Below are 57,671 nucleotides of genomic sequence, written 5' to 3' on the forward strand. Positions count from 1 at the left end.
TTGTCAGCAATTTGGCCCCTAGCCCTCAAACAACTCGAACTGCGCCTCAATGATCAACAGTTCCACACTTGGATTTTACCCTTAAGACCTGTGGAAGATGAGCAGTCGATTCAATTGATGGCACCTTCTCCGTTCATTTTGGACTGGGTCAAAAAACTCTTACCGCAAATCAAAGAAGCCGTTGCATTTGTTGCGCCCTACGCCACCCCAGATATTAAACTCATGATTGGCGATTACGACCTTGATGAAGCTCCAGAAACTGAAGCCATGGTGATTCCGCAGCCGCTTAAGCCTGCCACCCCTAGCGCATCTAAAAATGCCGCTCCTGCTTCAAAAAATGGTATCAAACATAATTTAAACGCTAATTTTACCTTTGATACCTTTGTACAGGGTAAAGCCAACCAACTCGCAGCAGCTGCTGCACGCCAAGTGGCCGAAAACCCAGGCGGCAGTTACAACCCTTTCTTTATTTATGGTGGCGTAGGTTTGGGTAAAACCCACTTAATGCACGCCATTGGTAATGAATTGATGCGCGCCAATCCGGATGCTCGAGTGGTTTATTTGCACTCTGAACGCTTTGTGGCGGATATGGTGAATGCCTTGCGCCATAATAAAATTGATGAATTCAAGCGCTTTTATCGCTCGCTAGATGCCTTGCTCATTGATGATATTCAGTTTTTTGCCAATAAAGACCAATCTCAAGAAGAATTCTTTCACACCTTCAATCATTTACTAGAAGGCAACAAACAAGTCATCCTTACCAGTGACCGCTTTCCCAAAGAAGTGGATGGGTTAGAAGACCGTTTAAAATCAAGGTTTGGCTGGGGCTTAACCATTGCCGTTGAACCGCCAGAGTTTGAAATGCGCGTTGCCATTTTGATGAAAAAGGCTTCTGAGTTTGGCTTGTTATTACCTGATGAAGTGGCGTTTTTCATTGCCAAACGCCTGCGTGGTAATGTGCGTGATTTAGAAGGCGCTCTAAAACGCGTGGGGGCTTTTGCGCAGTTTACCCAACAAGCCGTCACAGTTGAACTTGCCAAAGAAGCCTTGAAGGACTTGCTGGCACTGCAACAAAAAATGGTCACCTTAGAAAACATTCAAAAAACCGTAGCCGATTATTATAAAATTCGAGTGGCGGATTTATTATCCAAAAAACGCACCCGCAACATCACGCGCCCAAGACAAATGGCGATGGGGGTTTCTAAAGAACTCACCAATCACAGCCTGCCTGAAATTGGCGATGCCTTTGGTGGACGCGACCATACCACGGTATTACACGCGGTGCGAAAAATCAAAGAACTGCGTGAAACCGATCACCGCTTTGACGAAGACTTTAACGCTTTAATTAGAATTATCACCAACTGATATCTTTGCACGAACAAAGGTCTCAACCCATTTATTGACTAGGATGACAGGGAATCTACTATGAAAATTAGCCTTTCTCGCGAAAGTTTATTGCGTGCGCTACAAACCGTGGCAGGCGTGGTCGAAAAACGCCAAACCATGGTAATCTTAGGCAATGTGCTGTTACAAATTCAACAAAATACCCTAACGGTTACGGCTTCTGACCTAGAAATCGAAACCCGTGCGCAAACTGAACTCGAAAGCTCACAAGGCGATTTCGCAATCACCCTACCTGCCATTAAGTTAATGACCATCGTGCGCTCTTTGCCTGAAGGCTTAACCATTGTTTTGAATTTTGAAGACGGCCGTTGTGACCTGTCAGCTGGGCGTTCGCGCTTTAAATTATCCAGCTTACCGGCTGATGATTTTCCAACCATAGACTTAACGCAAACCGAAATCTCTTTTGCACTGCAACAGCACCAATTGAAACAACTTATTCAGAACACCGCCTTTGCCATGGCTAGCCAAGATGTGCGTTTTTATCTGAATGGTATGTTGTTTGACATCAATCAAAGCGCGCTACGCGTGGTGGCAACCGATGGCCATCGTTTATCAACCTGCGCAACCACGCTATCAACCGAAGGCCTAGTACCTACCCAAGCCATTCTGCCGCGTAAAGGGGTTTTAGAGTTACAAAAGTTGATGAGTGATAATGATTCTTTGATTGAGTTTTCGTTAGCCAAAAATTACCTCACCGTGCGTCTAGAAGATACCGTGTTTACTTGCAAATTAGTCGATGGTCGCTTCCCTGATTACCGCCGTGTTATCCCGCAAAACAATGATCAAATCATTCAAACTGATCGTGAATTGTTCCGCAATCTATTACAGCGCGCCGCCATTTTATCCAACGATAAATTCAAAGGAATTCGCTTTGCCTTAGCAGCCAATCTGTTATCGGTGCATGCGCAAAACTCTGAACAAGATGAATCACACGAAGACATGGCGATTGATTATCAAGGCCCAGAAATGGAAATCGGATTTAATGTTAACTATCTGCTGGATGTTCTAAATTCGTTAAATGATGACCTAGTCACCCTGCGTATGAAAGATGCCAATAGCAGCTGTTTGTTTGAAACTCAAACCGATGTTTGTGAATGTCAGCATGTTATTATGCCGATGCGCCTCTAGCATTTTCCTCTAGCAATTCTGTGACTGTTTAAATCACTTTAAACAGTCATAACCTCAAGACACTTTCTTAACCTTGGCTAAAATCACCCAATTTTCTCTGCAAAACTTCCGTAATTTTGACCAGGCCTGGTTAAAACTGGCCCCAGGATTGAATCTGATTGTGGGGGATAATGCCGCTGGCAAAACCTCTTTAATTGAAGGTATTTGGGTTTTAGCCACTGGGCGGTCTTTTAGAACGGTTAAACCCTCGCAACTCATTCAACAAACCCACGCCGACTTAACCCTGTTTGCCGAAGTGGAGCAAGACGGTCAAACCCATAAACTGGGCCTAAACCGCACCGAACACTCTAGCACCTTGCGGCTGAATGGCGAAACCATTCACAGCCAGGCACTCTTGGCCAATAAATTGCCGGTACAACTCTTAACCCCCGAAAGCCATCGTTTGCTTGAAGAAGGCCCCAAAGCCCGCCGCCAATTTTTAGACTGGGGCTGTTTTCATCAATACCCCACTTTTAGCCAAGCTTGGCGTCATTATCAGCGCATTCTAAAACAACGCAATCATGCTTTGCGTCAAAAGCTCCCCAAAGCGCAAACCACTTTATGGGATGCACAACTGCTAGAAACCGCCGAACAGGTTCATCAAATTCGGCAAGCCTACACCGAACAACTTAAACCTTACTTGGATGAGTTTTGCCAAGCGATGATGCCAGAATTACAACTAGACATACAGCTGGGCTATAAATCTGGCTGGCCCAAAAACGCCGCAAGTTTGGCCCAATTGCTGCAAGACCACTATGCCAAAGATGCCCAACAAGGATTTACTCAGTATGGCTGTCATCGCGCCGACTTAAGTTTTAAACTGGATGGCCAAGATGCGTTGGTTAAATTATCGCGCGGCCAACAAAAATTATTTGTATGCGCTTTATTATTAGCCCAAGCCAGTGTCTATGAAAAACACAGTAACGCCCCTGTGATTATGTTAATTGACGACCTGCCAGCCGAGCTGGATGCCCAGCATAGGCTCACGCTATTAAAGCTGCTGGACTGCCTGAATATCCAACACATTATCAGCACCACCGCAGAAGAATTGGTCAGCGTGTTGAACCCAAAAACCACTCAAATATTTCAGGTCAAACACGGCCAAATTATTTCGGACTAAAATCTGCAGCTAAAAGCGCCAAAATAGCGCATTAAAACGCCTTAAACCCTTTCTAATTCACCTATTTAACTCAGGTTGTGATACAATCACTCGGTTAATTTTTTAATTAAAAAGCAGCGAAATCTATGACTGAAACAAGCAAACCTTCTCAAGCGTACGACTCCTCCTCCATTAAAGTCCTCAAGGGACTCGATGCCGTTCGAAAAAGACCCGGCATGTACATCGGCGACACCGATGATGGCTCTGGTCTTCACCACATGGTATTTGAGGTAGTCGATAACGGTATCGATGAAGCGCTTGCAGGTCATTGTGACAAGGTTGTGGTCACCATCCACACCGATGGTTCTGTGTCGGTTTCTGATAACGGTCGTGGGATTCCGGTCGGCATTCACCCAGAAGAAGGCGTTTCAGCTGCCGAAGTCATCATGACCATTCTGCATGCCGGTGGTAAGTTTGACGATAACTCCTACAAGGTATCCGGTGGTCTGCACGGAGTGGGTGTCTCGGTGGTTAACGCCCTGTCTGAAGAATTACACCTCACCATCAAGCGTGAAGGCCATATCTGGAAACAAACCTATCGCCATGGTGTGCCTGATGCGCCTTTAGCCATCGTTGGCGACACCGATTTAACCGGAACCGAAATTCGTTTTTTACCCAGTAAAGCCACCTTTACCAATGTCACCGATTTCAGCTTTGAATACCTGCTAAAGCGCTTGCGTGAACTGTCTTTCTTAAACTCTGGTGTGCACATCGAGCTTAAAGATAAGCGCGATGATCGCCATGAAGTCTTTAAGTTTGAAGGTGGTATTAAGGCGTTTGTGGACTACATCAACACCAATAAAACCCCCATTAACGAAAAAGCCTTTTACTTCAGTACCGTTAAAGACGACATCACCGTTGAAGTGGCCATGCAATGGTCAGAAGCCTATCAAGAATCGATTTTCTGCTTTACCAACAACATTCCACAACGCGATGGTGGGACGCATTTATCGGGTTTCCGTGCTGCTTTAACACGCACCATGAATGCCTATGCTGAAAGTGAAGGTCTAAACAAAAAATACAAAATCAATGTCAGCGGTGATGATGCCCGTGAAGGTTTAGCGGCGGTTATTTCGGTTAAAGTGCCTGACCCAAAATTCTCATCACAAACCAAAGACAAGTTGGTTTCATCCGAAGTGAAAACAGCCGTTGAAACGGCAATGAACGAAAAGTTCGCCGAATATTTACTGGAAAATCCCAAAGAAGCCCAAGCGGTTTTTGCCAAGATAGTCGATGCCGCGCGTGCGCGTGAAGCCGCTCGTAAAGCCCGTGAAATGACGCGCCGTAAAGGCGCTTTAGACATCGCAGGTCTACCGGGCAAACTGGCAGATTGCCAAGAAAAAGACCCTGCTTTATCTGAACTCTATCTGGTGGAGGGTGACTCCGCGGGTGGTTCAGCCAAACAAGGTCGTGATCGCCGTACCCAAGCGATTTTGCCATTAAAAGGTAAAATCCTGAATGTGGAAAAAGCCCGTTTTGATAAGATGATTGCCTCTGCCGAAGTCGGCACGCTGATTACTGCCTTAGGCTGCGGCATCGGGCCAGACGAATACAATATCACCAAATTGCGTTACCACCGCATCATCATCATGACGGATGCGGATGTGGATGGTTCGCACATTCGTACCCTACTACTGACTTTCTTCTACCGTCAGTTACCTGAGTTGGTACAAAACGGTTATATCTATATTGCACAACCGCCTTTATACAAAATCAAACGCGGTAAGCAAGAAAACTACCTAAAAGACGACACCGAACTCGAAAGCTATTTACTGCAATCGGCACTCGACCAAGCGCAATTATCTGTGTCAAAAGACGGTCCGGCCGTTCAAGGATTGGCGTTAGAAAACCTGGCCAAAGATTACTTACAAGTTGAGCGCATCAATGGCCGTTTATCGCGTCGTTATAATAAAACTTTCTTAAATCAATTAATTCTAGCCGATAAAGTGACCCTAGAAATGTTGAATGACCAAGCCGCCCTGCAAGCATGGGTGGATTTAGAATTGCAAAAACTGCAAGCCATCGGCGAAATTCAAAAGGTGACTTACCAGTTGTCTGTTGAACCCGCGCTAGAAGGCGAGGCTAAGTTCCAATTGCGCTTACAACAGCGTGAACACGGGACTTTGCATTCTCAAGTGTATAGCGAAGAGTTTTTTGCGTGTGCCGAATATCAAGCCATTGCAAAAGTCAGCGCTGCCCTTAAAGATTTGTTAGACGCCACGGCCTTTGTGCAACGCGGTGAAAAACAAGAACCGGTTAGCAACTTTAAAGACGCTTTAGATTGGTTATTAAACGAAGCCAAGCGTGGTCAAAATATTCAACGCTATAAAGGTTTGGGGGAAATGAACCCTGAACAGCTTTGGGAAACCACTATGAATCCCGAATCGCGTCGTTTATTACAAGTGACCATTAAAGATGCCATTGCCGCTGACCAAGTCTTCACCACCCTGATGGGAGATGAGGTAGAACCGCGTCGTAACTTTATTGAAAGTAATGCGTTACAGGTTGAAAACCTAGACGTTTAGTACGCATTAAAGCGCGTGATAAAAAATTTTGTTTTGAAATCTAATAGATTATGGTTTTAAATAGCACAAATTTTTAAAACTTTTAGTCGAAATTTAACCCAAAAATAACCAGGCCTGGTTATTTTTAGAAAACTTTAGGAGACTGTCTATGTCTGTGGAACACCCAATAGTATCCGTAACTGGTTCATCTGGTGCCGGTACCTCTTTTGTTAAGAGAGCCGTTGAAGCAATTTTTAAACGCGAAGGTTTAAATGCCGCCATTATCGAAGGCGATAGCTTTCATAAATATAGCCGCATGGAAATGCGTGCTAAGGTTGCTGAGTCTAAGGCAAACGGTGGTCCAGTGTTGACTCACTTCTCTGAGTATGCGAACGAATTCCAAAAACTAGAAGCTTTGTTTGCTGAATACAAAAAATCAGCCACCGGTAAGCGTCGTTATTACATTCACTCTGACGAAGAAGCCGCCGAGCATAACGCGCGTTTAGGCACTAACTTATCAACTGGTGAATTCACGCCTTGGGAAGATTTACCCGCAGATACCGACATCCTGTTCTACGAAGGTTTGCACGGAATGGTTAAGCGTATGGATCACGGTCCAGAAGAAGGTAAATACAATGTAGCTCAGCATGTTGACTTAGGGATTGGCGTTGCGCCAGTGGTCAACATCGAGTGGATGCAAAAAATCTACCGTGATACTTCAGAGCGTCCTTATACCGTTCAACAAGTGCGTGATACCATTATGGAGCGTATGGATGATTATATTGAATACATTCTGCCTCAGTTCCACCGTACCCACATCAACTTCCAACGTATTCCGTTAGTTGATACTTCAGATCCGTTCTCAACACAAACTGAAATCGCACCGATGGGACCATCACCAGAGAACTCTTTGGTTATTACCCATGTGCGTCACAAAGACATCGAAGATTTAAGCTTAATCGTTGATAAAATTGAAGGTGCTTGGTTACAGAACGAAACTACGATGATTTGTTCTGGTACTAAAATGGTTGAAGCCATGGATTTAATCATGACGCCAATCATCCAAAACCTAATCACTAAAAAGCGTGCAGCCATGGCGAGATTAGCAGCTAAGTAATTTATTTAGAACGCTCGCTAATACGAAAAAGCCCGGTTTACGAAAGTAACCGGGCTTTTTTTTTGGTGTAATCTTCATCAATCGCAATTAACGCACCATGACAGATGTGGCCTCTAAACGAATCGGCTCCCCTACCTCGCTTTCAATTTTGGCCTTTACCTGCTCGATGCGCGCGGCTTCAATCGGGGATTGCGATAACAATTTCACAGAAACCGTCATCGGCGAACCGTGAATAACTTGTACATCTTTAATCTCCAAATCTTCAATCTGAGATCCCTCTAAAGCTCTGACCACGCGTTGTTCAGAAACCATGGCATCAAATGCCAACACCAAAGGAATACTCACTATCCCCACAAACACCAAAGAAATCACAATGCCTTTTTTGGCTAAATGAAACGGACTAAAGCCCATCAGTAAAAAGGTAGCCGCTGCGGCCAACACAATACCGACAAGGTTGGTCATAAACAGTAAAAAAGCACCCCAAAACACATGCCAATCCAACCAACCTATGCCAATACCAGAAACCGCTAAAGGTGGTACTAAAGCCACTGCAATGGCAACCCCCGCCAAACTTTTGGCCACATCAGAACGCGCATTAGCATAAGCCCCGGCAATCCCAGAAATAATTGCCACCGCCAAATCTAATAGCGTTGGACTGAGTCGTGCGCCAATTTCATGATTAATGGCTTGCAAGGGGGTAATTAGGGTTAATAAAGTACCAAAAGTTAAGGCCATGACAATGCCGGTAAAAAGCGTTTTACCACTGACTGTCATTAAATCGGTATTTTGGCGCAACACCCCCATGGCCAGGGAAATAATCGGCGCCATCAAGGGTGCTAAAATCATCGCCCCGATAATCACTGGGGCAGAATTCGCAAACAATCCCACCGTAGCCAGCAAGGTGGCTAATACCATCAAGACCAAATAAGATTCCGAAGTCCGCGCATTTTCTTTTAAGGTTACAAAAGTTTCTTTAACCTCTTCTGGGTCTGAGTGATAAATCCAAGGTAAAGGTCTGCTGATTAATTCATTGATAGACTGCCCTTTAGGTAAGCCACTGATTCTCATGGATTCTTTCAGCTCTGCGGGATTTTCTTTTTTAGGTAAGCGTGTACTGAGCACTTTAAGCGCATCTTTTTGAACCGCTAAAGTGACTGATTCAGCCATCATTTGTTGTCCATCAATGCTATAAGCCAACTCTTTTGTACCTTTAATCACCAAGCTTTCTGTTTTGATGTGTCCCAAATAATCGGGCAAAACACCTTGCTCAGCTTTCTTACTAAACAGCTTAGTCACCAAAAAATTCACTATTTGCGACAAACTGCGGGGCGCTAATATCAAGGCATTTAACGTGGATTCGTCTACCAGTGTTTCGCCGACCGTACGACGGGTAAAATCGCTGCCACTGGCACGATACACCACGGTAATTCCCAAGGCAGCGGTGCTGACCGTGGTATTTTTTGCCGTGGTTAATTTGTAAGGAAACAAACAATCGTGACGAAGGTTGCGCACAAATGTCACCAAATGGAGCAGCTTGCTCATTAATCCTTCGTCCATTTGTGAAGCAGGACGCATGGTGCTTGGATTGCCCAACATAACCGATCCAAACACCAAATCATCATTACAAGTCATTAAATCTGCTAAAACTGCTTCTTCAACACTGTCAATATCCTGAAGGGCTTCCTTGGCTTTTTTGGGAACATCAAAGGTGCGGTAAAGCCTAATCATCTCAGGATGAGGCAAAAAACCCACCTGCCAAAGATGTTTGACTGCCAGCGGTAAGGCTAAATATAAATCAGCATCACTCAACCACAGCAATACCCGGCTATCTTCCGGTAAAGCCGGCAACGCATTCATATCAAAAGCAAAGCTGACAAACTCTTTATCTTCAAATAACGGCAAGATGGTTTCATTAAAAATATCTGTTTTTGCGCCATCATATAAAATGGTATAGGTCATTAAAGCGGCTCCTTAAGTATGCCCTTGACAGAAAATATCATATAAATCCTTCGCATAAGTGATGGGTGAGAAAAAATTCGATAAAATTAACTTACTAAACCGAAAAACGCCGAACTTGGCCAAGCACGCATTAAAGGGTTAGAAAATTTTAGCCATTTTTTAGCGTGCATTGATTCGTGCAAAGGTTACAATCGTTGTTAAACTTTACGGGTAAGAGCTAAAAGCGCTCAAAAAAGTCACTCTTAACTTGCGAGGAATTATGCTCAGTAAATCTTCTTTAAGCCTTTGGCTAAGTTGTTTATACCTTTATCAACCCTTGCTATTTGCCCAACAAACCCTGCCTAAATGGGAGTTTGGTTTGGGTCCATCGCTGGTATCTTATCCTGATTACCCGGGCTCTAAGGAAAAAAACGATTTATTGCTGCCATTTCCGTATTTTACCTACCGCAGTAAAGACTTAACCATTGACCAAAGAGAGGTCAAAAAGCCGTTATATGAATTAGGACCCTTAGAACTGGACTTGAGTTTGTCGATTTCTGTGCCGGTTTCTAGCAAAGACAACCAAGCTCGCAACGGCATGGAAGACCTAGATGGTTCGGTAGGGTTAGGGCCTGTTTTTAAATATACGCTTTATCGCAAACACATCAGTGAATTAAAGTTAGAGTTGCCCATCAGAGCGATTTTAGCCACCGATTTTAGGTCCATTCACCAAGAGGGTTGGGTCACATCACCGGGCATTTATTACTATTATCGCCGCAATCTAGGCAATCACCAGCGCATCAAAGCCACCTTTGGCACCAGTGCCGATTTTGCCACCGCACAATACAATGATTATTTTTATGGGGTCAATCCAACAGAAGCAACCGCGACCAGACCGGCTTATCAAGCAACAGGCGGTTTTGCGAATATGAGTTACAGTGCCTCAATTAATTGGCATATTGGACAATTTTGGATAGGTGGATTTTATCGACAACGCGACTTAAAACAGGCGGTGACCGCAGCGAGTCCGTTGGTGGAAACCACAAGAGGTGAAACCTATGGATTGGTCTTTACTTGGAACTTCTTAACATCCGACGAAACAGTAGACACATTAGAATAATGCAAAAAAAGGTTTTGAAACAATTACTTAAAACCGCTTTTTAATCTGACAATTTAAATTCAGCCACTCTACCTTTAAAATGTTCAAACCCAAAACTTTCTAGGCAGGGTTTGCCATCTATCTCGATTAAACGATTGTGAAAATCGATATATTTATGATTTTTTTTGGCCGTCAGCACATCATTTTGAAAATGCACATATTGTTCCGCTTCTCCTGAAAAGGTTCTGACGAAAGCATCCATCACCTTTTTGAAATCTGAGGTATCAATAAACAAACTCAGCCAATTTTCACCTCGGACCGTTTCACCCTGGGTGCCATAACCCAAAAAATTTTGCGGGTCTTCATAATCGATAATAATGGCATCATCATTTAAGATAATTCTAAAATCATATTCCATGTAACACTCCCTTCAGCCAGATTTTTAAAACCCAAAATCAATGGCTTCAATTTTACGGCGGTCGCGCTTAGTCGGACGACCTGCGCCTTTTTCTCGGTAGCCCACTAAAGCCATATCTAAAGTAGGTTTGCGTTGGTTTAAAAGTTCTTCATTTAAACGATATAAATGCTCAGCCATCTCTGCCGAGCCACGCTTATCGCTGATGGCTAAAACCGTGACTTTGACTTTGCGGTGTTCTTGCGTAATGGATAACTCATCGCCTAAAGCAATCACTTTACTGGGTTTAGGCTTTTGGCCATTTAGCTCAATTTTGCCGCCTTTTAAGGCTTCTAAAGCCAAACCACGCGTTTTAAAAAAGCGCGCCGCCCACAACCATTTATCTACCCGAACCTTATCGTCTAAATCTTCCATTATTCTAGATCTGCCAACCAATCTTTAGGGGTTAAATAGTCATAAAGTTCCGCTTCTGGACTGCCGGGTTCTGGATGATAATCATATTTCCAACTGGTTAAAGGCGGCATCGACATCAAAATAGATTCTGTGCGACCACCGGTTTGCAAGCCAAATATCGTGCCTCTATCATATACTAAATTAAACTCAGCGTAGCGGCCTCTGCGATAAAGCTGAAAATCTCTTTCGCGCTCACCATATTCAAACTGTTTGCGGCGATTCATAATGGGGCGATAAGCGGTAATAAAATGATTGCCAACCGACTGCATAAACGCAAAACAAGTTTCAAAATCCCAACCTAAAGATTCCGTATTCATATCATCATAAAACAACCCGCCAACACCTCGGGTTTCGTTGCGGTGTTTTAGATAAAAATAGTCATCACACCATTTTTTGTACTTGGGATAAATCTCAGCACCAAAAGGTTCGCAGGCTTCTTTGGACTGCAAATGCCAATGTTGCACATCCTGCTCAAACGGATAATAAGGGGTTAAATCAAAACCGCCACCAAACCACCAAACCGCTTCTTCGCCTTCTTTCTCAGCCACAAATAAACGCACATTGGCATGAGACGTGGGCACATAAGGATTGCGCGGATGAATCACCAAAGACACACCCAAAGCCTGAAACGAACGCCCCGCCAACTCTGGACGATGCGCCGTTGCCGATGCGGGTAAGGTTTTGCCGCGTACATGAGAAAAATTAACGCCGCCTTTCTCAATAACTTCTCCATCTTCCATCACACGAGTACGCCCACCACCCGTCAAGCCCATCGAGCCTTCCGCTTTTTCTCGCTCCCATGCATCTATAATAAAGTCTTTCGACCCATCTTCGGCTGACAATTGCTGACAAATGTCATCTTGTAAACTTAATAAATAGGTTTTTACGGCTTCAATATGGGTAGCGGTGACAGACATAGGGTTTCCTTCTCAGTTTAATTACTTCATTTTATTAGAAAACTCCGTACAATTTTATAAAATAACCAACTAAAAAAGATTTGGAGACCTCTTTATGAAACTTAAACAGCCTTTGCTGGCCTTAGCAATTCTTTCCACCCTAACTTTAGGAGCTTGCGTCAGTCAAACCACTCAAAAAGGGGCTGTTGGTGTTGACCGCCAACAATTACTGATTGTTTCAGAAAAAGATATGCAAGAAGGGGCTGTTAAAGCCTATGGCGAGGTGATTGACGAGGCCAAGAAAAACAAAACGCTCAATCCAGATGCCAAACAACTCGCGCGCGTTCGTGATATCGCCAATCGGCTAATACCCAAAACCAGTGCCTTTAGAACCGATGCACCTGACTGGGCATGGGAAGTCAATGTGATTCAATCTGACCAACTGAATGCTTGGTGCATGCCCGGCGGCAAAATTGCCTTTTACACCGCCATTATTGAAAAACTCAGTTTAACCGATGATGAAATCGCTGCCATTATGGGGCATGAAATCGCCCACGCTTTGCGTGAACATGGTCGTGAACGCGCTTCACAAGCGCAATTACAAAGTTACGGACTAGCGGCTTTAAGTTTAGCCACTGGCATTCAAGGCCCAACCCTTGATTTAGCCTCTATGGCCATGAATGTCACCTTAACCCTGCCCAATAGTCGTGAACACGAAACCGAGGCAGATCGAATGGGGGTAGAACTTGCGGCTCGCGCTGGCTTTAACCCAGAAGCCGCTGTGCATGTATGGGAAAAAATGTCACAGCTGTCAAAAGATGCTCCACCAGAAATTCTCAGCACTCATCCCTCTAACGCAAGCCGTATTAAAGACTTAAAGGTTTATAGCCAAAAAGTCATGGGGCTTTATCAAGCCAGTCAAAAAAGCTAAAGCTGACTCGGTTTAGCGCAAGCGCACCTGCTTTTGCGCATCCCAAATTTGCGAAGGCTCTGCCAAACCACTTAATTGACCTTGCATAACAGGGATTTGAGGAAAACACGCAATACAGTCTGCGGTCGTTTTAATCGGGGGTTGCCCCGATAAATTGGCACTGGTCGATACAATCGCGCCACCAAACGCTTCACACAGTGCTTTGACCTCTGGATGATGCGTCACTCTTATCGCCACCGTCTTGCGTCCACCGGTAATCCAAGTTGGCACTTTTGGGGTTGCAGGCAACACCCAAGTCGTTGGAGAATAGGCACTTTCCCAAGATTTCAGCACCAAATCTGACCAGGCCTGGTCAAAAATAAGCGCCAAATCCCGAATTTGAGCCACATTCGCCGCAATCAAAATAACCCCCTTTTCTAAAGGACGCTGCTTCAAATCCAACAAACGATTAAACGCCGATTCATCAAACGGATCACATCCCAAACCATAAACCGCTTCGGTAGGATAAGCAATCACCTCGCCGGCTTGGATAAGCCTGGTAGCCTCAGATAAATTGATTTGATTCAAAGTTTTAACCTACCTTAATAAAAGTGCCCAAGTTTAATCTCTTACCAGTCATAAAACAATCTAACCCTAAACCTTTACTGGCAATACCTAGCGCATTACGATTTGTAACACACAACAGCTTAAAAGGATTTCCTATGCCAAGAATGACCTTACAAATCTCAGACACCCTAGACCATCAATTGCGCGATTTAGCAAACGCACAATCTCTATCTCGTTATGAAATTGCCTGAATTACACTAGAAATCTTTGTTAAAACCCCACACATAAAAAAATAGAAAGCAAAAATTAACAAAAAGATTTAACTCAAAACTAAATTTTTAATTCGGAATCTTTATGAAAATTATTAAAACCTATTTGGACAAATTAAAAATAACAAATTAAACTTTAAAAGTTTGATAACATAATATTGGAATTTAAAATAATTCTGTTAATTTTAAGGAAACATATTAAATGAAAAAAATTATATCTCTGGCCGCCTTATTTGCGGTATTTGCTTCAGTTACAGCCTGTGCTCCAGCTAACGTATCATCGAACCTAAGAGCATCATCCAGCCAAGAATCTTCAATGGCTACACGCTGTGTTGATTTTACTACTGGAGATGAGGAAGAAGTAAACGAACTTCTAAAAAAATATGACGGGTGGAAAGTTGCTTATGCATCTGAATATACCACTTCAAATAAGTCAACAACCTCTATGGTTATGTGCTTTGAAAAACCATATAAATAATTTTTAGTCTACTTACCTTATGGCTTAAGCTTCCATTTTAAAAAGCTTAAGTCATCAAATAATTAATCACGTCTTAGAAGTTTAATTAAGAATTCAGCAAAAATCTCATCAAACTAATCATCCAAACAATCCAAAATGGTTTTTGGCACATCAGCTGTAGCGGCCTCAATCAAGAAATTGTCACCCTCATCTTTCAAATTTGGGCGCCAAGAATAATAAAGCGTTACTCAATCACAACTGGCAACATAAGTCACCCAAGAAATAATACTTCTACCCTAAGCTATTTTTTACTGTCGCATCAGTATCTGCGCTTTCAACTGCTTGGCTGCCATGGCATAGCCGCCCTCGGCGCTGTCTACAAAGTGGATGTGTTCTTGGCCAGTTTTTTCGACTAGGCAGGTGATGATGGCGCTGTGGGTTTGGTGACAGCCGTAATAGAGTTTGCCGGCTTGGTGAAGTTGTTCTAACCAGGCTAATAATTCGTTAATGGACGCTTGCGAAGCAGACATCACACACCGATAAGTATCGTCCAATTTCACATAATCAGAGTGTTGGATAAGGTCTTGTTTATAACCGCCCCAATGCACTTCTAGCGCTTCAATTTGATGCTCCATCCAATAATTACCAATGATATTTTGCAGCCGAATTTTTTGGCGCATCGCCCATTTTGCCCAGCGACTTTTATTTTGCGTTTTGGTTTCTGCTTCCACTTTTAATTTTTGTGTATTCATCGACAAATTTAATCCTGCGGTATTGAGCGGATGATGTTGCGAAGCGTCACCCAAAACCCTTTGGGTTTCGGCAATCAGCATTTGATAAAGAGCCAGGGATTCTGCTTGGGTTTTACAGCGCGCTTTGACCAACAAACTAAAGGTCACTTCTTGTTGACTGGGGATTTCATTCCAACGACATTCAAAACCGCTAAAGTCTGCCTTAGGCTCGGTATTTGGGTCTAGGTGATAGTGTTGGTTGGCTTTAATTTTGGCGTCTGCTTCTTCCATGCCGCCACCCATAAAAAAATATTGCGTTAAGTTGGGTGCGGCTTGGTAGCGACAAATATTGATAGGGCTTTCTAGGTCTTTATAAGGAATTAACCCCACGCGCAACTCTAATTGCACCCCATCCTGCGCCAGTTCTTGGCAGCCTCTTAAGGCGCGTTTTATTTTGGGTAAAAGCTCTGGCGGCACACAAAATGAGGCGCCATCGCCACCAAACACATAGGGCACTTTAGAAGGCTTAACCGCATTAAGCAAAGCCGCAATGGTGCTGCCACCCACGGCATTAATGTCGCGATATCGCCCTTCGGCGATGGCTTTTGTTGAGCCGCGCACATCGGTAATCACAATCCACCAATCTTGCGGCAGGCTGTGATAAGCATCGGTGGCTAAGGTGTCCGATAAGTTGTTGAAAACGGGTAGAGTTTCTTCAAAACTAAACGCCATTTTGACCTCAATTTTTTGATTGCTAAAAGACTGACTTGAGCGCATAATCCGCAAACTTTTTCATCTGCGTTTCAGGGCCATTATGTCATTAAATCTAACAGAAAATATCTTAGATTCTTTATTAGATGCGCTTGTTGAGCAAGGCTGGTTTGAATGGCCAAACGCCGTTGACGAAGACTTATGTCTAGAATTGCTGGCAGAAGTCGAATCTTTAGACGAAGAAGGCGAGTTGCGCCGAGCCGGCATTGGGCGTGGCGATGCCTTGCAACTCAATAAAGATATTCGCCGTGACCAAATCAAATGGCTCGATAATAGCACCCCCCCACAACAGCGTTATTTAAAGCACATGGCCAATCTGCAATGCCAACTCAATCGGGCGTTATTTTTGGGTTTATTTGAATATGAGAGCCATTTTGCGCTTTATAAAAAAGGCGATTTTTACAAAAAGCATCTGGATAGTTTTCGTGGCAAAGCCAACCGTATGGTCACCACTGTGCTGTATCTCAATCCCGACTGGCAGGCCGAATGGGGCGGTCAACTGGTGATTTATAACGAAGACTCCAGCCAAAAATTGGCCACCATTAACCCCAGAATCGGCAAAATGGTGGTTTTTATGAGTGAACAAATTCCCCACGAAGTGCTCCCTACCCTTCATCCTAGAGTCAGCATTGCCGGCTGGTTTAGACTCAATAACAGCATTGCCGGTGCCATAGACCCTGCTTTTTAAAGAACAGTTTGCAAAGTAAGACTCAGTCACAAAAAATGCCAGTTCTTAGCATACTTAATCGATAAACAGGTTAAACTTTTATGAAGATTGCATTGAAGACTTTAATTTCAAACGCAAACATACCTATTTCGTCCATTTAAAAAGGATTTTTTTATGTCGATTAAGCAAAGTAATGCCGTCATGACGCTGCTGGTGATCTTATTAGGCGTCGGTATGTTAGCGGCACTGAGTTATTCCATCAATCAAGTCAGTCATCTGAAAGACAATCAAATCCTGTTAAAGGAAATGAATGTTGATATCCTCATGTTACGCCGCCATGAAAAAGACTTTTTACTGCGTAACCAATTAACCTACCAAGAAAAATTCAACCAGCAAATAGCGGCCACCCAAGCTGATTTGCAAACCCTAGAAAACAACTTAGCCCAAGCGGGGTTCGCCAGCCAAGAAACCGCAACCCTCATGGGCATTCTCAAAAGTTATCACACCAAATTCACCGAACTGGTCGAAACAGCCAAAGCCGTTGGCTTAGATGAGAAGTCTGGTTTGCAAGGCGACTTAAGAAGTGCCGTGCACAATATCGAATCTGACTTAAAACAATATAAAAACGATGCGCTCTTAAAAGACATGCTGATGCTCAGACGCCGTGAAAAAGACTTTTTACTGCGCATGGACATCAAATACTTAACCAAATTTAACCAAGATGTGGCGGTATTCCAACAAAACCTGCAAAAATCAACGCTCACCAACGAGCAAAAAGACAAAGTCGCCCAGCTGCTAACCACTTATCAAACGCAATTTAAAGCCATGGTAGAAGGTTATGAGCGCAAAGGCTTTGACAGCAAGCAAGGCATACTCGGTGATATGCGCAATACCATTCATCAAACCGACACAGCACTGGAGTCGGTCAATGAAAAGGTCTCCAGCTTTTTAGCCGATAAAATTTCACAACTTGAAAATTTCATTTATGGTCTAGCCATCTTATTTATCTTGGGTGTCGTTTTAACCTCGCTACGCCAAATGAAACGCGTTTCCACAGCCGTCAAATCGCTGTCGGATATGATTAATGATGTGGCGCAAAACTATCATTTTTCGCAACGCTTTAAACACGATAACCAAGACGAAATTCAAGATATTGGCAATGCCTTAAACGGTTTGCTCAGTCACATGGAAAATGCGGTTGCAGAAGCCAATGGCGTGATGTCGGCCATTGCGCAAGGCAACTTTAACATACAAATCACTGCTGATTTTAAAGGTGATTTACTCACCCTAAAACAAGGCGTTAATAGCAGCGCGCAAAGTGTTGCATTTACCATGTCTGAATTAGAAAAAATCATGCAAGCCATTTATCAAGGGGAATTTGCAGCCCGCATGGACCCCAAAATCGCCCCCGCATTCAGAGAAAAAGTCGACCGTGCCATGCACCAAATGCAAACGGTCATCGGTGGCATTAACCAAGTCATGCACGGGCTTAACGAAGGCCACTTTGAAGAACAGGTGACCTGTGAAGCCAATGGTGAACTCAAAGACATGAAAGATACGGTTAACGATTCTATGCTCAGTCTAGCCAAAGCCATGGCTGAAATTACCCAGATGGCGCAACAGCAAGCGCAAGGTAATATTTCTGTGATTTGCACCAGCCAGTTCGCCGGACAACTGGAAGACTTAAAAAATCAACTCAACACCTCAGGTCAACGCCTCAACCAAGTCATTCAAAAGGCACAAGAAGCTGCCAATATTGTCTCGGGAGCCGCTGCCGAGGTAACCCAAAGTTCTATGTCTTTAAGCGAAAGAGTGCAAGAACAGGCGGCGGCTTTAGAGGAAACTTCTGCCACCATGGAGCAGCTCAGTGAAACCATTCATGCCAATGCAGAGAAATCTCATACGGCCAGCCAATTGACCAATCAGGCCAGTCACGATGCCGAACAAAGCAGCAGCATTATGCAAAACACCCTTCAGGCTATGGATCAAATCCAAGAATCCAGCCACAAAATTTCAGATATTGTTACCCTGATTGACAGCATTGCTTTCCAAACCAATCTATTGGTGCTCAATGCGGCGGTTGAAGCGGCGCGTGCCGGCGAACATGGACGAGGGTTTGCCGTGGTTGCAGGTGAAGTGCGCTCCTTAGCGCAAAAATCAGCAGATGCGGCAAAAGACATCACTCACCTGATTGATGAAACCGCCTCTCGGGTCAGCCAAGGCGTTGCTTTGGCACAAAAATCGGGGCAAGCCTTAGACAAAATTCACCATGCCATCGTGGATGCCAATACTTTGATTAATGAGATTTCCAAAGCGTCATCAGAACAATCACAAGGCGTGCAGCAGGTGAATCAAAGCATTCATCAAATTGACCAGGTAACGCAACAAAATGCCGCACTGGTGGAAGAAACCTCCGTGGCTGCTGAAAATCTAAATCATCAAGCAGAAACGCTTAAAACAGAAATGGCATTCTTTAAAACTCAGTCAGCCTCGGCTAAAAAGGCTTTGTTACCTCAAAAACTATAACCCTAAAACCCCATTAATAAAAAAGCCACAGACAATAGGCTGTGGCTTTTTAGGTGGCTCTTAAAAGTGTTAAATCAATTCAAGGGCAAAATCACCACTTCGTTGGCTTTAAACATGGGAATCAACACACGATTGCGCTGGGTATCTAACCCTAAATCCGCAGGCGCTTCTAGGCCATCCATCAGGGTTTTCACCGCTTTATTAGGGCTAATGTGAAACACCGCTTCGGCCTCCCAACTGGATGTAATGATTGAGCCATCGTCTAAACTCAATAAACCATCCAAACGCCCGCCGGGTAAAGTCATTTGCGCTTTGGTTTGCCCTTTCGCATCCATAAACACAAGTTTGCCACTGCCAAAGGTACCCATAATAATGCCGCCATCATGCGCCGCAACACCATTGGGTTTACCTAACTGAACCCCTTTTACAATCGGGATAACCTTGCCATTAACGCTCACTTTATAAATGGCATCCGCACCCGAGCCTGTAAAACCGGGCGCTAACCCACTGTCGGTTACATACACACTGTTGTCATCAGCTTTAGACACGCCATTTAAAAAGGTGCTGCCTTTGATGTTAATGTCTTTCAACTGTTTTCCTGAAGGCAATTCAAATACACGAACGGTATCAATATCGGCAATGTATAAACGATTGCCTAAAATTTGCATCCCTTTTGGCGCATTCAAATTGACCTGAGCATTGGCGCCATCAATCCACTTTAAATCCAACACCGTGCCGTCTGGGCTGACCTTAGAAATAAAACCGTTGTCGTCTTTATCAAACGGATTGCCATTAATATTGGCCACCAAATACACATCGTCTGCCGCGTTGTATTCCACCGACTCAGGCGTGGCAAAGCCCACATCGCTCACATAAATCGGCTCTGCTTGTGCAAACGCATTTTGACCTACCGCCCAAAAAGCCAATCCAAAAATACCGGCTAATGATTTCAATTTTAAAGACATTTTATAAACTCCCGTGAATAGAAAAAGTGCTTAGATGAAGACGCCAAATGCGAAAAATTCTTAATGAGTTTAGCAGAAATTTTTGAACATTTTGGACATTCTAACAAGTGTTGCTAGACTTTATAAATAGGTTTTGTAAAAGTTATGTATAATTTTGTTTCAACTGTTTGGATTCACCCATGGCAAAACCGCAAATACAATTAGTTTGGTTTAAACGCGACCTGCGCACCCACGACCATGCGCCGCTGTTACTCGCCGCCGAGCGCGGGGTGGTTTTGCCTTTGTATATCTTTGAACCCGAACTTTGGCAACAGCCCGATGCCAGTTTGCGCCAATGGCGCTTTGTGGCCGACTGCCTGTACGAACTTAATCTTGACCTGACGCGCTTGGGGCAGCCTTTAGTTTGTAAAATGGGCGACGCCCTGAGCGTATTGCAGGCCCTGCAACACACTTACGACATTCAAGCCGTGTGGTCGCACCAAGAAAGCGGCAACCTCTGGAGTTTTGGGCGTGATCTGAGCGTTAAAGCCTGGCTTAAACAAAACCACATCGCTTGGCATGAAATTCCGCAACATCCCATTCAACGTGGCGCTAACGCTTATCGTAATGCCTGGCAAAGCCAAGCGGAGGCTTTTTTTAACCAGGCCTGCCTGCCAGAACCCAGTTTTTTACCCTTTTGTCAGCCGTTTGAAGCTTTGCCAGCCAATCTACCCTTGCCACCCCCTTTGGTGGCGCATGAACAAATTCAGCCCGGAGGGCGGTCGCGTGGCTTGCAACAGTTGCAGCGTTTTTTAACTCAACGGGTTGGGCAATATTTGTATGACATCGCTCATCCGATTAAAGCGCGCCAAAACTCTTCCCGCCTGAGCCCGCATTTAGCTTGGGGCAGTTTGTCGATGCGCGAAGTGATTCAAGCAGCGCGCCAGCGCCAAAGTGTGGCACCCGATGTGCATCAACGCAGCCTTACTGCGTTTATTTCGCGCTGTTTTTGGCAAAGTCATTTTATGCAAAAGCTTGAAACCGAACCCGAAATGGAAAGCCAATGTTTGCACCCAGCCACCGAAACCCTGCGCTTTGATAATGTGCATGCGTTGGACTATTTAAACGCTTGGCTCAGCGGTCAAACTGGGGTGCCGATTGTCGATGCCTGTATTCGCTGTTTAAATGTGACTGGCTGGATTCCGTTTCGGATGCGCGCCATGCTGGTGTCTTTTGCCACCTATCAACTGTGGATTGACTGGCGTTTGCTCGCACCGCACCTCGCGCAACGCTTTACCGACTATGAACCTGGCATTCATTACAGCCAAATTCAAATGCAATCGGGCACCACCGGCATCAATGCTATGCGAGTTTACAGCCCGGTTAAACAATCGCAAGACCACGACCCAGAGGGCAAATTTATTCAATTTTGGTGCCCAGAATTACAAGCGCTCCCCAAAGATTGGATTCACGCCCCCTGGGAAATGCCGGAAATGATTCAAACGCAGTTTGGCGTTATGATTGGCCAAACCTACCCCAAACCGCTGGTTGATTTAGCCGACAGCGCCAAACAGGCCAAAGCCAAATTATCGGCAGCGCGCAAAGACCCGCAAGCCAAAGAACAGGCCAAACAGGTATTTGAAAAACACGGTAGCCGCTTAAAACGCAACCGCCGCACCTCGGTAAAATCGCCTGCCAAAAAAACGCGCAATAGCGTTCCCGACAACCAACTCAGTTTATTTGGAGATGCTTAATGCGAGGCATTCAAAAACAACACCTGCCCTCTAAAGACTGCCCCGTGTGCCACAAACCTTTTGTGTGGCGCAAAAAGTGGGCAAAAGACTGGGAAACCGTGATCTATTGCAGCGAACGCTGCCAACGCCAAGCCAAACAACAACGCCGTCAATTGAACGCCGAGGAAAACCCATGAAAGCCATTCGCACCCTTAGCCTGATTTTAGGTGACCAACTCAACCGCGACTCTGCCATTTTTGACGACTTTGACCCCAACCAAGATGCGCTGTGGATGGCCGAAGTGCTTGAAGAAAGTACTCATGTGGCATCCCATCCGCAACGCAGTGTCTTATTCCTAAGTGCCATGCGCCACTTTGCCGACCAACTGCAAGGAGAGGATTTTCCGCTGTTTTATAACGCCCTCAGCACCGATGCCAGTGCAAATTTCGCCAGTTTTCAAACTGCACTCAGCCATTTTTTAACCCAACACAGTGTGCAAAACATTCAAGTCGTCTTGCCCGGTGATTATCGTGTGTTGCAGCAACTTAAAACCACTTGCCAAAGTGCTGGGCTTAAACTCAAAGTGTTACCCGACCGCCATTTTATCAGCTTGCCCGGTGAGTTCAGCGCCTGGATGGCAAAGCGCAAAAGCCCCATAATGGAATACTGGGTGCGCCATTTGCGCCAACGCACCGGCATCTTAATGGCAGACGGCAAACCCATCGGCGGCGCGTGGAATTTTGATGCCAAAAACCGCGGTAATTTTGGTAAAAAGGGACCAGGCCTGGTCATTTCTGGGCCGGTTTTTGCCCCAAATGACCTCACCAAAAGCGTTATGGAATTGGTCAAAACCCTGTTCCCTCAACACGCGGGAAACCTTAGCCACTTTAACTGGCCAGTGACTGCCGAGCAGGCGCAACTGGCGTTAGACGATTTTATTGAGCATCGCTTGCCCAGCTTTGGTCTTTATCAAGACGCCATGTGGTTTGACCAGCCGTTTTTATATCATTCTCTGATTTCTTCCAGCCTTAATCTTAAACTCATCTCACCTTTGCGCGTGATTCAAGCCGCCGAACAGGCTTATCACCAAGGACGTGCGCCGATTGAAGCGGTGGAAGGGTTTATTCGCCAAGTGCTGGGATGGCGTGAATATGTGCGCTGCTTGTATTGGCACGCCATGCCGCAATGGCAAGACTGGAATCATTTTGGCGCAACGAACCCTATGCCCGACTTTTACTGGACGGGCAAAACCAATATGGTGTGTTTACAACAATCGATTGGCCAAGTGCTTAAACACGGTTATGGTCATCACATACAGCGCCTGATGGTCACCGGCTTGTTTGCGCTCTTGTGGGAAACCGATCCCAAAGCCATTCACGAATGGTATTTGGCCATGTATGTCGATGCGGTGGAGTGGGTGGAATTGCCCAATGTGCTGGGCATGAGCCAATATGCCGATGGTGGATTGATGGCCAGCAAACCCTATTTAGCCAGCGGCAACTACATTCAAAAAATGAGCCCCTATTGTACCAAGTGCCGCTACAACCCTGCAGAATCCACGAGCGACAAGGCTTGCCCCTTTACCACTTTGTATTGGGCGTTCCTCGTGAAACATGAAGATTTATTACGCCAAAATCACCGCATGGCACTGCCACTCAAACACCTGCAAAACTGGGACGAACCCAAACGCCAAGCGCTGGCCAAGCGCGTGGCGCAGATAAGGGTGGAGTTAAAATCAATTTAACCTCTATTGCATTCAAACCATTACTTGCCTACAATTGTAGGCAAGTATTTTTTACGGAGTTTTTTTCATGAGTACCACCGTGCGCATTAATGATCGTTTTTATCAAGAGGCCAAATCACAGGCAAAAGCTGAATTACGCTCTATCCCCAATCAAATTGAATATTGGGCGCGCATTGGCAAAACTGCGCTCGAAAACCCAGATATGTCGATAGAAACCATCCAAAAACTCATTCTTGCAAGACATGAAAATTCTGAACCGTTTGAATTTATCAATTCAGACGCATCATGAATCTTCTACAAAAGCCCGCTTTTAAAAGGGCCTATAAAAAACTCCATAAAAATCAACTTGAGTCCGTGAATTTAGCCATTCAAAACATCATTCAAACACCACAACTTGGAACCGAAAAGAAAGGAGACCTAGCGGGAGTATTTGTTTATAAGTTTGAATGTGTTCACCAAGAGTTTCTATTAGCCTATGAATGGGATGAAAACAGTAGAACTCTACTTTTGTTAGGGGTTCATGAAAACTTTTATCGCTCTCTCAAAAACTAATAACTTCCCATTTTTTCCTAAGACCGCCAAAATTTAACCAGGCCTGGTCATTTTTAAGGCTAAAATAATGGTTTTGCGCGGAAAAAAGCCATGCCTTTTGAGTTTACCACCACCGAAATTGAAGCCTTGTTTGAAGAGAAAACCTTTGAGCGCGCTGTGGATATTTATCGCCAAGGCAAGGTACGTTCGGTCACGCTGGAACCCACCACTTCAAGCACTCTTCTCAAGCTTAAAGGCATTACCCAAGGCAGTTACAACGAACGCTATATGCAGCATATTAGTTTAACCCGCAGTCCGCGCGGTTTAATTTTAAACAGCAGTTGTACTTGTCCGATGGGGTACGATTGCAAACATGCCGCTGCCGTTTTATTGAAAGCCCATAATCAATTACAACAACCGCAAGGTTTGGCTAAAAGTGTGCCTGCCATTAGCCAAAGTCCTGCCAATGTTGAAGCACGCCAATTTGAGCAATGGCTGCAAACCTTCGCAAAACAACAACTAGAAAACCTACCCGAAAAGCCTCAAGAGCATGAGTTTCGCTATCGTTTATTTAGCAAAGCCGAAAACCCACACAACTTGCCTTTGGATAGCACCAGCAATGATCTGGACATTTGGTCACAACATCTGACTGCCACAGGACGCTTGTCTAATCCCAAAAAAGTGACCAATGCCAAATTTTTGGATGGCAGCAAATATGGCTATTCTGAATATTCAGATGCCTCAGAGGCCATTGGGCAACTACTGAGCTTGTGTACTTTTGGGCCTTTTAACAAAAGCCAAATTGTTTTTAAAGAAGCCTGTGGATTTTTTGCCCTTAAAACCCTGGTTGAGACAGGACAATGCTTCTTTAAAAATAACGAACCGCCTTTGCAATGGCGCGATGAGCCCATCGAAAAACCCCTGGTGTTCAATGAGCAAGCCCAGCGCTTTGAACTGCCCTTTGGCAATCATGAGTTTTGGGTCTTTTGTGAACCGCCCGTGCTCATCAACACTCAAACCAATCAAGTGCAACCGATAAAATCCAGCCTCTCTGGCGCGAGTTTGTACCAACTGTTACAAATGCCCAAAGCCAATACCGCACTTTTGAGTCGACTACTGCCCTTGTTAGAAGAAGAACAAGCCCGCCTAACGCAACAAAAGCGTCAAAAAGTGGCGCCTTTACCCAAAATTAAAGGGTTAGAAGACAAAGAAATCGCCCCCGACCTACACCCGATTTTACGCCTGATTCAACACCCCAATCATGTGGTATCGTTTGAATTAGACTGCTATTATCCGCCCTACACCTGCCATTTTTTTCCTCGCACAACCAGCCTGACGCAACGGATTGATGGGCAAAAAATCATTCTCAAACGCCAAGTTGAAGCCGAAGATAAAGCCATTTTACGCTTGATGGATTTTTTACTGCCCCTCAACCCAGAGCAAGATCAAATTGACCCCTATGGCGAACCCATGATTAGTCCCTTATTTTGGGATTTGCCTGGTGAATCTTTAGCGACTCAAATGGGATTAGAAGCCTTTTTAGCCTTGCAAGACGAGCTGCCCAATTTGGCCGACGAAGGTTGGATTTTAGAAGGCTTTGCCGAACAAACCTTAGAAGTGCTTAATATTGAGGACATTTCAGTCGAATCGCAAAACCAATCCGAATGGTTTGAACTGGGATTTGATATGGTGGTCAATGGCCAAAGCATTCCGCTCGAACCCATTATTCATCGCTTAATTGGGCAATATCAAAGCAGCGAAGAAATGCCCGACCGCCTGCAGGTGCTTAATGAAAATCAACAGGTATTTGAATTTAGTAAAACGCAAATTGCGCCGATTTTTGATACCCTAATTCAGCTCTACAAAATCCATGATGCCAATGGCGATAAACTACGTTTGAGCCGATTTGATGCGCATTTGATTGCAGGCCTCAGCGATGCGCCCATTCGTTGGTTGGGCTCGAAAGACAGTTTAAAACTGGCTGAAAAACTCAAGACTTTTCAAGGTATTCAAACGGTTCAACCACCCCAAGGTTTACAAGCGCAATTGCGTGAGTACCAACAATTTGGTCTAAACTGGCTTGGGTTTATGCATGAATTTGGCTTTAACGGCATTTTGGCCGATGACATGGGACTGGGCAAAACGCTACAAACCCTCAGTTTTTTACTGCATCTCAAAGAAACCCAGCAACTCGACAAACCGGCACTCTTGGTGGTACCCACCAGTTTGATTGGTAACTGGAAAGCGGAAGCCGCGCGCTTTGTGCCGGATTTAAAATTGCTCACGCTACATGGTCAAGACCGTTTTAGCGATTTTGAACACATCCCCAATGCCGATTTGGTACTCACGACTTATCCGCTGATACCCAGAGATGCGGAACGCTTTGCCGAGATGCCTTTTAGCCTGATTATTTTGGACGAAGCCCAAAAAATCAAAAACCCCACCACCAAACTTTACCAAAGTTTGCAATGCCTAAAAGCTCAGCACCGTTTGGCGCTGACAGGCACACCCGTTGAAAATCATTTGGGCGAACTTTGGGCATTATTCAACTTTTTAATGCCAGGCTTTTTAGGCAACCTAAAACACTTTAAAGCCACCTACCAAAAACCCATCGAGCTTGAAGGCAATCGAGCGGTGCAAACCCAGCTTAATCAAAAAGTGGCGCCCTTTTTATTGCGCCGCACCAAACATCAAGTGGTCAACGAATTACCCGATAAAACCGAAATCATTCGCAAAGTCGAGTTTGAAAAAGACCAGGCGCAGTTGTACGAAACCATTCGCCTCACCATGACCGAAAAAGTGCGCGAAGCCGTGGCACAAAATGGGCTGGCAAAGTCGCAAATCACCCTGTTAGATGCGCTGCTAAAACTGCGCCAAGTCTGTTGCGACCCAGGCCTGGTTAAATTAGACGCTGCCAGCAAGGTTAAACACTCTGCCAAGTTGGAATTGCTGATGGATTTAGTAACCGAGTTATTAGAAGGCGATCACCGCATTTTGATTTTTTCGCAGTTCACCAGTATGCTGCGCATTATTGAAGACGCTTTAACCCACGCCAAAATCGCCGTGACCGTGCTAACGGGTCAAACCAAGAAAAGGGATGAAGCCATTGAGCGCTTCCGATCGGGCGAAGTGGATGTGTTTTTAATCAGCTTAAAAGCCGGCGGGGTGGGACTCAATTTAACCGAAGCCGATAGCGTGATTCATTACGACCCTTGGTGGAATCCCGCCGCCGAAAATCAAGCCACCGACCGCGCTTACCGCATTGGGCAAGACAAGGAAGTGTTTGTGTACAAATTAGTAGTCGCTAACAGTATTGAAGAAAAAATTCTCAATCTTCAAGCCAAAAAACAAGCGCTGCAAGACCAGCTTTACCAAAAATCCCAAGACAAAAACAACGCAGAACCCGACCACAAACTGACCTTAAGCGGTGAGGATTTGATGGCTTTATTGCAATCTTAAAGGTCGATCTGTTTAAACGGTCGCGCGGTGATTAATCAAAACCGTTTTAAACACATTAGGGTCTTTGATTTGGGTGAGTTCGCCTTCGCGAGGTAGGTGTTTATCTTTAAGACGAGACAGGAAAAATCTTAAGGCGCCCATTCGCAAAGCCGCTTGCCAAGCCGCTTCTTCGTCAAGCGTTAAAGGACGCACTGCTTGATAAGCCACCATTGCAGCCTGCAGTTTTTGTGGACAAAGCGTTAAGTCTGGCATTCGGCACCATTCATTCACCATCACTGCTAAGTCATATAACATGGCGCCATTGCAGGCGTAATATAAATCAATAATGCCCGACAACTCATCGCCATTAAACAGCGCGTTGTCACAAAATAAATCGGCATGAATCACGCTTTTTGGTAAATCCGACCAGTCTACTTGGCTTTGAAAGCTGATTTCTGATTCGATTAAAAACTGTTCGTCAGTGGGCAAGTGTGACCGAATCACTTCATAGGTGGCTTGCGCCCAGCTTAAATCGCGATCATTAGGTCTAAAACCGTTAAAGGTTTGGCCCGCCACATGAAACTTGGCCAAATGTTCACTCATCACTTCGCATTGCTTTTGGGTGGGATTTTCAACCCCAGAACCCACTAAACGCTCAACCAATGCGGCAGGTTTGCCTTTTAACTCCGTTAAATAAGCACCTTTATGATTGGGCTTGGGATGCGCTGTGGGAATTTTATGATCCGCCATAAAGGCCATAATATTCAAAAAATATGGCAATTCTTCAAAGCTATGGTGCTCAAAAATTGTTAAAACAAATCGCCCAGCGGAGGTATCGACAAAATAATTGGTATTTTCAATGCCTGCACTGATGCCTTCAAAAGACACTAAATCGCCCTGTTGATACTCTGCCAAAAAGGCCTCTAATTCCGAATGATTGATCAGTGTATAAACAGACATCCCAAAGCGTCCCCAGAAAAGGTTAAAATTAAGCATCGAATTTTATCATAAACCTTTCAAAACTAGGTAAGACCATGACACAAATCCTCCCCGAATTTAATCCGCACAGCCCTTTTATTTTGGTGGACGGTTCTTCTTACTTGTTCCGCGCCTTTCATGCCATGCCACCTTTAACCAATTCTCAGGGCGAAGCCACAGGCGCCATTTTTGGGGTGATTAATATGATTGGTAAACTCCTTGAGCAATATCAACCTGAGCGCATTGCGGTGGTTTTTGATGCCAAAGGTAAAAATTTTCGTCATGAGATGTACCCTGACTATAAAGCACACCGCCCGCCTATGCCAGACGAATTACGCAGCCAAATTCAACCTATTCAAGACATTATCAAAGCACTAGGCATTCCCTTGTTAGTGATTGATGGCGTGGAAGCCGACGATGTGATGGGCACTTTGGCACAACAAGCCACAGAAATTGAGCTTGATAGCCTACTTTCGACTGGTGATAAAGACATGGCGCAATTGGTCAATGAACATATCACGCTCATTAATACCATGAACGACACCTTGATGACCCCGGAAACTGTGGTCGAAAAATTTGGGGTGCGCCCTAACCAAATGATTGAATATTTAGCACTGGTGGGGGATACCGCTGACAATATTCCAGGTATTCCCAGTTGTGGCCCTAAAACAGCTGTTAAATGGTTACAGGCTTTTGGCAATATCGATAATCTGATTGAAAACGCCCCCATGATTGGCGGCAAGATCGGCGAAAAATTGCGCGACAATATTAATCAACTGCGCTTATCACGCCAACTGACCACCATTAAACTCGATTGCGATTTGCCCGTGCATGTTGGCGACATTAAGCGCCAAGCGGCCGATATGGAAGCGCTTACCACTTTATTCACGCGTTATGAATTGCGCCAATGGCTAGCCAAGGTTGCCAAAGGCGAACTGCCTTTTAGTGTGTCAACAGGACGCAAGGCGCACAGCCAAACGCTATCAACTGCGCCCATAGAGTCAGCAACAGAAACCACGCAAGCGTTTGATGTTCCACATGAAACCACAACCACCTCTGAGCAGTTTGATTTAATTTTAGATTGGGCGTTATTTAACACCTGGCTAACACGCCTTGAAAACGCCGAGCTATTTGCGATTGATACCGAAACCACTGGTTTAGATAGCATGGTCGATACGATTGTTGGGCTGTGCTTTGCGGTGCTAGAAAACGGCCAAACCATTTCGGCTTATTGCCCTTTGATGCACGATTATGAAGGCGCACCGCAACAACTGCCCAAAGTTGAAGTCTTGGCAAAACTCAAACCATTACTCGAAGATACGCAACCCAAAAAAGTGGGTCAAAACCTGAAATACGATTGGCATATTTTTCAAAACGAAGGCATTAACCTGCAAGGCATAGCGTTTGACACCATGCTGGAGTCTTATTGCCTTAACTCCGTGGCTACGCGTCACAATATGGACGACTTGGCACTTAAATACCTCAACCACACCACGACGCACTTTGAAGACATCGCTGGCAAAGGCAAAGGACAGCTCACTTTTAATCAAATAGATATTCACACTGCTGCACGTTATGCCGCCGAAGATGCCGCCATCACCCTTCAACTGCACCAAACTCTCTGGCCTCAACTGCAAGCCGACCCAGCCGTGGCAACCGTTTTGAGCGAAGTGGAAATGCCCTTAATCAGTATTTTGGGGCAAATGGAGCGTAATGGAGTGCTCATAGACAAACAAAAACTGGCCGATCAATCCTATGAGCTCACCGGCAAACTAGCCGACTTAGAACAACAAGCCCATCTAATCGCTGGCGAAAATTTTAACCTTAATTCTGCCAAACAATTACAAGTCATTTTGTTTGAAAAACTGCAATTGCCAGTGCTTAAAAAAACCCCCAAAGGACAAGCCAGCACCGCCGAACCCGTTTTAGCCGAATTGGCAGAACGCGGCCACGAACTGCCTACCTTGATTTTAGAATACCGCAGTTTGGCAAAACTTAAATCTACCTATACCGATGCTTTGCCTAAACAAATCAATGTCAAAACAGGTCGAGTACACACCTCTTATCAACAGGCAGTGGCATCCACGGGGCGTTTATCGTCCACCGATCCTAATTTACAAAACATCCCCATTCGCAGTGCCGAAGGGCGTCGCATTCGCCAAGCCTTTATTGCCGCGCCAGGGTATGTGTTGTTGGCCGCCGACTATTCGCAAATTGAACTGCGCATCATGGCGCACTTGTCGGGCGATGCCGGATTGCTTAACGCCTTTGCTTTAGGCGAAGACATTCATAAAGCAACGGCCGCTGAAATTTTTGGCGTGCCCTTAAGCGCAGTCACCACCGAACAAAGACGCGGGGCAAAAGCTGTTAACTTTGGCTTGATTTATGGCATGTCTGCCTTTGGCTTAGCCAATCAATTAAATGTTGATCGAGCCACCGCACAAAACTACATCAACCTGTATTTTGCGCGCTACCCAGGCGTGGCGCATTACATGGAAAGCACCAAAGCCAGAGCCAAACAAAATGGTTATGTTGAAACCCTAATGGGTCGACGCTTATATTTGCCAGACATCAACGCCAAAAACGGCCAATTGCGCCAATATGCCGAACGCACCGCCATTAACGCACCGATGCAAGGTACCGCTGCCGATATTATCAAAACTGCCATGAAAAACACCCAGGCCTGGTTAAATTTAGGGCAATTTGACGCCAAAATGCTCATGCAAGTGCACGATGAATTGGTGTTTGAAGTGGCCGAATCTCAAGTGGAAGACTTTAAACCCCACCTCAAACACATCATGGAATCCGCGCTCACTTTAGCAGTGCCCTTATTGGTTGAAATGGGGGTTGGAGATAATTGGGATGAGGCTCATTAAAAATAACCGTTTATTATAAAAAAAGCGCCTTTCGGCTCTTTTCTACTATTTTTAACAAATGTTTTTTTGTTAAAAATCAAATTCAACTCCGACAGAAATCGCAGCACCTGAATCTTTCTGACTATCCATGTTATCAATAATACTGAAACTGGATGTAGAAAGATCAACATTCAAGAATCCTAAAGTAGTTCCAAGATTCATGTAGGTTAATCCTGTACCAACCATATTACCTTTAAGCCCTAAGCGAACATCAGGAATATACCATGCAGAGTTTGTTGAGTAACTCCCTGAAATGCCCCAAAATTTTGTATCACTTCCATTGAGGTCCTTGGTTTCCATTAAATCAATACTAGAAGACAACGCCCACTCTCTATTCTTTGAAAACAAATCTGCGCCCAAACGAACTTGTGGATCAAAGGTCAGAGTTTTATCCATACCAAATGCAATTGCTGCTGCGTTACGTTTAATATCAAAAGATGGTGAGTTTAAATTATAGGCAACAACACTAAGTCCATAATTATCAGCCGTCCAACTTGCTCCCAAATCTAAAGCAACACTGCTCGAAGAACTTCCGGAAGTAATATCATCAACATAATCAGATATATCTTTGCTTTGATTACCTTGGTTATCATTGATATATTGACCAAAATCGATTGCTTGAGCATTCGAGGTTAAGCTCAGTAATCTAATGGTTGCGCCAGCAGCAACCTTACCTCTTAAATCTGAAGTCGAAAACTCTCCAAAATCATAACCATAACTCAGTGCAAATTCATCCAACTGATTCACTGTTATACCAATCGCAGCAGCCCCAGTTGTTGTTGAAAATGTCGTTGGAGATGTTGCGGTAATTGCTAAATCTGCTTTTTTAATAAAGCTAACTTTTGTTCCGACTTGCTTGGTGTAATCAAAAGAAATTCCACCATTTATAAAATCTGACTTAAACAATATTGGAGCTGTTACACCCGCAATAACATTAATGTTTCCACCATTGTAATCAGTAAAAAATTGATTAGTATTCGTTTGTAGATTTAGTGCATCTTGGATCGTATAAGAGCTTTTATCCAAAATTGTTTTAATGTTGTTATCTAAAAAATCGCTTGATCCTTCAACACCAAAAAGTTCTGCTTGAACTTGTAAGTTTAAACCCAAACCATATCTTGAACCATCAACATCAGCTGCGTTTATTGTATTGTTAGCGGGGTTAGTCAAACTTGAATAAACAGTTCCAGGATTTGAATTTGAACCATACCCAATATTTGGTCCAATAGTGGAGTAACTAGGCGCTGCCAAAACTGAGCTGGACGTTAATAAAAGTGCAGAGACTAGAATCTTTTTATTCATAAGAAATCCTTTTGAGTTTACCTAAATATAAATAAGACCAAATTAATGGAACATAGAATGTAAGCATTTAACTGATTAAGCTTATTATTAAATTATAAACTATAAACAGATAACTTTTATGATGTTAGTTCAAATATTTATATTGAATAATTATCAAAAACTAGACTTTATTCCCTTTCTGATAACAATTTTATTAGTTATCAAATGGTATAATTATTAATAATGTTAACTGATTAACTATAAAAAACTGGGATTAGAAATGTTAAAAAAAATCACTCTATTGACTAGCCTGTTGCCATTTTATGCACAAGCAGCTCTAGAGAACAATATAGACTTCTTGAACTTTGGCTCTCAAGCTCAGTTCAAGAGCTTTTCTGAAGATTTAACAGGCGCTTTAGCGCAAAAAACGCTGATTCCTGCAGAACCTTTAGGGACTGTTGGCTTTGACTTAGGCGTTTCTTACTCTTTGTCTAGCCTTAAAAATAAGCAAATGGGTGCTGTTTCTTTACAACCCAAAGACAGTATTAACACGGTAGCACTTCATGCCGTTAAGGGCTTACCCTTTGGAATCGACTTGGGTGTTGACTTAGCGAATGGCATCAACAATATCACTACCTTGGGCGGTTCTTTGAGCTACGCCATTTTAGATGGTGGTGTTGCTATGCCTGCTTTAAATATTAAGGGGTTCTATAACCAATCTTATGATGCAAAAGCAGTTGATTTTAGCAGCTATGGTGCGGAGTTTGGTGTGTCTAAGGGGTTTGCTAACATTACGCCGTTTGCCAGCGTTGGCTTGGTGAATGGTGAAGTGAAAGCCACTTCTGGTGCATTAAATCTAGGCGCTCCAGTTTCCGCTGAAAGCACCTCTATGATGAAGTATGCTGCCGGGGTTAACATTAACCTCATGGTGATGGATATTTTAGTGGGCTACAACCAAATTGGTGAAGTACCCAGCTACAGCTTAAAGGCTGGCTTCCGTTTCTAAACTTTGAGTCCTACTTTAAAACATAAAAAGGATGCTTTAAAGCATCCTTTTTTATTTTTGAGTTTCTATCAATCTATCGAATTTAAGGCAGGCTAAAGCCTGCGCCCCAAAGCATCGCAAAAATTAAGGGGCAAAAGTTTTCTAGAAATATTTTTGAAGTTTTACACCGCTTTAAAATGTCCATCGGCTATTTTTTGAACTTCTGGGTAATTGGTTTTACCCGTGCCTAACACGGGAATTTGTTCTACCAAAATCACTGTTTTTGGAATCATGATTTCGGCCACTTCGGCGGCTTTTGCGGCATCTTTTACTGTCTGACGGCTTAAGCCTTCGTCATTGGTCACTAAAATGAGCTGTTCCCCTTTGCGTTCGTCAGCGACCGCAACCACCACATGATGCCCTTCAGGGCTGGCATTATTAATGTAGCTTTCTACTGCTGTGAGCGAAATCATTTCTCCACCAATTTTGGCAAAGCGTTTGGCGCGTCCTTTAATCGAGACAAAACCTTCCTCGTCCACATCCACAATATCCCCTGTATCATGCCAACCGTTGGTAGGCGGTTGCAAAATACCGGGTTTATCCGGCATTAAATAGCCTTTCATGATGTTAGGGCCTTGTACAAACAAGCGACCACCTTCTGTGATACCTGGTACTTCTTCCAAGCGATATTCCACGCCTGGCACAAATTGACCGACCGTGCCGGTTTTGAAAGAAGTCGGTGTGTTAACCGATAAAACTGGCGATGTTTCAGTCACGCCATAGCCTTCATACATAGGTACATGGAATTTGTCAGCAAACAAACGACGCGTTTCGGGACGTAATTTCTCAGCCCCCGCCACCAAAGCTCTCACACTGTAAAAATCGTAAGGCTGGGCTTTTTTGGCATAGCCTGAGAAGAAAGTATCGGTACCAAATAATACCTTAACATTGAGCTGATAAATAAGCTCTGGAATCACCCCGTAATGTAATGGTGATGGGTATAAATATACTTTTGCACCTTTTAAAATCGGCCATAACAAACCCGCCGTTAAACCAAAACTGTGAAAAGTGGGTAAGGCATTAAAGAGTTGCTCACCTGGAAGTAAAGTCACCATTGCACTAATTTGGTTAATATTGGACACCACATTTTGGTTAGATAAAACCACACCTTTCGGCGCACCTTCCGAACCCGAAGTAAACAACACCACTGCTTCGTCGTCTAAAGTGTGACCATGCCCAGGCAAGGATTTTGGACTGCCTAATAAAGCCCCCAACTTATCAAACAAGCCGATTTGCGCTCTAACATCTTCTAAATAAATAAACTCTACCGTTTCAGAAAGCGCTGAGACGACAGGCGCCAACTCAAACACTTCAACAAACTTATGGGATGTAATAATCGTAGAAAGTTCTGCCGTTTCGCAGGCCGATTTCATTGGCCCAATGCCCGCTGTAAAATTCAACATGGCTGGCACATAACCATAGGCTTTAAGCGCAAAAAAAGTGGCTGCAATACCGCTCACATTGGGCAGTAATACCCCAACCCGTTTTTGGTCTTGCAAAGTTGCCCGTAATTTTTTGCCAAGAATTGTGCTGCCCAAAATCAATTTTTTACGACTCAACTCAACGCCATTCAAATCTTCAATACAGGGGTTTTTGGCATCATATTGTTTGGCACTGCTTAATACGGCTTGCCATAAATTATGGGATTGGGTTGCACCGTAAAAACTACTGTCACGCATCAGCAAATAAATAGCGTTTCTTAAATACGCATGTTTAGAGCGACCTTTTAAGCCCTTAGGTGCTTCAATGCGTTGCGGCGGTAACACCGTTAGTGTGATTTTTGGAAACCAACTTTGACGCGTAAATGCGAAGCGTGTGCCGTCCAAATAAGACATTTTGCTGTATTGAGCGCCTTCGATAAACACTGGCAAAATAGCCACTTTGGCGTGATCTGCGACCATGGCGGTGCCTTCATACACCTTCATCAAACTGCCGGTGGTGCTGATACGCCCTTCCGGGAAAATCATGCAATGATTGCCGCGTTTTAGTTCTTCAATCATGTGTTTGGTGGCAAATGGGCTGTGCAAATCGACGGTGAAAAACTTTACAAAACTCAGCAAATAGCGCTCATACCAGCGATGCGTGTGTTTTTCATCAATCATAAAGGTGATATTGCCGGTTAAAAAGGTCGCCAATAAAGGGCCATCCAACAGCGATACATGATTCGCCACAATCAAAGCCGGCGATTTACTGGACTCTATGTGATGAAAATGTTCTAACCCGCGAACTTCCACACGATACAACAACTTTAAAATGAGTTTAACAATCCACTTCATACTTCAACCTCAACTATTGGCAACCTTGCCAAGCATTGCCAATGACGATGCAACGCCATCGCCACCAGCACATTTAAACCTGCAATGACATAAAAGATCGTTATCAAATCTAAACCCAAGCCATAACATAACAAAAAAAACAATGACGACAACACCATCAATAGCGCATTAATAATATTATTCACCGCAATCATGCGCCCCCGAAAATATTCTGGAGAATGGGTTTGCAAATGCGTGTAAAGCGGCACAATATAAATGCCGCCCAATACCGGAATGGCTAAAAATGTTAGCCAAATCAACACCGCAATCCAATCGCTAAAAAACACGCTGGCGGTCTGCAAACTTGCGGGCTCTGGCAAACTGATGGTGGCCATTAAACCACTCGACAGCGCAATAAAAACCGACAAACTTGCCAACAACACACCATGATAACGCAGTGCCGACAAAGCAGAAAATTTAGGTACCCAGCGGTTCACTAAAAAAGCACCCAAGGCTATGCCCACTGTAAAAGTCACTAAAAACGCCAACACCACAGATTCATCACCGCCCAATGCCTTAACCAACACCGGAATTTGACTCAGATAAGCCGCACCCAAAAACCAAAACCAAGAAATTGCCATCACCGCCAAAAATGCCTGAGCATGATTTCTTGCCGCACTGACCTCTTGATGGGTAAGCTTAAAGAGTTTAAAGGGCGGTTTTATGGGTTCTGGGCGCAGATGCGAAACAGGAATTTTTAAACTGGCAAAATAGCCTAAAAAAGCCATAAAAATAACCAGGCCTGCCATGAATAAAACACCATTCTCAGTCAAAATGACCCAGCCACCCAATAAAGTACCCAATAAAATGGCCAAAAAAGTAGAGCCACTCAACCAAGCATTGCCTTGTGTTAATTCATGCTCAGCCAAATGCTCTGGCAAAATGGCATATTTAAGCGGACCAAAAAACGCCGACTGTGCGCCCATTAAAAACAGCAACACAAACAGCGCCCACAAATTCTCAGACAAAAGCGCCCAACCGCCAAACAACATAATGACTATCTCAGCGAGTTTAATCTGACGAATTAAAGCGGTTTTCTCAAAACTATCCGCCAAATTGCCAGCAAAAGCTGAGAACACAAAAAAAGGCAAAATAAAGATGCCTGCCGCCGCCGTGGTAAGCAGTCCAGCCTGTTGAGGGTCGTCCGCTATGCGAAAAACAATCAACATGACTAGGGCGCTTTTAAATAAATTATCATTAAAAGCCCCCAAAAACTGCACCCAAAACAACGGCAGAAAGCGGTTGGAGAGAAATAGCGAACCTTGCAAGTTCGTCTGCCAGATTATTGCTTAACAGTACTGTTACTGGTAATCGAAATTGCCGTCCCTGCAGATGCTGCAAAACTGGCCATCGCTTGTTGCATGGTTTGAGTTGTTACTGCACTCGATGTTGTATCTAATAATGAACCATGTGTGCCTGCCGTAAAACGAATAACGCCTTTAGATCCACCAACAGCACCAGTGTCTTTAACCGCATTTAAACCTTGAAGGCTAGCCCAAGGTTCAGTTCCCGCTAAGGGCGCGGTTGAAACAGCGTTTGGAATCACTTGATCATCCGTTCCAGTATTGCCGTCACCCACAACCTCCATGAGTAAGGTAGGTACGGTTATTCCACTCACATAATTTACAGGGTCCCCAGAATCTGAAACAGTTTGTGCCGCTAATAAAAAACTGTTGTAATCGGCAGAACCTTTAACGATGCCTTTAGCCGCTAATCCAGCGTCAATTTCAGGTCCAAAAGAAGCTGAGTTAGCCAGAATATAAGATGCTTGCAAACCAGAAGCGACAAAAGTAGCTGATTTTAAGTCTGGTGATTTATTGGCAAAAACACCCCCAACCATACCGCCTAAAGAATGCCCAACAAAATGTACATTGTTAGCATCCAATGACAGCCCTGTCGCTGCGCCTAAAGCTGCTTTTAATTGAACCAAATCAGAAACTGCCTGGCGTAAATTATCGCGTGTTGTCAATAAACTGCTGAGCTGAATAAAGTGGCGACCCGAGGAATCTGCCACACCATCTGGCTGAGCCGCCGTAATACTGCCATTACTGTCTTGGGTAACAAAATCTAAATCAAAAGTTCTTTCTGGCGTATTGGTATTTCTTAATGCTGCTAAAGCACTGGTTGAAGTAATACCGTGTAAAGGCATATCAATTGCAATTCCAACAAATCCAGCCGCCGCCAAAGCGTCAGCAACGGCAATTAAGTTCCCTCTATTTTGAGTAATACCATGTTGAAAAATCACCACAGGCCACCCAGATGTCGGCATAGTGCCGGTGGGGACGGAGGCTAGAACTGGAATCGTTACATCAGCGTTCTTCTTAGGTGAATCACCTAAAGCAACAGAATACTGAGTCAAAATACCACCCGCTTGGCCTTTCCATTTGTCAATTAATGGCGCCGTAGGGTTTGTTGTCGTTGGTGCTTCTAAAAAATATGGAACGGTTAATGCACCCGCGTAAATCTTCGTAGAACCGCCTGTTCCGAATGCAGTCGTTGTCAAATTAGTATCTGCTAATTGCAAACTGCTGTTAGTGACACCTGTAATTGCTTTATCAAGCACATCATCAATGGATTGTGTGGAAAAAGATGAGGTCATGATAATTTCATCACGACTCAAACCACCCATCGCAACAGCGTAACCTAATTGCGCCTGAGTAAACTGACGAACAGGCTCTAAACTAACCGCCGACGAATTAGGAAGACCTGGGACAACGCTTAAGTTATTAGCATCAATTAAAGGTGTTGTTAATTTCAAATAGGCATAGGTTGCGCCACTAATTGCAGCATTTCCATCGGTATCTTTTAAAGCATTGGTAATCGCAACCATATAGCTACTTTTAGCGGCTAAGGGTTTTAAAGGCAAAATGACCAGTGTTTTGCCATCTGAAGATAAGGTTGCAAAATAATCTACGCCATAAGTTAAGGTTGCTGTGATACTGGTTACCGCCTTAGTGGATGCATCTGTTGTTACCTTAAAAACCTTAACCGCTGCTGCAACGGTGGTTGAGTCCATTGCTTTGGATAATCCTATTGAAATCGGAGCAGAGGTCGAAAACCCATCCAGCTCATTCAATGCATTTTTAGGATCGCTAATATCGTTCGCATCTTTAACTGTAAAATTTAAAGTGCCATCGGTAGAACCTGCAAATAGCAGATCATTTGGATAGGGAATATTTGAAGTTAAAGGATCAAAAATAGGTGAACCTTTGGTTTCGGCAAGTTGTTCAGTGGTTGCTGGCGCAGAATCTAGGGTAATATCTTGTTTTTCAGTTCCGCAACCGCCCAAAATAGTCGCAGATGAGAATAAGGCAACTAATAGGATTTTTTTGTTAAAAATGTTTTGAATGCTCATGTCTGTTCCCCTAATCCTTAATATTTCCAAACCAATTGTGCTGAAACGATATCAATGTTGATATCAAAATTACCTTGCAACACATGGCTGCCTGTGTCGGCATCAGTGGCTTCAATTTTAGGATTGCCGCCAAAAATATGGGTATAACCCACATCTAAATTTAAGGTTTTAGACAATTGATAACCCGCTCCCACCGAAACCCAAGTACGGTCACTGTCTGAAATTCTGGGCGTTCTGAGTTGTGCATTTTTAATAGGGGTTTGATCGAATGCCACACCCGTTCTTAATTTTAAGGTATCGTTTAGCTGATGGGTCATCCCTAAAGAGTAACGCATCGAATCTGTCCATTCTTCTGGTTGAACTGAGTCATCTTTGGCTGGATTGTCAAACTCGATGCGCAATTCTTGGAAAGTGCTCCACCCTGTCCAAGTGGCGTCTGCCAAAATCTCGGTTTTTTGAGAGAAAGGATAGGCATAACTTATAGAAGCAGTTGCGGGTAAAGACACGCTGGCCGACACATTGGTATCAATGTAAGACGCACTGCTTACATTGGCAGGCGTGGTAAAGTCTGCCTTGCCTGTAGCGTTGTGGCTGATTTGCGAACGAAATGCTAATCCCAAGCGCCCCGCTTTTTCAAAGTCAACCATCAAGCCCAAGTTATACCCATAAGCCCAACCTGAAGCCTCTAGGTCGGCATAGCCATCATTTTCTTGTGGTGTGCTGGTCAAACCAAAATCGATTTTTTGAGTGAGGTTTACATTGATATATTGGGCATTCAATCCAAAACCAACCGATAGATTGTCATTTACTTTGCGTGCAATGCTTGGGTTAAAGTTGTAGGTTTTGGTTTCGGTATAAACCGCGTTATAGCGCCCTACCCAATATTGGTCATAGTCAACGGTTGAACCATAAGGCACATTAAACCCAAACCCTAGGTCATAGTTGCCCATTTGTCCTTTCCAATAAAAGTTGGGCACGATACCCATTTGCGCGCCGTCATCATCTGCGCCCCTTAAAGGTGAAGTGCTTCCATCAGAATTTTTAACGTATGAACCCTCATTATTAAACTTTGCAGATGGCAAAATCACATGAGTGCCCACGATGATTTCATGCCCTTTAATCGCTGTCATCCCCGCTGGGTTAAACCACATGACGCTGGCGTCTTCGGTTGAGGCGGCGGCACCGGCGTAGGATAGGCCTTGGCCGCTGGCGCTTTGTTCTATCAGTGCAAAACCTGAGGCATAGGCTTGGCTGGCGAACAAGGATAAACACAGAGCTGACAGTTTAAAAGGGGTTTTCATAGAGCATCCTCTTTGATGATTTGCCTTAAGTCAACCTCAAGACAAACAGGTAAAAGGCCAAAAAACAGGTCAAAAATGACCAGGCCTGGTTAAATTTGGGCATTTTTGGATTATTTTTTAAGCGTCATAATCCAAAAAAATTGCTGTGATTATAACAAGCCCCTTTTAATTGACTCATTCAATATAATTATGGGGCTGTAATAATTTTGATTGGTCAGGCTAGTTGACCGTTTTATTTTATCGGCTTAAGCGGCAATACCTGAGTGTCGAAGCAAGGCATCGATTTGCGGTTCTCTGCCTCTAAAAGCTTTGAATAATTCCATGGGGTGCACTGAGCCGCCTGAGGCCAAAATGGTGTTTTTGAATTTTGCACCTGTATCAGCGTTTAAAATTCCGGTTTCTTCAAACAGGCTAAAGGCATCGGCTGATAAGACTTCTGCCCATTTGTAACTAAAATAACCTGCCGCATAGCCGCCCGCAAAGATATGGCTAAAACTGTGCGGAAAGCGATGCCACTCGGGCAACATGACCACCGCAACCTGCTGACGCACGGCTTTGGCAAACGCCAAGACATCTAGCGGATTTTCTGGGTTGTAAACCGTGTGTAATTTAAAGTCGAACAAGCTAAACTCTAATTGGCGCAGCATGGCCATGGCCGATAAAAAGCCGCGACTTTTCTTTAAAGAGACCAACAACTCAGCGGGCAAGGTGGCGCCGGTTTCTATGTGCGCGGTCATTAAATCTAAGCCTTCTTGTTCCCAGCAAAAATTTTCCATAAATTGCGAGGGCAATTCCACGGCATCCCAAGGCACACCGGCTATTCCAGAAACATCTAGGTGTTGCATTTTGGTCATCATGTGGTGAATACCGTGCCCAAACTCGTGGAATAGAGTGGTGACTTCGTCATGGGTTAAACAAGCCGGTTTATCGCCTACTGGTGGCGTAAAGTTACACACCAAATAGGCAACAGGCTTTTGTAAAACACCTTGCGGATGATGCCAACGCGTAATGGCAGAGTCCATCCAAGCGCCGCCGCGTTTGTTTTCGCGGGCGTATAAATCTAAATAGAAGGCTGCAAAAGGATGCTCTGCACCCTGCTCATACAGTTCAAAAAACTTAACCTCGGGATGCCACACATCCACCCCTTGTTTCTGTTTAATTTGTACACCAAACACTTGTTGGGTAATGGTAAACAAACCCTCTAACACTTTGCTCAGCGGAAAATAAGGTTTTAAAGTTTCTTGCGACAGTGACAAGGTTTGGTCTTTGAGTTTTTCAGACACATAGGTGACATCCCAAGGTTGCAGGTCTTCTATGCCTAAGGTTTTGGCAAAGTCTTTTAGGCTTTGGAGTTCGGCTTGGGCTTGCGGTTTGGATTTAACCGCCAGGTCTTCTAAAAAGCCAATCACCTGCTCGGTGCTGTCGGCCATTTTGGTGGCCAGTGACAATTCGGCATAGTTGTTAAAGCCTAACAATTGCGCCTTTTCAAAACGCAGTTTAAGAATTTTGTTAATCAGTTCAGAGTTATCAAAGGTAGTATCGGCGGCTTGGTCAGACGCTCGAGTGGCAAAGGCTTTGTAAACTTCGGCACGCAATTCTCGGTTGTGAGCATTGAGCATCACCGCATGATAGGACGGAAAATCTAGGGTAATGCGCCAGCCTGTTTGATTTTTTTGTTCGGCTAATTGCGCCAAAAGTCCTTTGGCAGAATCGGGTAAACCGTCTAAATCGGCTTCGTTTTCAATCAATTTTGACCAGGCCTGGGTAGATTTAAGCACTTGATTGCTGAATTGACTGCTCAATTGTGAGAGCTGTTGCGAGATATCTTTAAAGCGCACTTGTTGTTCTGGCGCCAAATCTATCCCCGACAATCTAAACCCACGCAAGCCGTTTTCGATGACTTTCTTTTGCGCCAAACTATAGCTGGCGTATTCATCGCTGGACGCGAGCGCTTTGTATTTGGCAAACAATTCGGCGTCTTGCCCTAGGCGCGTAGAATAGTCCGTGAGTTTTTCTAAACAGGCGTTATAGGCTTCGTGCCAAGCATCATCATTTTTAACAGCATCCAAATGCCCCACCGGCCCCCAAACGCGCTCAATGGCGGCATCGCAGGCTTCTAAAGGTTCCATAAAGTTTTGCCAGGTGGGTTGCTGCGTTTCAGCAACCAGCGCTGCAATTTTGGCTAGGTTATCTGCCAAGAGGGTTTCAACCGCAGGCACAATATGTTCCACATGAAACTCAGAAAAAACCGGTAATTCGGTTGGGTGATATTGACTGTTAAATAATGGATTCATTCTGTCCCTCTTTAATGATGCAGTTTGCTAAAATTTGATGGTTAACACGCTAAAATATCGGATAAGTTTACTCGGAAATTTTCAATAAAGGAATGCTCATGAACCCTTCAACCCTGCTTGAACCCTTTCATTTTCGTCATGCCTGCAAGGTAATGGATGCCAACCAAAAAATTCCGGCAGACCAATTTGCAACCATTTTAGAAGCCGCGCGCCTAAGTCCCAGCTCGTTTGGCTACGAACCCTGGCGTTTTTTGGTGGTGCAAAATATGGCCTTGCGTGACAAGTTAAAACCGCATACTTGGGGGGCGCAAAATACCCTGCCCACCGCCAGCCATTTTGTGATCGCTTTGGCCAGAACCGCCAAAGGCATGCGTTATGACAGCGCTTATATTCAACACATGATGCAAGACATTCACCATTTACCCGCTGAAATGATTGCAAAACGCAAAGGGTTTTACCAAGCCTTTCAAGAAAGTGATTTTGATTTACTGTCGTCTGAACGTGCCCTATTTGACTGGTCTAGCAAACAAACCTATATCGCCTTGGCAAATATGATGACGGTCGCGGCGCAAATGCAGATAGATTCTTGTCCGATTGAAGGCTTTAAAACCCAAGAAGTCATGGATTTATTAGCCTCAGACTTTGGGGTGGACACCACAGAATTTCAAATTGCTTATATGGTCGCCTTTGGTTATCGCGTGAATCCACAAAACCCCAAAACACGCCAACCAATCGATGATATTTGCGAGTGGTTTGAATAATGGCGATTGTTCAAAAAACACTGAGCATCACCACCCATCAACGCGGCACCCAAAATATCACCTCAATCATCGATGATTTGGTTAAAAATGCCGGCATTCAAACTGGGCTTTGCCATGTGTTTATTCAACACACATCGGCCTCATTAATTATCACTGAGAATGCAGACCCCACGGTGTGCTCCGACATAGAAACCTGGATGCAACATCACATCTTAGATGCCGACCCCAAATATCGACACGATTATGAAGGCGATGATGATATGTCAGGGCATTTAAGAACGATTATGACGGATACCAGCCACAGCATACCGATTACAAATGGTCGCTTAAATTTGGGGATATGGCAGGGGTTATTTTTGTATGAACATCGCACCGGCAGTTTTGAGCGCACTTTAGTGGTGACGATTCAGGGCGAATAAAAAAGGCTCTAAAAAAGAGCCTTAAAGTATTCGCGATTAAAATCCAAATATAGTCTAAACGCTTAAAAATCTTCCCAAGTTTCTGGGTCTTGCGCTTTTGATTTATTTTCTATGGACAAAGGTTTTGTTGCGGGTTTAGTGCCCGACTTAACCGCTAATTGCGGTTTTGCAGGGCTTTTGGGTGCTGCCAAGCTGGGGCGAGCAGTCACTTGGCGCGTTTGGCTGTGATTGGTTTTAAAGAAAGCCATATTACGACTTAACTCAGTGGCTTGGTCACTCATGCTTTCTGCTGCCGCCGAGGTTTCTTCAACCAAAGCGGCATTTTGTTGCGTGGTAGCGTCAATTTCATTGACCGCTTTATGCACTTGATCCACCCCTTCCGCCTGTTCGGCAGAGGCTTTGGCAATCTGCTTAATCATCAGCGTGACTTCATCAATTAATTGCGTAATGCCATTAATCACCTCACCCGATTCTGTGGCTAAATGCGTGCCTTCATCTATGCGTGCCACGCTTTCATTAATTAAAGATTTAATGTCTTTCGCCGCATCTGCTGACTTTTGCGCCAGATTACGCACCTCGCCCGCCACCACGGCAAATCCGCGCCCATGATCACCTGCTCTGGCGGCTTCTACCGCCGCATTCAGCGCTAACAGATTGGTTTGGAACGCAATGCTGTCAATTAGGGTAACGATTTCTGAAATTTTGTGACTGGATTGTTGTATGGCGTTCATGGCGACAATGGTTTTTTGCATGACCTGGGTTGCCTGAACCGATTCACCCTGCACTTTTTGCACCACTTGCGACACTTGCTGAGCATTTTCGGTATTGTTTTGCACTGCAGAATTCATCTCATCCATGGTGGCCGAGGTTTCTTCCAAAGCCGCTGCTTGTCTTTGTACGCGGCTGCTTAAATCCAACGCACCTTTAGAAACTTCTTCGGCTTCTGAATTGACGATACCCGCTGCCGTTACCGCTTGGTGCACAATTTCAGACAGTTTGCTCACCGATTGATTCACCGCTTCTTTGAGTAGGCGTAAATCACCGTGATATTCTGCGCTGATCACCTGAGTTAAATCGCCTTCACTTTGGGCGACCACCACACGGGTAATGTCTGCTAAGGCTTCATCAATGGATGCCATGGATTGATTGATACTTTGTTTCAAAACATCCAATTCACCAGGCGCAAACACCTCTACGCGATGTTTAAACTTGCCTTGGCGCATATAACCCATTACTTCGTTGATATTGCGAATAATGCCGTTGGTTTCTGTCATGGCTTGTTGCGCATCAGCCATCATTTTGTGGTATTCACCCGAGGTATTGTTTTGAATGGCAATATCAAATTGTCCTTCTCGCATGGCTTTCATGACCCGCGCCAACTCTTTGATAACCAGTGCTATATTATCCACACTGTGATTCACGCTCATTTTCAAAGTATTTAAATCACCGTGATAATCACCCGAAATGCGTTTAGATAAATCCCCTTTTGCAATCGCCCCCACGGTTTGATTGGCTTCGGCAAGCGCTTGGCTCACTTGAGTTAACAGACTGTTAATTGCCATAGCGGTTTTACCCACTTCATCACCACTGTTGACCGGCGCTCTGATCGAAAAATCGCCGGTTTCTAAAATATGGGTGGTGGCTTGCTGCATTTTGGTTAAGGGCGTTGCCACCATTTTGATAATGGCAATCACTAAAGTAAAAGTGAGCAATAAAATCCCAAACACCACACCGCCTAAAGACACCCAAGCATCAAAAATGGCTTCGTTAATGGGTGTGGTATAGACGGTTTCTGGCATGATAAATAGGTGGCGACCAAACACTTTGTTTTCTTCATCAAAAGCGGGAATATCGACATACAAATGACCATTCATTAAATAAATGGCATTCTGATCGGCTTCAACTGGGCGATAAAAGGTTTGGGCTTCTTTCAAAGCCTCTGGGTTAAACCATTTATTACTGGCAATTAAATAGTTATCTCCCACCGGCTCATTGTTTTCAACCACCGGCATTTTGCCGTATTTTTCTTGGATATAGCGTTTATCTACCAAGAGTAACCAATCGCCATCCTTGTCTTTTTTAAAGGTTTTGGCCACCGATGCCAAGCCTTGAATAATGGTCACCATGCCCACAAAATCTTCGTTTTCAAAAATGGGCGAAATCCCCACCACGGCAACCCCTAAAGCCCCTATGCCTAAAGATCCCACGGCTTGTTTATCTTTCATCACTTCTTGAATGAGAGGATTGTTGGCCACATTTTGACCGTAGTTGTCTAAATCCCAAGAACGAATTAAAGAACGGCCATCTGCCGTGATAAGTTGTGAGCGAATGTTTTTGTAATTGGTTTTTTTGGCGTAGTTTTCTTTAATGTTTTCAAAAAAAGGCAGCAAGGCTTCTCTTTCTTCAACCGCCATGGCATCAATAATGCCTTTTTGTAAAGTGATGGCAGTCCCTGCCAAAATTCCACCCTGCACTTTTAAATCAACTTGCGCTTGAATGTAATTGGTCATTTCTTTAAGAAGGGTTTGTTCAATTTGTTGCGGCACAGGCTTAACAATGGAGATATACATGGTCATACCCGCAATAAAAGCGACCAAAACACCGACAATGCTGGAGATAAAAAGAACTTTTGCTTTAATTGAAAGGTTTTGAGTTTGCATATCCCCTCCTTTTATATGACTCATTAATTGATTCTGTAAGCGAATTTATGTAGTCATTACATCATCAAATGACGCTAATTGAAATAAAAAATTTATGTGAAATACCTAAAAAATCAAGCCTGTTGCAAAATAATACACTTGCCAGAATGACACAAAGTTTAAATGACTTTTTAATGACCTGTGATAACGCTTTTCTATTTTGCATACTGCTGATTTTTACTTATAATGTAGTTCGAATTATTCATTATTTTTCTCTTCTCAGTCATTTGTTAATTGAAAGAACATTGGAAGAACCCTATGCAAAAGCATTCATTAAAAACCATTGTCTTAAAAGTTTCTTTGGGCGTCGCCCTAACCGTATCTTTAGGTTTAGGCACTTTTTTATACATCAACCAAATTAAACCCGTTGAACAGCATGTTAAAGATAATCTCACCTTGCAAATGCAGCAGTTTATCGACAGTAAAATGGATTTAAAAATTCAGGCTGGGATAGTCGGCGCCACCATGGTTTCTTTGCAACCTGCAGCCCTTGAAGCCTTAACAACAGGCAATCAAGCCGCGTTAAAAACCTTATTTAAAACTCTCAAAGATGACTATGCTGAAAAAACCAATTTTCGCGGTATCTTCAGTGAAGTGTTAGATGCGCAAGGCAAATCGGTTTTGCGTTCGTGGAATTTGAACTCACCCGGTAATGACCAAAGTGGTGATGCGTTAATCAAAGCCGTTTTACAAAGCAAAAAAGCGCAAGGTTCTTTATCGTTTGGAGAGCGCGGCGTGGTGATTACTTCTGTGACACCGGTGTTAAATAACAAAGAATTGCTTGGGTTAACCACCATGGTGCAAGGCGTAGGGTCGATTTCGCGTGACTTTACCAATGAATATCAAGGGGCTTGGATTATGCTCATTGATAAAGAATATGTTCAAAAAACCACCGGTAGTTTAAAAGCCATCGAAAAACTTAACCCCATGACCGATCGTTATGTTTTGGCCAATAACAAATGGTTTTCTCCTGAGGTCATCGAGTTGACCAAACAGGTTTATCAACCGATTAATGGCAAACAAAGCGCTGTTTATCTCAGTGGTGATTCCGTTGTGGTCGATTTACCTGCTTACGATCAAGAAAACCGTATTTTTGCTCGCCAAATTTTCATTCAAGATAAAAGCGTCTTCACCAATCCGCTCACAGAAGCCAAAAACCAAGCTTGGATGACGCTGTTGAGCGTGATTTTAGCCATTTTAATTTTAGCGATGATTCTATTATTTGCGGTGATTAAACTGGTGATTAAACCGCTCGAAAGTTTGAAAAAAACCATGAGTGACATTGAAGAAACGGGCGATTTTAATATTCGCTCCAACATCCAAACCCAAGATGAAGTTGGCCAAACTGCTCAAGCGATAAACCATCACCTAGACAAAGTGAGCACTGCTGTTAAAGAGGCCAACAAAGCCATTCACGCGCTCGCCAATGGCGATTTAAACCAACGCATCAATGGTCGGTATGTGGGTGATTTGCTCAAGCTGCAAAATGGCGTTAATGAAAGTGCCGAAAATGTCAGCCAAATGATTACCGAAATAGGCAAAGCGGTTAATCACTTAAATCAAGGCGAATTTAACATTAACCTAAATGTTGAGGCCAAAGGCGTGTTTGCCGATATTTTGCAAGACACCAGTCATGCCATGCAAAAACTTGACCTCATCATCCAACAAACCAATCAAATCATGCTGGAAGTTTCGCAAGGGGTTTTCCACAAACGCGTCACCAGCGATGCGCAAGGCTCATTAAATGTGTTAAAAAATGCCATTAACAAAAGTTTAACCAACCTTAATGAAATTATTCAAAACATCACTCAGGTCATGGATAGCCAAAGCCAAGGCGATTTGGTGCAGCGCGTTGCCGTCGATTGTGAAGGCGATCTACTCACCCTAAAAAATGCGATTAATAACAATGCCAACCAACTGAGCCAAATTATCGAAAAAGTCATTATCGCTTCGCAAAATGTCTCCAGTGCGGCAGACGAGGTTTCTTTGGGTTCACAAAGTTTGAGCGATTCAGTACAACAACAAGCCGCTTCTATGGAAGAAACCTCCGCCACCATGTCTGAAATCAACTCAGCCATTAAACATAATGCCGAAAATGTCATCAATGTCGATCACCTAGAACATCAACTGGATGAGAATTCTAAAACGGCTGGTAAAGTCATGCATGAAACCATCGAAGCCATGAATGCCATTCAAGGTTCAAGCCATAAAATTGGTGAAATTGTCAGCCTGATAGATGGCATTGCTTTCCAAACCAATCTACTGGCATTAAATGCTGCGGTTGAAGCCGCAAGAGCGGGTGAACATGGTCGTGGATTTGCCGTGGTGGCAGGCGAAGTGCGCAACTTGGCAGGAAAATCTGCCGATGCCGCCAAAGACATCAGTAAACTCATTGGCGACAGCATTGAACTGATTAACCGCGGCACTGCATTGGCCAGTGAATCTGAAAGGGTTTTGGGAGAAATGAATAAAACCATCAGTGAAGTCACTGATATGATTGGTAATATTGCTTCTACCTCGTCAGAACAGGCTCGTGGAGTAGGTGAGGTTAATCAGGCGTTAGGATTAATTGACCAGGTTACACAGCAAAATGCTGCCTTAGTAGAACAAACTTCTGCGGCAGCCGAAAGCTTAAAAGACCAAGCCATGCAGCTCAGAGAAGATACCCAAATTTTCAAAATTGCGGGCCATTCTTCAATGCGTTTAAATCAAACACCCAAGTTATCCAAAAAATAACTCGGGCGTTAGGTGGTTTTTATAAGCTAACCTTCTAAGGCCACTAAGAATACAGCCTATTTAAAAGAACCTCTATTTTTTTCTATAGGCTGTTTTTTACATCACGATAAAAGTTTTCATGACTTCCCAGTGCTAATAACTCCAAAATCAATTGGTCTTCTTGGTATGAATAGCCCAAGAGAACTTCTTGTTTAACCATCTTGAATTTGTAAACTCTTAAATAAGCCAAATCACCTTTTTTCTTTTCTCCAAGTTCGGGCTTATCCATTAATAATTTAACCGCTTTGTCCAAATCTTTCTTTTGATTTGGGTAAAGTTTTTTGGCCGCTTTTTGAAAGTTAGGGGATTGAAGAACTTGTTTAACCGAACTCATAGGGCTCCAATTTTCCAGCATCCTTTTCGGCTTGAGAGATAATGACCTGTCTTACAAATTCATATGGCAAATCAGGATTGTCTTCCATCATCTCACCAATTTTTGCCCAATGTTCAATCTGTTTAGGAACGCTTCTATTGAAGGCTTTTGCCATAATTCCAGCTTTTTCAACGAGAGACTCATCCAGTCTAATGCTTGCGGTCGCCATACCATAATCCTTTTTGTAGTAATTTGATTCAATTGTAGCAACTTGCCACAACCGACTCAACCAATAATAAATGGTTAGTTTGAAATGATCCGATCCTGAGGGGATTTTTAAGAAATGCAAAGATAGGGTCTTTAAGATTGGACTGTTTTATAGACGTTTTATAAGGCTTAAAATCCCCAATGACTATTGGGGATTTTTTTGGTTAAAAATTTTAGACTATTTGGCCATAAACTCATTCATATGATTAACCGCATCTTCACCGGCAAAATCTAAGAAGAAATGGTCTGCACCATCTACTTCAAACACTTCTATGTTGTTATGGGCTTCTAAAATTGGTTCGATTTTTTTCGGTAAATCCACCACCACTTTATCGTCTGTTCCGGCAAACACTAACACAGGTTTTTGAATATTGGGCAGCACATGCAAGGTGTCCATCATGGGATTATTTTGGTAATAGTCTGCAAAACTGGCAGCACTGACTGGGCTTTCTTTGCAATACACAAAATTGGTTTTGGGCATTAGCGTATCGCCTTTACCAGCTTTCACCAAGTCATTGGCTTTTTTAACCAATGCATTCAAGTCTTGCTGATATTTGGTTTGATACTCAGCCACTTCGTCTTCCCAAGACCAAAGTTGTGGCGCAAACAAGACGACCTGTTTAATCGCTTTATCGTCATTATGCAAAGAGGCATACCAAGCCGTTTGGTTACCGCCACGCGAATGACCCACTAGGGTAATATCTTTAACACCCTGCTTTTCTAACCATTTTACCCAGGCGTCAATTTCCGTTAGGGCATCCGTATGCTTATGGGTATGAGGTCTGTCGCAAGATGTCATGGCAATCTCTTTACGATTGTCCATGCCCAAACTTAAGCTGATGGCCAACACACTTTGCCCAGCTTCCGTTAAGTTTTTCTTGAGCATTTTTGCGGTACTATAATCTTGGTTCATCCAAGTACCATGGGTAAACAGAACAACGCCATCCTGCAGGGTTTTGCCGTCTGCCAATTGCAAATCGCCATTGACCGTTAAACCATTGGCTTTAATTTGCACCGCTTCTGCAAAGGCATTTTGCGAAAACATCAGCGCCAATCCTAATAGACCAGCCAAACTATTTTTTGAGGTTAAAAATTTCATTTTCACTCCTTGAAAACAACGTTACATAAAATTGAGACTACGGAGAATATCATGCAAGAAAATGCGTTAAATAGCGAACATTTTGTTTTAAAAGTCAGTGGCAAACACGGCTTAATTTTTAAAACCAAACACAACGACCATAGCTACCTAGAAAAAGTTGCCAAAGAAATGTTAGAACTGCCAGATGGCCACTTTACAGAATACGAAATTCACAGCAGCGACCATGCCAATGAAGAAATGACCCATCCTGAATATTTGATTCATCCAACGTTCGATTAAGCGCCAAAACCGCCATTAAAATGACCAGGCCTGGTTGAATTTGGCACAAAAATCGGGGGGTTTTAAGGGTTTTATTGCTGCTGATAACCCATTTGACGCATGCAGTCTTCATAGGTCATGGGCACCATGGTTTGAGATTTGATTTGCACAGCACTGGTGCCGTTTTGATTTTGCCAAGCGCCGGTGGCTTCGCCTTTGCAATACAGGCTATCGCTGCGGAAAGCTTGGTCGGTTTGTTTGTCTTTTTTAATAAAGACTTGGTTGCCACACCCACTGAGGGTCAGCAAGATGAGCGTTGTAAAAATCAGTTTCATGCGTTTTCCTGAATATTGAGTTTGGCGATGCGTTTGGCTTCAAAAAATAGGGTTTTGAGCCCTTCAACGATTTGCATTTCAAATCTAAAAATTTGCATTCGCTGCTCGTTCGCTTGAAAGTTTTTAGCTTGATGCGTCAAGGCCTCTTCCATTAAATGGTTAATGGTGGGTTTGGCAGTGACCACTAGCACGGCTTTGTCGTGTTGGTCGTCTTGCAAGGACAACAAGGCATTATCTATGGCTTTGGCAACTTCTTTGGCTAAAGTATCCATCAACTCTTCCATGGTTTTACTGGGTTTGAGTTTTCGTGAAAGCGCTTCGTGTTTGGTTTTGAGCAGATTATATTCAATGGTTTCTAAAATAATCGATAGGGTGTTTACCAAGGTAATCATTTTGACATAATAAGCCTGTTGATCATCATCCAAGTCGGAGCGACTGATTTTACCGATATACTCCAAAATGGCTTGTTGATAGCGTTTTAAACGAATCAAACTGCTGTCTTCAAATGCCAATTGACTGAGTTGGGTGTTTTCGGAATAGCGAATCACATGGGCAAAAAATTTGGCAAATTCTGTCTGAAAATTCGCCAATTCCATTTTTAGGTTACCAAATGCCAAGCTGGCTGTGCCTGCCAAACTTTCGTCCAAAAACAGCGGTTTGATTTCTTTGGAGTGACTTTCTTCAGGAATCACCGGCACCAGTTTATTCACAAACCACACAAACAGCGGAATCATAGGTAAAAACAACACCAAAGCCGAGAGCTTAAACAAGGTATTGGCATTGGCAATTTCACGCGGCACATCTTGTGAAATACTGTTAATCCCTTGCATATCGCCAGGTGAAATGGCGATAGCTAAAGCCGCCAAACTCCCCAAAAATGGCAACCAAATCAAAACACCCATCACATTAAAGGTGACATGAACTAAAGCGGTTCTTAGGGCATCACGCGTTTTACCCAAGGCGGCTAGTAAAGCGGTGGTGCAAGTGCCTATATCGGCACCCATGGCAATGGCAATACCGGCTGGCAGTGTAATCAATCCACTCGAGGCCATGACAATCACAATCCCAATGGTGGCTGATGAAGATTGCACCAAAGCGGTAAATAAAAACCCCACCAAAATACCGTAAAATGGATTTTGTAATTCACGCATTAATTCTAAAAAGGGTTCAAAACTTTTGAGCGGTGCCATACCGCTGCCCATGACATTCATCCCAAAAAACACCAACCCTAACCCCATGATGAGTTGACCAATACTTTTTTGCTGACTGGAGCGTTCTAAAAACTGTAACAAAAACCCAAAAGCCACCATCAATAATGCCAAATTGGTCACTTTAAACGCCACTATCTGCGCTGTCATGGTGGTCCCTAAATTGGCACCCATGATAATACTGGCCGCTTGTGTCACGGTAATAAACCCAGCCGACACAAACCCCACTACCAAAACAGTGGTGGCCGATGACGATTGAATAACCCCGGTGACCACTGCCCCAGAAATAGCACCCGTGACGCGATTGGTGGTGAGTTTGCCCATGAAAACTTTCATCTTTTCACCGGCCACAGCCAAGAGGCCCTTAATCATCATGTCTAGGCCATATAAAAATATCGCCAAGCCACCCAGCAGTTCCATCGACATTTCAAACCAATTTAGGGTCATGTTGGCATCCTTTGTAAAGCGTCAAAAAAGCCCGCAAAGCGGGCTAGAGTGTTTTATTTGATGATGGTAAAGAGTTCGGCATTAATCATAAAGTGCACCCAAATACTGGCGGCATAACCTAACGCCACCACGGGCATCCATTTTAGGTGTCCCATAAAGGTATACATGCCTCTGGATTGTCCCATCAAGGCCACACCGGCCGCCGAACCTATGGACAATAAAGAACCCCCAACGCCTGCGGTTAAGGTCACCAATAACCAATGACCATCCGACATACTTGGGTTCATGGTGAGTACCGCATACATCACCGGAATGTTATCTACTATGGCCGACATAATACCCACGGTAATGTTGGCTTCGGTCGCACCCCATTGGGTATACATCACTTCTGAAGCCATGGCTAGATAACCAATCGTGCCTAAACCACCGACCACTAAGATAATTCCGAAGAAGAAAAATAGTGTGTCCCACTCGGCACGGGCAATCTTGTTGAAAATATCAAAAGTAATGGGCTTGGATTCTGGGTGGGTTTCGCCTTCTCCCGTATTGCCAATTTCATAAGACATTTCGCCGGTTTTCTTGAGGTAATAGGCAAAAAACTGCAAATAGGCCAAGCCAGTCATCATGCCTAATACCGGGGGTAAATGGAACAGCATATGCATTGATACAGCGGTGGTAATGGTCAATAAAAACAACGCAATGATGCGTCTGGCACCGCGTCTTAAATAAATAACCACATCAATCGGATCTGGGATTTGCTTAGGAATAAAGAACATCATAATCATCGCTGGCACCACAAAGTTGACCAAAGATGGAATAAACAAATCAAAGAACTCAGTAAAACTTAACACGCCTTTTTGCCAAACCATCAAGGTGGTGATGTCACCAAAAGGACTGAAAGCACCGCCCGCATTGGCCGCCACCACCACATTAATAAACGACAAGGTGACAAATTTAGGCGAATTAATACCCACCGCCAAAATGACCGCGCCCATTAATAAAGCGGTGGTCAGGTTGTCGGCAACTGGTGAAATAAAGAAGGCTAAAAATCCGGTAATCCAAAAGAGTTGGCGATAACTAAAGCCTTTAGACACTAACCAGCCTCGTAAAGCGGCAAATACATTGCGCTCTTCCATGGCGTTGATATAAGTCATGGCGACCAATAAGAACAGGAATAATTCCGCGTATTCTAAAATATTGTGGCGCACCGCTTCTTCAGCGGCGTGCGGAAAGCCCATATTGCTGTAAGCAATGGCAATCAACACCCAAATAATCCCTGCTGCCAAAATGACCGGTTTGGATTTGCGCAAATGGGTGAATTCTTCGGTCATCACAAACAAATAGGCAATCACAAAAATCGCCAAACTGGTATAACCGACCCAATGGGTCGTTAAATCTAGGTTTTCTGGTAGCACAGAACCTGATGCTAGGGCCAGGCCTGGTAAAAATACCATCAAAATAGTGCTTAAAATGCTGAAGACCGAAGTCATGATTTTTCCTTTTTATCAAAATTGATTCTGTGTATTATAAATACTTAATTCTTAAATTAGGAAAAGTCGATGATTAAAAGTATAAAAGACTATAAGATTTACGCGCCTTGGGAAAGGGCTTTTAATAAAGTCGCCACCCCTTTTGAGCACTTTCTCCATCAACAAACCACCACCGGTTTGGTCTTGATGATGATGACAGTGGTTGCACTGATCTTAGCCAACAGCCCAATTGCCGAAAGTTACAAACATCTCTTTCATACGCACCTGACCATCAGTCTTGGCGGTTTTAGCATTGACCACAGCTTACATCATTGGATTAATGATGGATTGATGGCGTTATTCTTTTTTGTGATAGGTTTAGAAATCAAACGCGAAATTTTGGTCGGCGAATTGTCGGATGTTAGAAATGCCATTCTACCGATTTTAGCTGCCATTGGTGGTGTGGCTTTCCCCGCTTTGATTTATGTTTATATCAACGCAGGCTTACCCAGTGAAAATGGCTGGGGAATTCCCATGGCCACCGATATTGCCTTTGCCATCAGTGCTTTGGTGTTATTAGGGCGCCGCGTGCCCGTGGCTTTGGTGACTTTTTTAGTCGCTTTAGCGATTGTGGATGACTTAATTGCGGTTTCGGTAATTGCGATTTTTTATACCGCGGATTTAAATTTATTTGCTTTAGGAATGTCGTTTGTCTTTTTTGGCGTGCTGTTAGCCTTTAATCGATTTGGGATACACCATCCACTGCCCTATTTTTTAGTAGGCGGTATTATGTGGATTTTCATGCTCGAATCAGGCGTTCATGCCACCATTGCCGGTATTTTGACCGCTTTGGCGATTCCCGCAAAACCCAAATTTAATCCTGAGTTTTTCCAAAATCATATGTGTAATTTGACCGAGGACTTTAATCGCCACCCGATTGGTCCAAATCATATGTTGCATGATGAACAAAAAGCCACTTTGCATCACATGGAAGATGCAGTACACGCCGTGCAAGCACCTTTAAATCGACTAGAACACGATTTTCATTTACCGGTGAGCTTAATCGTTATCCCATTATTTGCCTTAGCCAACGCGGGTATCGCGTTAGATTTTAGTCAAATGGGACAAATGATGATGGAACCTGTGACTTTAGGCGTCATGAGTGGATTGGTGCTAGGTAAAGTGATTGGGATTGCTGGTGTTGCCTTTATTGCCATTAAGTTAGGCATTGCCAGATTGCCCAAAAATGCCTCAATGAGCCAATTGTTTGGCGTGTCTTTCTTAGGGGGTATTGGATTTACCATGTCGATTTTTATTGCCGAATTGGCTTGGTACGATACGCCAGGCGGCGCTGAAATGTTGCTAGAAGCCAAAACAGGGATTTTGTTTGCCTCTTTGTTTGCTGGTTTATTTGGGTATATTTGGTTGCGATATATTGCCAAATCACCCAACACTGACCATTAACGGCTTTATTTAAACAACCTATTATTTAAATTCACCAACATCTCAGTAAGCTTTTTAAAATCAATCGGTTTACTGAGAAACTCATCCATACCCGCTTCTTTACAAGCAATTTGATCTTCTGTAAACGCATTCGCAGTTAAAGCAATAATAATAGGTTGTTGGCTTAATGCCATTTGGCGAATATGTTGGGTGGCTGTCAGTCCATCCATATTGGGCATTTGAATATCCATCAAAATCATATCGTAATCTTTATGTTTAACCGCATCTAAGGCCTCTAAACCATCCATGGCAATGTCTGGATTAATACCCAATTTTTGCAATAATTTGGTGGCTAATAATCGATTCACTGGATTATCTTCAACCAAAAGCATGTCTATCCTAGATAAATCACTTTGAGAGTTTTCGGCTTGAGGTTTTTGCACATTTGACTGAGTCACAGGTGCTTTAAAGGTGAAATGGAATATAGATCCCTTGCCTTCTTCACTTTCAACCCAGATTTTGCCTTCCATTAATTCGGTTAATTTTTGGCAAATAACCAACCCTAGCCCTGTGCCACCATATTTGCGCGTGGTTGAGGCATCGGCTTGCGTAAAGGAATTAAACAATTTTTGAATGACTTCAGGCGACATCCCTATGCCAGTGTCTTGCACAGACACTTGATAAAAATCGGTTTCAGGCAATTGTTTTAATGTAATACCGACTTGACCGGCTTCGGTAAATTTAATGGCATTTGATATTAGGTTATATAAAATTTGGCGCATTCGAGTTGGGTCAGTTAATACCCATTCTGGACAATTTTTATCCACTTCCATCACCAATTGCAAATGTTTGCTTTTGGCTTGGGGTTCAAATACATCATATAAATCTTTGAAAATTTCATTTAAATGAATCGGTAATTTTTCCAAATCTAATTTGCCAGCTTCAATTTTTGAAAAATCCAAAATATCGTTAATTAGGGTTAATAAAGAATGGCTGCTGCTTTTTAAAACCCGAGCATATTGGTTTTGCTCTTCATTTAAAGGGGTTTCCAGCAATAAATTTGTCATACCTATCACCCCATTCATGGGGGTGCGAATTTCATGGCTCATGGTGGCTAAAAAATTACTTTTGGCTTCGGTGGCGGCTTGAGATTTTTTGAGCGCAATTTCCAGTTCTTGAGTTCTTTGCTGCACCAACTGTTCTTGGTTTTCAGCAAAGGTTTTTAACTCTAAGTTACGCTGCATAACTTCATCG

General features: G+C 43.7%; 45 protein-coding genes (1 of these 45 running past the window's edge). 23 read left to right on the plus strand and 22 right to left on the minus strand.

Annotated features, from left to right (window positions below):
- The 5 genes from dnaA (at position 1) to THMIRH_RS00025 (ending at position 7,351) form a co-directional block, all read left to right on the plus strand.
- A complete protein-coding gene (gene dnaA / locus THMIRH_RS00005; RefSeq protein WP_173289497.1) occupies positions 1-1,365 on the plus strand; it encodes a chromosomal replication initiator protein DnaA in 1,365 nt (454 codons plus the stop codon).
- 60 nt (positions 1,366-1,425) lie between these two features.
- Positions 1,426-2,532, plus strand: coding sequence for a DNA polymerase III subunit beta (gene dnaN, locus THMIRH_RS00010; protein WP_173289499.1), 1,107 nt, complete (start codon positions 1,426-1,428; stop codon positions 2,530-2,532).
- Positions 2,533-2,605: 73 nt separating this feature from the next.
- Positions 2,606-3,691, plus strand: a complete 1,086-nt coding sequence (gene recF, locus THMIRH_RS00015) for a DNA replication/repair protein RecF (protein WP_173289501.1) — start codon at positions 2,606-2,608, stop codon at positions 3,689-3,691.
- 125 nt (positions 3,692-3,816) lie between these two features.
- Positions 3,817-6,255: a DNA topoisomerase (ATP-hydrolyzing) subunit B gene (gyrB, locus tag THMIRH_RS00020; protein ID WP_173289503.1), complete on the plus strand. Its 2,439-nt coding sequence runs from the start codon at positions 3,817-3,819 to the stop codon at positions 6,253-6,255.
- Between the two features lie 148 nt (positions 6,256-6,403).
- A complete protein-coding gene (locus THMIRH_RS00025) occupies positions 6,404-7,351 on the plus strand; it encodes a phosphoribulokinase (RefSeq protein WP_173289505.1) in 948 nt (315 codons plus the stop codon).
- A gap of 87 nt (positions 7,352-7,438) precedes the next feature.
- On the opposite strand, the gene THMIRH_RS00030 is transcribed toward THMIRH_RS00025, so the two are convergent.
- Positions 7,439-9,310, minus strand: a complete 1,872-nt coding sequence (locus THMIRH_RS00030) for a TIGR00341 family protein (protein ID WP_173289507.1) — start codon at positions 9,308-9,310, stop codon at positions 7,439-7,441.
- Positions 9,311-9,569: 259 nt separating this feature from the next.
- Here THMIRH_RS00030 and THMIRH_RS00035 point away from each other — a divergent pair, with 259 nt between their 5' ends.
- The gene (locus THMIRH_RS00035) at positions 9,570-10,409 is read left to right on the plus strand and encodes a MipA/OmpV family protein (RefSeq protein ID WP_173289509.1); all 840 of its coding nucleotides are present in this window, start codon (positions 9,570-9,572) and stop codon (positions 10,407-10,409) included.
- 40 nt (positions 10,410-10,449) lie between these two features.
- On the opposite strand, the gene THMIRH_RS00040 is transcribed toward THMIRH_RS00035, so the two are convergent.
- The 3 genes from THMIRH_RS00040 to hemF are packed head-to-tail and all read right to left on the minus strand — an operon-like array spanning position 10,450 to position 12,173.
- Positions 10,450-10,806, minus strand: coding sequence for a hypothetical protein (locus THMIRH_RS00040; RefSeq protein WP_173289511.1), 357 nt, complete (start codon positions 10,804-10,806; stop codon positions 10,450-10,452).
- A 24-nt stretch (positions 10,807-10,830) separates the two neighbouring features.
- The gene (locus tag THMIRH_RS00045; protein ID WP_173289513.1) at positions 10,831-11,217 is read right to left on the minus strand and encodes an RNA-binding S4 domain-containing protein; all 387 of its coding nucleotides are present in this window, start codon (positions 11,215-11,217) and stop codon (positions 10,831-10,833) included.
- A complete protein-coding gene (gene hemF, locus THMIRH_RS00050) occupies positions 11,217-12,173 on the minus strand; it encodes an oxygen-dependent coproporphyrinogen oxidase (RefSeq protein ID WP_173289515.1) in 957 nt (318 codons plus the stop codon). The genes THMIRH_RS00045 and hemF overlap by 1 nt, the downstream gene beginning before the upstream one ends.
- A 94-nt stretch (positions 12,174-12,267) precedes the next feature.
- Between hemF and THMIRH_RS00055 the strand changes: the two genes are divergently transcribed.
- On the plus strand, positions 12,268-13,083 hold the full coding sequence (locus THMIRH_RS00055) for a M48 family metallopeptidase (RefSeq protein WP_173289517.1): 816 nt from the start codon (positions 12,268-12,270) through the stop codon (positions 13,081-13,083).
- A gap of 12 nt (positions 13,084-13,095) precedes the next feature.
- On the opposite strand, the gene tsaC is transcribed toward THMIRH_RS00055, so the two are convergent.
- Entirely contained in the window at positions 13,096-13,650 is a 555-nt protein-coding gene (tsaC, locus tag THMIRH_RS00060; RefSeq protein ID WP_173289526.1) for an L-threonylcarbamoyladenylate synthase type 1 TsaC, read from the minus strand.
- 450 nt (positions 13,651-14,100) lie between these two features.
- On the opposite strand from tsaC, the gene THMIRH_RS00065 reads away from it, so the two are divergent.
- Complete coding sequence (locus tag THMIRH_RS00065; RefSeq protein ID WP_173289528.1) at positions 14,101-14,376, plus strand: hypothetical protein; 276 nt, start codon at positions 14,101-14,103, stop codon at positions 14,374-14,376.
- Positions 14,377-14,663: 287 nt separating this feature from the next.
- On the opposite strand, the gene THMIRH_RS00070 is transcribed toward THMIRH_RS00065, so the two are convergent.
- On the minus strand, positions 14,664-15,818 hold the full coding sequence (locus tag THMIRH_RS00070; protein WP_173289530.1) for a DUF3095 family protein: 1,155 nt from the start codon (positions 15,816-15,818) through the stop codon (positions 14,664-14,666).
- A gap of 82 nt (positions 15,819-15,900) precedes the next feature.
- Here THMIRH_RS00070 and THMIRH_RS00075 point away from each other — a divergent pair, with 82 nt between their 5' ends.
- Complete coding sequence (locus THMIRH_RS00075; RefSeq protein WP_173289532.1) at positions 15,901-16,545, plus strand: 2OG-Fe(II) oxygenase; 645 nt, start codon at positions 15,901-15,903, stop codon at positions 16,543-16,545.
- A gap of 153 nt (positions 16,546-16,698) precedes the next feature.
- Positions 16,699-19,050, plus strand: coding sequence for a methyl-accepting chemotaxis protein (locus THMIRH_RS00080; RefSeq protein WP_173289534.1), 2,352 nt, complete (start codon positions 16,699-16,701; stop codon positions 19,048-19,050).
- Between the two features lie 74 nt (positions 19,051-19,124).
- On the opposite strand, the gene THMIRH_RS00085 is transcribed toward THMIRH_RS00080, so the two are convergent.
- A complete protein-coding gene (locus THMIRH_RS00085; RefSeq protein ID WP_173289536.1) occupies positions 19,125-20,015 on the minus strand; it encodes an SMP-30/gluconolactonase/LRE family protein in 891 nt (296 codons plus the stop codon).
- Between the two features lie 179 nt (positions 20,016-20,194).
- On the opposite strand from THMIRH_RS00085, the gene THMIRH_RS00090 reads away from it, so the two are divergent.
- The 6 genes from THMIRH_RS00090 (at position 20,195) to THMIRH_RS00115 (ending at position 27,461) form a co-directional block, all read left to right on the plus strand.
- Positions 20,195-21,748, plus strand: coding sequence for an FAD-binding domain-containing protein (locus THMIRH_RS00090; RefSeq protein ID WP_173289538.1), 1,554 nt, complete (start codon positions 20,195-20,197; stop codon positions 21,746-21,748).
- Positions 21,748-21,924, plus strand: coding sequence for a DUF2256 domain-containing protein (locus THMIRH_RS00095; protein ID WP_173289540.1), 177 nt, complete (start codon positions 21,748-21,750; stop codon positions 21,922-21,924). The genes THMIRH_RS00090 and THMIRH_RS00095 overlap by 1 nt, the downstream gene beginning before the upstream one ends.
- The gene (locus THMIRH_RS00100) at positions 21,921-23,471 is read left to right on the plus strand and encodes a cryptochrome/photolyase family protein (protein ID WP_173289542.1); all 1,551 of its coding nucleotides are present in this window, start codon (positions 21,921-21,923) and stop codon (positions 23,469-23,471) included. The genes THMIRH_RS00095 and THMIRH_RS00100 overlap by 4 nt, the downstream gene beginning before the upstream one ends.
- Before the next feature lie 67 nt (positions 23,472-23,538).
- Positions 23,539-23,760, plus strand: coding sequence for a TA system antitoxin ParD family protein (locus tag THMIRH_RS00105; RefSeq protein ID WP_173289544.1), 222 nt, complete (start codon positions 23,539-23,541; stop codon positions 23,758-23,760).
- Positions 23,757-24,023 carry a type II toxin-antitoxin system RelE/ParE family toxin gene (locus tag THMIRH_RS00110; RefSeq protein ID WP_173289546.1) on the plus strand — a complete coding sequence of 89 codons (267 nt, stop codon included), beginning with the start codon at positions 23,757-23,759 and terminating at the stop codon, positions 24,021-24,023. Before THMIRH_RS00105 ends, THMIRH_RS00110 begins: the two co-directional genes overlap by 4 nt.
- Before the next feature lie 90 nt (positions 24,024-24,113).
- Complete coding sequence (locus tag THMIRH_RS00115) at positions 24,114-27,461, plus strand: DEAD/DEAH box helicase (RefSeq protein WP_173289548.1); 3,348 nt, start codon at positions 24,114-24,116, stop codon at positions 27,459-27,461.
- A 12-nt stretch (positions 27,462-27,473) separates the two neighbouring features.
- On the opposite strand, the gene THMIRH_RS00120 is transcribed toward THMIRH_RS00115, so the two are convergent.
- Positions 27,474-28,400 (minus strand): homoserine kinase, encoded by a 927-nt coding sequence (locus tag THMIRH_RS00120; RefSeq protein ID WP_173289551.1) that lies wholly within the window; start codon positions 28,398-28,400, stop codon positions 27,474-27,476.
- A 74-nt stretch (positions 28,401-28,474) separates the two neighbouring features.
- Between THMIRH_RS00120 and polA the strand changes: the two genes are divergently transcribed.
- Positions 28,475-31,294: a DNA polymerase I gene (polA, locus tag THMIRH_RS00125; protein WP_173289553.1), complete on the plus strand. Its 2,820-nt coding sequence runs from the start codon at positions 28,475-28,477 to the stop codon at positions 31,292-31,294.
- A gap of 69 nt (positions 31,295-31,363) precedes the next feature.
- Here the strand turns inward: polA and traF are convergent, their stop codons facing one another.
- On the minus strand, positions 31,364-32,635 hold the full coding sequence (gene traF, locus THMIRH_RS00130; RefSeq protein WP_173289555.1) for a conjugal transfer protein TraF: 1,272 nt from the start codon (positions 32,633-32,635) through the stop codon (positions 31,364-31,366).
- A gap of 259 nt (positions 32,636-32,894) precedes the next feature.
- On the opposite strand from traF, the gene THMIRH_RS00135 reads away from it, so the two are divergent.
- Positions 32,895-33,620, plus strand: coding sequence for a hypothetical protein (locus THMIRH_RS00135; RefSeq protein ID WP_173289557.1), 726 nt, complete (start codon positions 32,895-32,897; stop codon positions 33,618-33,620).
- Between the two features lie 161 nt (positions 33,621-33,781).
- Here the strand turns inward: THMIRH_RS00135 and THMIRH_RS00140 are convergent, their stop codons facing one another.
- The 5 genes from THMIRH_RS00140 to THMIRH_RS00160 all read right to left on the minus strand — a co-directional run bounded on the left by THMIRH_RS00140 (position 33,782) and on the right by THMIRH_RS00160 (position 42,924).
- Positions 33,782-35,935: an AMP-binding protein gene (locus THMIRH_RS00140; protein WP_173289559.1), complete on the minus strand. Its 2,154-nt coding sequence runs from the start codon at positions 35,933-35,935 to the stop codon at positions 33,782-33,784.
- A complete protein-coding gene (locus tag THMIRH_RS00145) occupies positions 35,932-37,143 on the minus strand; it encodes an MFS transporter (RefSeq protein WP_243831456.1) in 1,212 nt (403 codons plus the stop codon). Before THMIRH_RS00145 ends, THMIRH_RS00140 begins: the two co-directional genes overlap by 4 nt.
- A gap of 113 nt (positions 37,144-37,256) precedes the next feature.
- Entirely contained in the window at positions 37,257-39,329 is a 2,073-nt protein-coding gene (locus THMIRH_RS00150) for an alpha/beta fold hydrolase (protein ID WP_173289564.1), read from the minus strand.
- Positions 39,330-39,346: 17 nt separating this feature from the next.
- A complete protein-coding gene (locus THMIRH_RS00155; RefSeq protein WP_173289566.1) occupies positions 39,347-40,630 on the minus strand; it encodes an OmpP1/FadL family transporter in 1,284 nt (427 codons plus the stop codon).
- Between the two features lie 245 nt (positions 40,631-40,875).
- Entirely contained in the window at positions 40,876-42,924 is a 2,049-nt protein-coding gene (locus tag THMIRH_RS00160) for a M3 family metallopeptidase (RefSeq protein ID WP_173289568.1), read from the minus strand.
- A 98-nt stretch (positions 42,925-43,022) separates the two neighbouring features.
- On the opposite strand from THMIRH_RS00160, the gene THMIRH_RS00165 reads away from it, so the two are divergent.
- Together THMIRH_RS00165 and THMIRH_RS00170 are read left to right on the plus strand one after the other, a co-directional pair.
- Complete coding sequence (locus THMIRH_RS00165) at positions 43,023-43,685, plus strand: NAD(P)H-dependent oxidoreductase (protein WP_207710570.1); 663 nt, start codon at positions 43,023-43,025, stop codon at positions 43,683-43,685.
- The gene (locus THMIRH_RS00170) at positions 43,685-44,104 is read left to right on the plus strand and encodes a secondary thiamine-phosphate synthase enzyme YjbQ (protein WP_173289572.1); all 420 of its coding nucleotides are present in this window, start codon (positions 43,685-43,687) and stop codon (positions 44,102-44,104) included. The genes THMIRH_RS00165 and THMIRH_RS00170 overlap by 1 nt, the downstream gene beginning before the upstream one ends.
- 62 nt (positions 44,105-44,166) lie before the next feature.
- Here THMIRH_RS00170 and THMIRH_RS00175 read toward each other — a convergent pair whose 3' ends face one another.
- A complete protein-coding gene (locus THMIRH_RS00175; protein ID WP_173289574.1) occupies positions 44,167-46,764 on the minus strand; it encodes a methyl-accepting chemotaxis protein in 2,598 nt (865 codons plus the stop codon).
- Positions 46,765-47,061: 297 nt separating this feature from the next.
- Between THMIRH_RS00175 and THMIRH_RS00180 the strand changes: the two genes are divergently transcribed.
- Complete coding sequence (locus tag THMIRH_RS00180; protein WP_173289576.1) at positions 47,062-49,539, plus strand: methyl-accepting chemotaxis protein; 2,478 nt, start codon at positions 47,062-47,064, stop codon at positions 49,537-49,539.
- Between the two features lie 82 nt (positions 49,540-49,621).
- Here THMIRH_RS00180 and THMIRH_RS00185 read toward each other — a convergent pair whose 3' ends face one another.
- From THMIRH_RS00185 to THMIRH_RS00195, 3 genes are all read right to left on the minus strand, one after another.
- On the minus strand, positions 49,622-49,912 hold the full coding sequence (locus tag THMIRH_RS00185; protein WP_173289578.1) for a type II toxin-antitoxin system RelE/ParE family toxin: 291 nt from the start codon (positions 49,910-49,912) through the stop codon (positions 49,622-49,624).
- Entirely contained in the window at positions 49,899-50,120 is a 222-nt protein-coding gene (locus THMIRH_RS00190) for a TA system antitoxin ParD family protein (RefSeq protein ID WP_173289580.1), read from the minus strand. Before THMIRH_RS00190 ends, THMIRH_RS00185 begins: the two co-directional genes overlap by 14 nt.
- Before the next feature lie 216 nt (positions 50,121-50,336).
- Positions 50,337-51,257: an alpha/beta hydrolase gene (locus THMIRH_RS00195; protein ID WP_173289582.1), complete on the minus strand. Its 921-nt coding sequence runs from the start codon at positions 51,255-51,257 to the stop codon at positions 50,337-50,339.
- Between the two features lie 51 nt (positions 51,258-51,308).
- Here THMIRH_RS00195 and THMIRH_RS00200 point away from each other — a divergent pair, with 51 nt between their 5' ends.
- A complete protein-coding gene (locus THMIRH_RS00200) occupies positions 51,309-51,536 on the plus strand; it encodes a hypothetical protein (RefSeq protein WP_173289584.1) in 228 nt (75 codons plus the stop codon).
- Positions 51,537-51,607: 71 nt separating this feature from the next.
- On the opposite strand, the gene THMIRH_RS00205 is transcribed toward THMIRH_RS00200, so the two are convergent.
- Genes THMIRH_RS00205 through nhaD form a run of 3 tightly spaced genes read right to left on the minus strand, consistent with a single transcriptional unit; the run spans position 51,608 to position 54,995 of the window.
- Positions 51,608-51,850 (minus strand): hypothetical protein, encoded by a 243-nt coding sequence (locus THMIRH_RS00205; RefSeq protein WP_173289586.1) that lies wholly within the window; start codon positions 51,848-51,850, stop codon positions 51,608-51,610.
- Positions 51,847-53,505, minus strand: a complete 1,659-nt coding sequence (locus THMIRH_RS00210) for a Na/Pi cotransporter family protein (RefSeq protein WP_173289588.1) — start codon at positions 53,503-53,505, stop codon at positions 51,847-51,849. Before THMIRH_RS00210 ends, THMIRH_RS00205 begins: the two co-directional genes overlap by 4 nt.
- 53 nt (positions 53,506-53,558) lie before the next feature.
- Complete coding sequence (nhaD, locus tag THMIRH_RS00215) at positions 53,559-54,995, minus strand: sodium:proton antiporter NhaD (protein ID WP_173289590.1); 1,437 nt, start codon at positions 54,993-54,995, stop codon at positions 53,559-53,561.
- A 69-nt stretch (positions 54,996-55,064) separates the two neighbouring features.
- Between nhaD and nhaA the strand changes: the two genes are divergently transcribed.
- Positions 55,065-56,438, plus strand: a complete 1,374-nt coding sequence (gene nhaA, locus THMIRH_RS00220) for a Na+/H+ antiporter NhaA (RefSeq protein ID WP_173289592.1) — start codon at positions 55,065-55,067, stop codon at positions 56,436-56,438.
- 5 nt (positions 56,439-56,443) lie between these two features.
- On the opposite strand, the gene THMIRH_RS00225 is transcribed toward nhaA, so the two are convergent.
- Positions 56,444-57,671, minus strand: partial view of an ATP-binding protein gene (locus THMIRH_RS00225; protein WP_173289594.1) — the 3' portion only. Its footprint extends 950 nt past the window's final position; only the last 1,228 of its 2,178 coding nucleotides appear in the window; its start codon lies beyond the right edge, outside the window; its stop codon occupies positions 56,444-56,446.

It is taken from the genome of Thiosulfativibrio zosterae (assembly GCF_011398155.1).
Classification (GTDB): Bacteria; Pseudomonadota; Gammaproteobacteria; order Thiomicrospirales; family Thiomicrospiraceae; genus Thiosulfativibrio; species Thiosulfativibrio zosterae.

What these genes read in the sequence shown, in the direction of transcription:
- dnaN (WP_173289499.1), top strand. Translation starts at nt 1,426, where the DNA reads ATGAAAATTAGCCTTTCTCGCGAAAGTTTATTGCGTGCGCTACAAACC.
- gyrB (WP_173289503.1), top strand. Translation starts at nt 3,817, where the DNA reads ATGACTGAAACAAGCAAACCTTCTCAAGCGTACGACTCCTCCTCCATT.
- THMIRH_RS00025 (WP_173289505.1), top strand. Translation starts at nt 6,404, where the DNA reads ATGTCTGTGGAACACCCAATAGTATCCGTAACTGGTTCATCTGGTGCC.
- THMIRH_RS00030 (WP_173289507.1), bottom strand. Translation starts at nt 9,310, where the DNA reads ATGACCTATACCATTTTATATGATGGCGCAAAAACAGATATTTTTAAT.
- THMIRH_RS00035 (WP_173289509.1), top strand. Translation starts at nt 9,570, where the DNA reads ATGCTCAGTAAATCTTCTTTAAGCCTTTGGCTAAGTTGTTTATACCTT.
- THMIRH_RS00040 (WP_173289511.1), bottom strand. Translation starts at nt 10,806, where the DNA reads ATGGAATATGATTTTAGAATTATCTTAAATGATGATGCCATTATTATC.
- THMIRH_RS00045 (WP_173289513.1), bottom strand. Translation starts at nt 11,217, where the DNA reads ATGGAAGATTTAGACGATAAGGTTCGGGTAGATAAATGGTTGTGGGCG.
- hemF (WP_173289515.1), bottom strand. Translation starts at nt 12,173, where the DNA reads ATGTCTGTCACCGCTACCCATATTGAAGCCGTAAAAACCTATTTATTA.
- THMIRH_RS00055 (WP_173289517.1), top strand. Translation starts at nt 12,268, where the DNA reads ATGAAACTTAAACAGCCTTTGCTGGCCTTAGCAATTCTTTCCACCCTA.
- THMIRH_RS00065 (WP_173289528.1), top strand. Translation starts at nt 14,101, where the DNA reads ATGAAAAAAATTATATCTCTGGCCGCCTTATTTGCGGTATTTGCTTCA.
- THMIRH_RS00070 (WP_173289530.1), bottom strand. Translation starts at nt 15,818, where the DNA reads ATGGCGTTTAGTTTTGAAGAAACTCTACCCGTTTTCAACAACTTATCG.
- THMIRH_RS00075 (WP_173289532.1), top strand. Translation starts at nt 15,901, where the DNA reads ATGTCATTAAATCTAACAGAAAATATCTTAGATTCTTTATTAGATGCG.
- THMIRH_RS00080 (WP_173289534.1), top strand. Translation starts at nt 16,699, where the DNA reads ATGTCGATTAAGCAAAGTAATGCCGTCATGACGCTGCTGGTGATCTTA.
- THMIRH_RS00085 (WP_173289536.1), bottom strand. Translation starts at nt 20,015, where the DNA reads ATGTCTTTAAAATTGAAATCATTAGCCGGTATTTTTGGATTGGCTTTT.
- THMIRH_RS00090 (WP_173289538.1), top strand. Translation starts at nt 20,195, where the DNA reads ATGGCAAAACCGCAAATACAATTAGTTTGGTTTAAACGCGACCTGCGC.
- THMIRH_RS00095 (WP_173289540.1), top strand. Translation starts at nt 21,748, where the DNA reads ATGCGAGGCATTCAAAAACAACACCTGCCCTCTAAAGACTGCCCCGTG.
- THMIRH_RS00100 (WP_173289542.1), top strand. Translation starts at nt 21,921, where the DNA reads ATGAAAGCCATTCGCACCCTTAGCCTGATTTTAGGTGACCAACTCAAC.
- THMIRH_RS00105 (WP_173289544.1), top strand. Translation starts at nt 23,539, where the DNA reads ATGAGTACCACCGTGCGCATTAATGATCGTTTTTATCAAGAGGCCAAA.
- THMIRH_RS00110 (WP_173289546.1), top strand. Translation starts at nt 23,757, where the DNA reads ATGAATCTTCTACAAAAGCCCGCTTTTAAAAGGGCCTATAAAAAACTC.
- THMIRH_RS00115 (WP_173289548.1), top strand. Translation starts at nt 24,114, where the DNA reads ATGCCTTTTGAGTTTACCACCACCGAAATTGAAGCCTTGTTTGAAGAG.
- THMIRH_RS00120 (WP_173289551.1), bottom strand. Translation starts at nt 28,400, where the DNA reads ATGTCTGTTTATACACTGATCAATCATTCGGAATTAGAGGCCTTTTTG.
- polA (WP_173289553.1), top strand. Translation starts at nt 28,475, where the DNA reads ATGACACAAATCCTCCCCGAATTTAATCCGCACAGCCCTTTTATTTTG.
- traF (WP_173289555.1), bottom strand. Translation starts at nt 32,635, where the DNA reads ATGAATAAAAAGATTCTAGTCTCTGCACTTTTATTAACGTCCAGCTCA.
- THMIRH_RS00135 (WP_173289557.1), top strand. Translation starts at nt 32,895, where the DNA reads ATGTTAAAAAAAATCACTCTATTGACTAGCCTGTTGCCATTTTATGCA.
- THMIRH_RS00140 (WP_173289559.1), bottom strand. Translation starts at nt 35,935, where the DNA reads ATGAAGTGGATTGTTAAACTCATTTTAAAGTTGTTGTATCGTGTGGAA.
- THMIRH_RS00145 (WP_243831456.1), bottom strand. Translation starts at nt 37,143, where the DNA reads ATGTTGATTGTTTTTCGCATAGCGGACGACCCTCAACAGGCTGGACTG.
- THMIRH_RS00150 (WP_173289564.1), bottom strand. Translation starts at nt 39,329, where the DNA reads ATGAGCATTCAAAACATTTTTAACAAAAAAATCCTATTAGTTGCCTTA.
- THMIRH_RS00155 (WP_173289566.1), bottom strand. Translation starts at nt 40,630, where the DNA reads ATGAAAACCCCTTTTAAACTGTCAGCTCTGTGTTTATCCTTGTTCGCC.
- THMIRH_RS00160 (WP_173289568.1), bottom strand. Translation starts at nt 42,924, where the DNA reads ATGAATCCATTATTTAACAGTCAATATCACCCAACCGAATTACCGGTT.
- THMIRH_RS00165 (WP_207710570.1), top strand. Translation starts at nt 43,023, where the DNA reads ATGAACCCTTCAACCCTGCTTGAACCCTTTCATTTTCGTCATGCCTGC.
- THMIRH_RS00170 (WP_173289572.1), top strand. Translation starts at nt 43,685, where the DNA reads ATGGCGATTGTTCAAAAAACACTGAGCATCACCACCCATCAACGCGGC.
- THMIRH_RS00175 (WP_173289574.1), bottom strand. Translation starts at nt 46,764, where the DNA reads ATGCAAACTCAAAACCTTTCAATTAAAGCAAAAGTTCTTTTTATCTCC.
- THMIRH_RS00180 (WP_173289576.1), top strand. Translation starts at nt 47,062, where the DNA reads ATGCAAAAGCATTCATTAAAAACCATTGTCTTAAAAGTTTCTTTGGGC.
- THMIRH_RS00185 (WP_173289578.1), bottom strand. Translation starts at nt 49,912, where the DNA reads ATGAGTTCGGTTAAACAAGTTCTTCAATCCCCTAACTTTCAAAAAGCG.
- THMIRH_RS00190 (WP_173289580.1), bottom strand. Translation starts at nt 50,120, where the DNA reads ATGGCGACCGCAAGCATTAGACTGGATGAGTCTCTCGTTGAAAAAGCT.
- THMIRH_RS00195 (WP_173289582.1), bottom strand. Translation starts at nt 51,257, where the DNA reads ATGAAATTTTTAACCTCAAAAAATAGTTTGGCTGGTCTATTAGGATTG.
- THMIRH_RS00200 (WP_173289584.1), top strand. Translation starts at nt 51,309, where the DNA reads ATGCAAGAAAATGCGTTAAATAGCGAACATTTTGTTTTAAAAGTCAGT.
- THMIRH_RS00205 (WP_173289586.1), bottom strand. Translation starts at nt 51,850, where the DNA reads ATGAAACTGATTTTTACAACGCTCATCTTGCTGACCCTCAGTGGGTGT.
- THMIRH_RS00210 (WP_173289588.1), bottom strand. Translation starts at nt 53,505, where the DNA reads ATGACCCTAAATTGGTTTGAAATGTCGATGGAACTGCTGGGTGGCTTG.
- nhaD (WP_173289590.1), bottom strand. Translation starts at nt 54,995, where the DNA reads ATGACTTCGGTCTTCAGCATTTTAAGCACTATTTTGATGGTATTTTTA.
- nhaA (WP_173289592.1), top strand. Translation starts at nt 55,065, where the DNA reads ATGATTAAAAGTATAAAAGACTATAAGATTTACGCGCCTTGGGAAAGG.